General features: G+C 57.7%; 49 protein-coding genes and 1 tRNA gene (2 of these 50 only partly in view). 21 read left to right on the top strand and 29 right to left on the bottom strand.

The annotated features are described in order from the left end of the window. The 7 genes from phoR to pstS (ACIPF8_RS13450) all read right to left on the bottom strand — a co-directional run. A protein-coding gene (gene phoR, locus ACIPF8_RS13420; protein ID WP_400421655.1) for a phosphate regulon sensor histidine kinase PhoR crosses the window boundary here: on the bottom strand, positions 1 to 1,123 show its 5' portion. It extends 182 nt beyond the left edge of the window; the window shows 1,123 of its 1,305 coding nt (coding positions 1-1,123); it begins with the start codon at positions 1,121 to 1,123; its stop codon lies beyond the left edge, outside the window. A gap of 88 nt (positions 1,124 to 1,211) precedes the next feature. Continuing rightward, positions 1,212 to 1,901, bottom strand: coding sequence for a winged helix-turn-helix domain-containing protein (locus ACIPF8_RS13425; protein WP_400421657.1), 690 nt, complete (start codon positions 1,899 to 1,901; stop codon positions 1,212 to 1,214). A 137-nt stretch (positions 1,902 to 2,038) separates the two neighbouring features. After that, entirely contained in the window at positions 2,039 to 2,746 is a 708-nt protein-coding gene (gene phoU, locus ACIPF8_RS13430; RefSeq protein ID WP_400421659.1) for a phosphate signaling complex protein PhoU, read from the bottom strand. Positions 2,747 to 2,830: 84 nt separating this feature from the next. Then, positions 2,831 to 3,619, bottom strand: a complete 789-nt coding sequence (pstB, locus tag ACIPF8_RS13435) for a phosphate ABC transporter ATP-binding protein PstB (protein ID WP_400421661.1) — start codon at positions 3,617 to 3,619, stop codon at positions 2,831 to 2,833. 25 nt (positions 3,620 to 3,644) lie between these two features. Beyond that, positions 3,645 to 4,538, bottom strand: a complete 894-nt coding sequence (pstA, locus tag ACIPF8_RS13440) for a phosphate ABC transporter permease PstA (RefSeq protein ID WP_400421663.1) — start codon at positions 4,536 to 4,538, stop codon at positions 3,645 to 3,647. Beyond that, the gene (gene pstC, locus ACIPF8_RS13445; protein ID WP_400421664.1) at positions 4,535 to 5,563 is read right to left on the bottom strand and encodes a phosphate ABC transporter permease subunit PstC; all 1,029 of its coding nucleotides are present in this window, start codon (positions 5,561 to 5,563) and stop codon (positions 4,535 to 4,537) included. The genes pstA and pstC overlap by 4 nt, the downstream gene beginning before the upstream one ends. A gap of 293 nt (positions 5,564 to 5,856) precedes the next feature. Continuing rightward, positions 5,857 to 6,900: a phosphate ABC transporter substrate-binding protein PstS gene (pstS, locus tag ACIPF8_RS13450; RefSeq protein WP_400421666.1), complete on the bottom strand. Its 1,044-nt coding sequence runs from the start codon at positions 6,898 to 6,900 to the stop codon at positions 5,857 to 5,859. 361 nt (positions 6,901 to 7,261) lie between these two features. On the opposite strand from pstS (ACIPF8_RS13450), the gene ppk1 reads away from it, so the two are divergent. The 6 genes from ppk1 (at position 7,262) to ACIPF8_RS13480 (ending at position 13,370) form a co-directional block, all read left to right on the top strand. After that, a complete protein-coding gene (gene ppk1, locus ACIPF8_RS13455) occupies positions 7,262 to 9,394 on the top strand; it encodes a polyphosphate kinase 1 (protein ID WP_400421668.1) in 2,133 nt (710 codons plus the stop codon). Positions 9,395 to 9,423: 29 nt separating this feature from the next. Further along, on the top strand, positions 9,424 to 9,882 hold the full coding sequence (locus tag ACIPF8_RS13460; RefSeq protein WP_400421670.1) for a SixA phosphatase family protein: 459 nt from the start codon (positions 9,424 to 9,426) through the stop codon (positions 9,880 to 9,882). Between the two features lie 227 nt (positions 9,883 to 10,109). Further along, positions 10,110 to 11,345: a polyhydroxyalkanoate depolymerase gene (locus tag ACIPF8_RS13465; protein WP_400421672.1), complete on the top strand. Its 1,236-nt coding sequence runs from the start codon at positions 10,110 to 10,112 to the stop codon at positions 11,343 to 11,345. 173 nt (positions 11,346 to 11,518) lie between these two features. After that, a complete protein-coding gene (gene rsxB, locus ACIPF8_RS13470; RefSeq protein ID WP_400421673.1) occupies positions 11,519 to 12,241 on the top strand; it encodes an electron transport complex subunit RsxB in 723 nt (240 codons plus the stop codon). Then, positions 12,238 to 12,888 (top strand): endonuclease III, encoded by a 651-nt coding sequence (gene nth / locus ACIPF8_RS13475; protein WP_400421675.1) that lies wholly within the window; start codon positions 12,238 to 12,240, stop codon positions 12,886 to 12,888. The genes rsxB and nth overlap by 4 nt, the downstream gene beginning before the upstream one ends. Before the next feature lie 56 nt (positions 12,889 to 12,944). Next, complete coding sequence (locus ACIPF8_RS13480) at positions 12,945 to 13,370, top strand: DUF1841 family protein (protein WP_400421677.1); 426 nt, start codon at positions 12,945 to 12,947, stop codon at positions 13,368 to 13,370. Here ACIPF8_RS13480 and ACIPF8_RS13485 read toward each other — a convergent pair. The 4 genes from ACIPF8_RS13485 to ACIPF8_RS13500 form a co-directional block, all read right to left on the bottom strand. Further along, positions 13,367 to 16,522: a CusA/CzcA family heavy metal efflux RND transporter gene (locus ACIPF8_RS13485; RefSeq protein ID WP_400421679.1), complete on the bottom strand. Its 3,156-nt coding sequence runs from the start codon at positions 16,520 to 16,522 to the stop codon at positions 13,367 to 13,369. The genes ACIPF8_RS13480 and ACIPF8_RS13485 overlap by 4 nt on opposite strands. A gap of 50 nt (positions 16,523 to 16,572) precedes the next feature. Next, positions 16,573 to 17,850, bottom strand: coding sequence for an efflux RND transporter periplasmic adaptor subunit (locus ACIPF8_RS13490; RefSeq protein ID WP_400421681.1), 1,278 nt, complete (start codon positions 17,848 to 17,850; stop codon positions 16,573 to 16,575). 6 nt (positions 17,851 to 17,856) lie between these two features. After that, the gene (locus ACIPF8_RS13495; RefSeq protein ID WP_400421683.1) at positions 17,857 to 19,182 is read right to left on the bottom strand and encodes a TolC family protein; all 1,326 of its coding nucleotides are present in this window, start codon (positions 19,180 to 19,182) and stop codon (positions 17,857 to 17,859) included. Between the two features lie 79 nt (positions 19,183 to 19,261). Next, a complete protein-coding gene (locus ACIPF8_RS13500; RefSeq protein WP_400421685.1) occupies positions 19,262 to 19,477 on the bottom strand; it encodes a hypothetical protein in 216 nt (71 codons plus the stop codon). Between the two features lie 209 nt (positions 19,478 to 19,686). Between ACIPF8_RS13500 and ACIPF8_RS13505 the strand changes: the two genes are divergently transcribed. Further along, positions 19,687 to 20,358, top strand: a complete 672-nt coding sequence (locus tag ACIPF8_RS13505; RefSeq protein ID WP_400421687.1) for a heavy metal response regulator transcription factor — start codon at positions 19,687 to 19,689, stop codon at positions 20,356 to 20,358. Then, positions 20,355 to 21,764 carry a heavy metal sensor histidine kinase gene (locus tag ACIPF8_RS13510; protein ID WP_400421689.1) on the top strand — a complete coding sequence of 470 codons (1,410 nt, stop codon included), beginning with the start codon at positions 20,355 to 20,357 and terminating at the stop codon, positions 21,762 to 21,764. The genes ACIPF8_RS13505 and ACIPF8_RS13510 overlap by 4 nt, the downstream gene beginning before the upstream one ends. A gap of 106 nt (positions 21,765 to 21,870) precedes the next feature. On the opposite strand, the gene ACIPF8_RS13515 is transcribed toward ACIPF8_RS13510, so the two are convergent. The 4 genes from ACIPF8_RS13515 to ACIPF8_RS13530 all read right to left on the bottom strand — a co-directional run bounded on the left by ACIPF8_RS13515 (position 21,871) and on the right by ACIPF8_RS13530 (position 27,862). Beyond that, on the bottom strand, positions 21,871 to 23,760 hold the full coding sequence (locus ACIPF8_RS13515) for a protease pro-enzyme activation domain-containing protein (protein ID WP_400421691.1): 1,890 nt from the start codon (positions 23,758 to 23,760) through the stop codon (positions 21,871 to 21,873). Between the two features lie 878 nt (positions 23,761 to 24,638). Continuing rightward, complete coding sequence (locus ACIPF8_RS13520; protein WP_400421693.1) at positions 24,639 to 24,992, bottom strand: c-type cytochrome; 354 nt, start codon at positions 24,990 to 24,992, stop codon at positions 24,639 to 24,641. A gap of 12 nt (positions 24,993 to 25,004) precedes the next feature. Next, complete coding sequence (locus ACIPF8_RS13525; RefSeq protein WP_061533108.1) at positions 25,005 to 25,325, bottom strand: cytochrome c; 321 nt, start codon at positions 25,323 to 25,325, stop codon at positions 25,005 to 25,007. A 317-nt stretch (positions 25,326 to 25,642) separates the two neighbouring features. Then, positions 25,643 to 27,862: a site-specific recombinase gene (locus ACIPF8_RS13530; RefSeq protein WP_400421695.1), complete on the bottom strand. Its 2,220-nt coding sequence runs from the start codon at positions 27,860 to 27,862 to the stop codon at positions 25,643 to 25,645. Between the two features lie 169 nt (positions 27,863 to 28,031). Between ACIPF8_RS13530 and ACIPF8_RS13535 the strand changes: the two genes are divergently transcribed. Together ACIPF8_RS13535 and ACIPF8_RS13540 are read left to right on the top strand one after the other, a co-directional pair. Then, positions 28,032 to 28,886, top strand: a complete 855-nt coding sequence (locus tag ACIPF8_RS13535) for an AAA family ATPase (RefSeq protein WP_400421697.1) — start codon at positions 28,032 to 28,034, stop codon at positions 28,884 to 28,886. 18 nt (positions 28,887 to 28,904) lie between these two features. Beyond that, positions 28,905 to 30,074, top strand: a complete 1,170-nt coding sequence (locus ACIPF8_RS13540) for a VWA domain-containing protein (protein WP_061537122.1) — start codon at positions 28,905 to 28,907, stop codon at positions 30,072 to 30,074. Between the two features lie 97 nt (positions 30,075 to 30,171). Here ACIPF8_RS13540 and ACIPF8_RS13545 read toward each other — a convergent pair whose 3' ends face one another. Continuing rightward, positions 30,172 to 31,011: a two-component system response regulator gene (locus tag ACIPF8_RS13545; RefSeq protein WP_400421699.1), complete on the bottom strand. Its 840-nt coding sequence runs from the start codon at positions 31,009 to 31,011 to the stop codon at positions 30,172 to 30,174. A 287-nt stretch (positions 31,012 to 31,298) separates the two neighbouring features. Here ACIPF8_RS13545 and ACIPF8_RS13550 point away from each other — a divergent pair, with 287 nt between their 5' ends. From ACIPF8_RS13550 to ACIPF8_RS13565, 4 genes are all read left to right on the top strand, one after another. Then, positions 31,299 to 33,287, top strand: coding sequence for a DNA topoisomerase IV subunit B (locus ACIPF8_RS13550; protein ID WP_400421700.1), 1,989 nt, complete (start codon positions 31,299 to 31,301; stop codon positions 33,285 to 33,287). A 293-nt stretch (positions 33,288 to 33,580) separates the two neighbouring features. Beyond that, the gene (locus ACIPF8_RS13555) at positions 33,581 to 34,465 is read left to right on the top strand and encodes a lytic transglycosylase domain-containing protein (RefSeq protein ID WP_400421702.1); all 885 of its coding nucleotides are present in this window, start codon (positions 33,581 to 33,583) and stop codon (positions 34,463 to 34,465) included. A 14-nt stretch (positions 34,466 to 34,479) separates the two neighbouring features. Beyond that, positions 34,480 to 36,798 (top strand): DNA topoisomerase IV subunit A, encoded by a 2,319-nt coding sequence (gene parC, locus ACIPF8_RS13560; protein WP_400421703.1) that lies wholly within the window; start codon positions 34,480 to 34,482, stop codon positions 36,796 to 36,798. Between the two features lie 300 nt (positions 36,799 to 37,098). Continuing rightward, on the top strand, positions 37,099 to 37,530 hold the full coding sequence (locus ACIPF8_RS13565; RefSeq protein WP_400421705.1) for a DUF1090 domain-containing protein: 432 nt from the start codon (positions 37,099 to 37,101) through the stop codon (positions 37,528 to 37,530). Between the two features lie 136 nt (positions 37,531 to 37,666). Here ACIPF8_RS13565 and ACIPF8_RS13570 read toward each other — a convergent pair whose 3' ends face one another. From ACIPF8_RS13570 to ACIPF8_RS13595, 6 genes are all read right to left on the bottom strand, one after another. After that, positions 37,667 to 38,698, bottom strand: a complete 1,032-nt coding sequence (locus tag ACIPF8_RS13570; RefSeq protein WP_400421707.1) for a threonine aldolase family protein — start codon at positions 38,696 to 38,698, stop codon at positions 37,667 to 37,669. A 160-nt stretch (positions 38,699 to 38,858) separates the two neighbouring features. Then, positions 38,859 to 40,052, bottom strand: a complete 1,194-nt coding sequence (locus tag ACIPF8_RS13575) for a PLP-dependent aminotransferase family protein (RefSeq protein WP_400421709.1) — start codon at positions 40,050 to 40,052, stop codon at positions 38,859 to 38,861. Positions 40,053 to 40,196: 144 nt separating this feature from the next. Beyond that, positions 40,197 to 40,655 carry a RidA family protein gene (locus ACIPF8_RS13580; protein WP_400421711.1) on the bottom strand — a complete coding sequence of 153 codons (459 nt, stop codon included), beginning with the start codon at positions 40,653 to 40,655 and terminating at the stop codon, positions 40,197 to 40,199. A gap of 182 nt (positions 40,656 to 40,837) precedes the next feature. Continuing rightward, the gene (locus ACIPF8_RS13585; protein WP_400421713.1) at positions 40,838 to 41,716 is read right to left on the bottom strand and encodes a DMT family transporter; all 879 of its coding nucleotides are present in this window, start codon (positions 41,714 to 41,716) and stop codon (positions 40,838 to 40,840) included. A gap of 25 nt (positions 41,717 to 41,741) precedes the next feature. Further along, a complete protein-coding gene (locus ACIPF8_RS13590; RefSeq protein WP_400421715.1) occupies positions 41,742 to 42,335 on the bottom strand; it encodes a LysE family translocator in 594 nt (197 codons plus the stop codon). Then, positions 42,335 to 42,655, bottom strand: a complete 321-nt coding sequence (locus tag ACIPF8_RS13595; protein WP_400421717.1) for a DUF2917 domain-containing protein — start codon at positions 42,653 to 42,655, stop codon at positions 42,335 to 42,337. The genes ACIPF8_RS13590 and ACIPF8_RS13595 overlap by 1 nt, the downstream gene beginning before the upstream one ends. Positions 42,656 to 42,804: 149 nt before the next feature. On the opposite strand from ACIPF8_RS13595, the gene ACIPF8_RS13600 reads away from it, so the two are divergent. Together ACIPF8_RS13600 and htpG are read left to right on the top strand one after the other, a co-directional pair. Beyond that, entirely contained in the window at positions 42,805 to 44,271 is a 1,467-nt protein-coding gene (locus ACIPF8_RS13600; RefSeq protein WP_400421719.1) for a PLP-dependent aminotransferase family protein, read from the top strand. A 157-nt stretch (positions 44,272 to 44,428) separates the two neighbouring features. Next, a complete protein-coding gene (gene htpG, locus ACIPF8_RS13605; RefSeq protein WP_400421721.1) occupies positions 44,429 to 46,342 on the top strand; it encodes a molecular chaperone HtpG in 1,914 nt (637 codons plus the stop codon). A 107-nt stretch (positions 46,343 to 46,449) separates the two neighbouring features. Here htpG and ACIPF8_RS13610 read toward each other — a convergent pair whose 3' ends face one another. Next, a complete protein-coding gene (locus ACIPF8_RS13610) occupies positions 46,450 to 47,412 on the bottom strand; it encodes an NAD-dependent epimerase/dehydratase family protein (RefSeq protein WP_400421723.1) in 963 nt (320 codons plus the stop codon). Positions 47,413 to 47,422: 10 nt separating this feature from the next. Then, positions 47,423 to 48,643: a glycine C-acetyltransferase gene (gene kbl, locus ACIPF8_RS13615; RefSeq protein WP_400421725.1), complete on the bottom strand. Its 1,221-nt coding sequence runs from the start codon at positions 48,641 to 48,643 to the stop codon at positions 47,423 to 47,425. A 117-nt stretch (positions 48,644 to 48,760) separates the two neighbouring features. Here kbl and ACIPF8_RS13620 point away from each other — a divergent pair, with 117 nt between their 5' ends. Beyond that, entirely contained in the window at positions 48,761 to 49,342 is a 582-nt protein-coding gene (locus tag ACIPF8_RS13620; protein ID WP_400421727.1) for a helix-turn-helix domain-containing protein, read from the top strand. A gap of 104 nt (positions 49,343 to 49,446) precedes the next feature. On the opposite strand, the gene ACIPF8_RS13625 is transcribed toward ACIPF8_RS13620, so the two are convergent. Together ACIPF8_RS13625 and ACIPF8_RS13630 are read right to left on the bottom strand one after the other, a co-directional pair. After that, positions 49,447 to 49,899 (bottom strand): glycine zipper 2TM domain-containing protein, encoded by a 453-nt coding sequence (locus ACIPF8_RS13625; protein ID WP_400421729.1) that lies wholly within the window; start codon positions 49,897 to 49,899, stop codon positions 49,447 to 49,449. Between the two features lie 261 nt (positions 49,900 to 50,160). Next, a complete protein-coding gene (locus ACIPF8_RS13630; protein ID WP_400421731.1) occupies positions 50,161 to 50,910 on the bottom strand; it encodes an SDR family oxidoreductase in 750 nt (249 codons plus the stop codon). 145 nt (positions 50,911 to 51,055) lie between these two features. Here ACIPF8_RS13630 and ACIPF8_RS13635 point away from each other — a divergent pair, with 145 nt between their 5' ends. From ACIPF8_RS13635 to pstS (ACIPF8_RS13650), 4 genes are all read left to right on the top strand, one after another. Continuing rightward, on the top strand, positions 51,056 to 51,568 hold the full coding sequence (locus ACIPF8_RS13635; protein WP_400421733.1) for a DNA-deoxyinosine glycosylase: 513 nt from the start codon (positions 51,056 to 51,058) through the stop codon (positions 51,566 to 51,568). A 66-nt stretch (positions 51,569 to 51,634) separates the two neighbouring features. Next, positions 51,635 to 52,486 carry a spermidine synthase gene (locus ACIPF8_RS13640; RefSeq protein ID WP_400421735.1) on the top strand — a complete coding sequence of 284 codons (852 nt, stop codon included), beginning with the start codon at positions 51,635 to 51,637 and terminating at the stop codon, positions 52,484 to 52,486. 75 nt (positions 52,487 to 52,561) lie between these two features. After that, positions 52,562 to 54,343, top strand: a complete 1,782-nt coding sequence (locus tag ACIPF8_RS13645; protein WP_400421737.1) for a GspE/PulE family protein — start codon at positions 52,562 to 52,564, stop codon at positions 54,341 to 54,343. Positions 54,344 to 54,645: 302 nt separating this feature from the next. Beyond that, positions 54,646 to 55,689: a phosphate ABC transporter substrate-binding protein PstS gene (pstS, locus tag ACIPF8_RS13650; RefSeq protein ID WP_400421739.1), complete on the top strand. Its 1,044-nt coding sequence runs from the start codon at positions 54,646 to 54,648 to the stop codon at positions 55,687 to 55,689. Positions 55,690 to 56,065: 376 nt separating this feature from the next. On the opposite strand, the gene ACIPF8_RS13655 is transcribed toward pstS (ACIPF8_RS13650), so the two are convergent. The 3 genes from ACIPF8_RS13655 to ACIPF8_RS13665 all read right to left on the bottom strand — a co-directional run. Next, positions 56,066 to 56,815, bottom strand: coding sequence for an MgtC/SapB family protein (locus tag ACIPF8_RS13655; protein WP_400421741.1), 750 nt, complete (start codon positions 56,813 to 56,815; stop codon positions 56,066 to 56,068). A gap of 442 nt (positions 56,816 to 57,257) precedes the next feature. Then, positions 57,258 to 57,333, bottom strand: a tRNA-Lys gene (locus tag ACIPF8_RS13660). 238 nt (positions 57,334 to 57,571) lie between these two features. After that, positions 57,572 to 57,671, bottom strand: the 3' end of a protein-coding gene (locus tag ACIPF8_RS13665) for a transposase (RefSeq protein WP_400421743.1). 347 nt of this gene lie beyond the right edge of the window; the window shows 100 of its 447 coding nt (coding positions 348-447); its start codon lies off the right edge, out of view; it ends in the stop codon at positions 57,572 to 57,574.

A 57,671-nucleotide genomic window follows, 5' to 3' on the forward strand; every position in this document is an offset into this window, starting at 1 on the left:
AGCGTTCGGTCAGGCGCGAGATATGTTCGGCGCTGATGCCGATGCCGGAATCCTTGACCACCAGTTGCGGACCCGCCTTGCTGTTCTGCCACATGATCTGGATTTTTCCGCCAGCCGGGGTGTAACGCACCGCATTGGAAATCAGGTTGCTGAATGCACTGCGCAACTCGTCGTTGCTGCCGTTGATATCCGGCCCATCGATCGACAGTGAGAACGTGTGCTTGCCGGCCGACAGCACCTCAGCCTCCAACAACAGGCTGTGCAGCATGGCGTCGATGTCGACCGGTTCCGGACGCATCGGATAGTCGATCGACTCCAGGCGCGTCAAGGTCAACATGTCGCCGATCAGGTTTTGCATGCGATGTCCCTGCTCCGTCATCAACTGCAGATGGGCGGCACGGGTCTTCTGGTCCAGGTCGGGTTGGGCCTGGGCGATTTCCAGGAAGCCGTTGATCACGGTCAGCGGCGTGCGCAATTCATGCGAGGCATTGGCGATGAAATCGCGCCGCATCATGTCGATCCGTTCGGACTCGGTGGCGTCGTGCGTAACCAGAATCTGGCGGCGGTTTTCAAACGGGATGATCTGTACGATCAGTTTCCGCTCACGCAGGCTCAAGGTCAGCGGCTGGTCGTAGCGGCCGAGAATGATGTAGTCGATGAAATCCGGATTGCGAATCAGGTTGGTGACGCGCATGCCCTTGTCGCGTCCGTGCTGCAGCCCGAGATGGCGTTCCGCCGCCGGGTTGCACCACTCCAGGAACAGCACATCATCCATGATGACGACGCCATCCGGCAGCAGATGCATCGCCTGACGGAACCGCGCCAGCCACTCACTCAATTCGGTCTGGTGCTTCTCGTCGTCGCGGCGCAGGCGATACAGGCGCGAAAAAATGTCGGTCCAGGCGCCCCAGCCGTCGGGCAGTTTTTCACTGCGCGGATTGTCGAGCCAACCGCTGAGACGGAACAGGTAATGCAATTGCACCACCACGGCAACCGACATCAAGCCCAGCCCAAGCAACAGCCCGGGGACCGCGCCGAACAAGGCCCAGACGATGGCCGAGATGACGAAGATCAACAGGATCCGCAGCAAGGCCGGGATCCAGAACAGCATCTGTGGGTTCATAAGTAAGGATTATGCAATAGAAGTGCGCCGGCTTTATAGCGATGATAGCGATGAATTAAAAGCTTCGATCAGGAACGTTTGCGCCGGGCTATTTTGCCGAGAGCATGTACCCGACGCTGCGTACCGTGCGAATCAAGTGTTCCGACTCGCGCAAGGCCTTACGCAAGCGCAGTACGTGGACATCGACGGTACGCTCTTCGATGACGACGTGATCGCCCCACACCTTGTCCAGCAACTGGCTGCGCGAGAACACCCGATCCGGGTTGGCCATGAAGAATTTCAGCAAGCGGTATTCGGCGTGGCCGATATCGATTTTCTGGTTTTCCAGACAGACCGAGCAACTGGCCGGATCAAGCGACACCGCGCCCGCCTGCATCACGCCGGGCGCCTCGTCAGCGCCTTTGCGGCGCAACAGGGCCTTGACGCGCGAAGTCAGTTCGCGCGGCGAAAAAGGCTTGGTCATGTAATCGTCGGCGCCATTATCGAGGCCGGCGATCTTGTCTTCCTCCATGCTTTTCGCAGTCAGCATCATCACCAGCATCGACTGCAGCTGACGGTCTGCGCGCATTTGCGACAGCAGGCGCAAGCCGCTCTGGTCGGGCAGCATCCAATCCAGCAAGACCAGATGCGGCATGCGCCGCTGCACAAATTCCCAGCCTTCGGCGGCGGTATGCACGATCGACGGCGACCAGCCGGCTTCCTTGATGGTAAAGCCTATCAATTCGGCGATGGCCGGCTCATCCTCGATGATCAGGATGGAAGTTTTATCGGCAGCCATTTTTTCCAGATGCAACGGGCGATGTGAAAGAACTGGCAGTACCGCAATTGGTGTCATACACAAATTTTTTATGCATAGAGGTGAAATAAAGGTATTAACTTGTTCCCCATGATGCGTTCCACGAAATTCGCCGTGCCTCAGGCGTCGCTGTCGTCAAGCCGGCCGGTAGCGTAATCGGTATGGCGGACATCCTTGCCTTCAACGATATAGATCACGTATTCAGCGATATTCTTGGCATGATCGCCAATGCGCTCAATCGCCTTGGCTACCCACAAGGTATCCATCGATGCAGAGATGGTGCGCGGATCTTCCATCATGAAGGTGATCAGGTTGCGCATGATCGAGCGGAAATCGCGATCGATCACGACATCCTGCGCAATCAGCAGCGTCGCCTGCTTTTCGTCGAGGCGCGCCAGCGCATCCAGTGCATCGTGCAGCAGGTCAGCAGCGCCGGCGGCGATCACGCGTACCGTCTCGGTATGGTCGATGGTGCCGGCGCCGCGCTTGTGCAAATGAATTGCGGTGCGGGCGATCTTGGCGGCTTCGTCGCCGATCCGCTCCAGGTCAGTGATGACCTTGATGGTTGCCATCACGGTACGCAGGTCGTTGGCGGTTGGCTGGCGGCGCACGATCAGGTGGCTGCAGGCATCGTCCAGTTCGATTTCCAGGCGATTGACCTGGTCGTCGTCCTTGATGACGCGCTCAGCCGCATCCAGGTTGCCGTTACGGAAAACGTTGATGGCTTCCTGGAATTGGCGTTCAACCAGGCCGCCCATGAGCAACACTTTGGAACGAATGGTTTCCAGATCGGTGTCGTACTGTTTTGAAGAATGTTCGCCTGTCATCTGATTTCCTTCGATTTCTTTAAGGCCAGGCTTGTGCCTGTACCGGTTTGTTTTTTTCCAACGGCCGCCAGCTCTATGCCAACCTTAGCCGAAGCGTCCCGTGATGTAGTCTTGCGTTTCCTTGCGCGCCGGATTCATGAAGATCTGGTCGGTTTCGCCGAATTCGACCAGTTCACCCAGATACATATAGGCGGTGTAGTCGGAGCAACGCGCCGCCTGCTGCATGTTGTGGGTAACGATGGCGATGGTGTAATCGACCTTCAATTCGCTGATCAGCTCTTCCACCTTGGCGGTCGAAATCGGATCCAGCGCCGAGGTTGGCTCATCCAGCAACAGCACATCAGGACGCACCGCAACGCTGCGTGCGATGCACAGGCGCTGCTGCTGGCCGCCGGACAGGCTGAGTCCGCTCTTGTTCAGCTTGTCCTTGACTTCACCCCACAGCGCCGCCTTGGACAACGCCCATTCGACGCGCTCATCCATTTCGCCTTTCGGCAGGTTTTCGTAGAGACGGATACCGAAGGCGATGTTGTCGTAGATCGACATCGGGAACGGCGTCGGCTTCTGAAACACCATGCCGACCTTGGCGCGCAGCATGTTCAGATCCTGTCCTGGCTCGAGGATGTTGCGACCGGCGTACATGATCTGGCCTTCCGCACGCTGGCCGGGATACAGGTCGTACATGCGGTTCAAGGTACGCAGCAGAGTCGATTTGCCGCAACCGGACGGGCCGATGAACGCTGTCACTTTCTTTTCATTGACTTGCAGGTTGATATTCTTCAAGCCCTGGAAATTGCCGTAGAAAAAATTCAGTCCAGAGATTTCAATGGTCGGCTTTTTATCGAGCGGGTTCAACTTGATTGATGTTTGCATAATGATGGCAATCTAAATGAAAGCGTTAACCTGGAATTTTTTGGCTGAACAACGAGCGCGACAGGATGTTCAAGAGCAGCACGCTGAACGTGATCAGCAGCGCTCCGCCCCATGCCAGCGGCACCCAGTTATCGAACGGGCTCATCGCGAACTGGCTGATGACGACCGGTAAATTGGCGATCGGCTTGTTCATGTTGGTGCTGAAGAACTGGTTGTTCAGCGCGGTGAACAGCAGCGGCGCAGTTTCACCCGCAATCCGCGCTACTGCCAGCAGCACACCGGTCACAACACCAGCCTTGACTGCACGCAGACGCACCAGCAAGGCGACTTTCCAGCGTGGCGCGCCCAGCGCAAAAGCGGCTTCGCGCAAATTGCCCGGCACCAGCTTCAGCATGTTGTCGGTGGTGCGGACCACCACCGGCACGGCGATCAATGACAGTGCGAAGCTGCCGGCCCAACCCGAAAAATGTCCGACTTTGGCAACGTAGATCGCATACACGAACAAACCGATCACGATCGACGGCGCCGACAGCATGATGTCCGTAACAAAGCGCGTGACCTGCGCCAGCTTGCTCTCCTCGCCATATTCAGCAAGATAAATGCCGGCCAGGATGCCGATCGGCGTGCTGAATACGGTAGCCAGGCCAACCAGCATCAGGCTACCAATAATCGGATTGAGCAAACCGCCGGCGCCGGAGCCGGGAGCCGGCGTGTTTTGCGTCAGGATGCCCAGATTCAGGGCACCGAAGCCCTTGATCACCAGTGTCGCCAGGATCCACGCCAACACCATCAGGCCCAGCGCCATTGCCAGGAATGACAGCACCATGCCGAAACGGTGCATCAGCAAACGCTTGCGATAGACGGCATTCACCACCGGCGTATCCAAAGCATCGGCCTGTACTTGAGGGGAATTCTTCATTTGGCACCTTCTTTACGGGACATGCCCATCAACATGATTTTGGCGATCGACAATACGATGAAGGTGATCACGAACAGGATCAGGCCAAGGGCAAACAGTGCCGACACATGCAGCGTGGTCGACGCCTCGGCGATTTCGTTGGCCAGCGTCGAGGCGATACTATTACCGGATGCAAACAGCGACCATGACAGCCGTTGTGCATTGCCGATCACGAAAGTCACCGCCATGGTCTCGCCCAATGCGCGGCCGAGCCCCAGCATGACGCCGCCGACGACGCCGGTCTTGGCATATGGCAGCACCACTTTACGCACCACTTCCCAGCGTGTGCAGCCCAACCCGTAGGCCGACTCTTTCAGCACCGCAGGCACAACTTCAAACACGTCGCGCATCACGGAAGAAATGAAAGGAATGATCATCACCGCCAGGATCAGGCCGGCGGTCAACAGGCCGATGCCCATCTTGGGGCCGCTGAACAATACGCCGATGACCGGCAAATGGCCGAGCGTGGAAGCCAGGAACGGCTGGCCGTACTCGGCAAACAGCGGCGCAAACACGAACAGGCCCCACATGCCGTAAATGATGCTCGGCACGCCAGCCAGCAGTTCGACTGCGGTCCCCAGCGGGCGACGCAACTTTGCCGGACAGATTTCAGTAAGGAACAACGCGATCCCGAAACTTACCGGGAAGGCGATAACCAGGGCAATAAATGAAGTCACCAATGTACCGACGATGGCGATCATCGCGCCGTAATGGTCGTTGACCGGATCCCATTCGACGGTAGTAATGAACGATGGTCCGTATTCGCGGAACACCGGCCAGGCGCCGATCGCCAGGCAGACAATGATGCCGAGCAGTACGAACAGCACGATCAGCGAGAATAACAGCGTGACCTTGTGGAAAAGAAAATCTTGAATCCGTTGCTTACGCATGGTGGCAAGCAAGGCCTGATGCGACACACCCGCTTGTTCAGCGGTGGTTGCCTGGGGTGAAATCGATTGTGCCATGACAGGAATATTTGCACTCATGAGTAGCGATATCCGATGAAGAATAAGATGCGGTGGCGATTAATCCGGCGGCCGGACCGCGCTCGACTTGCAGGAGATGTTTCGCGTGAAGACTACCGTGTACCAGTGATGCGTTTATCTTGATACGTGATCTTGATACGCTTGCCATATTCAAAGAAGGCGAGCAGCTGGCCCTCAAACTGCCACAATCTGCTCGCACTGTATGCCCGAATCGTTGCTCTGAATCGGTTGATGCCCCCGATGAAGGCCGGCGCCAGGCAGCGTCCGGCCCACATCGGGCATCACATCAAAAATTACCAGACTGCCTTGCCGGCGTTGTCCTTGATCTGTGCTTTCCAGGACTCTTCCACCAGTTTCACAACCGAAGCAGGAATCGCAACATAGTCGAGTTCGGTGGCTGCTGCGCCGCCGTTCTTGTATGCCCATTCAAAGAACTTCAGCACTTCCTTGCCCTTGGCTGCATCAGCTTGAGTCTTGTGCAGCAGGATGAACGAAGCGCTGGTGATTGGCCAGCTGGTCTTGCCGGCTGCATCGGTGAAGTCCAACGCGAAACCTGGAGTCTTGGCCCAGTCGGCGCCAGCAGCAGCGGCCTTGAATGTTTCGTCGTCAGGCTGCACGAAGTTGCCGTCGTGGTTCTTCAACTGAGTGTGCTGCAGCTTGTTCTTCTTGGCATACGCGTATTCAACATAGCCGATCGAACCCTTGATCTTTTGCACGTTGGCAGCGACGCCTTCGTTACCCTTGCCGCCGACGCCAGTTGGCCACTTGACAGCAGTGCCTGCACCAACAGTGCTCTTGAAAGCAGCGCTGGTCTTCGACAGGTAGCTGGTGAACACGAAGGAAGTGCCCGAACCGTCAGCGCGATACACGACAGTGATGTCGTCAGCCGGCAATTTGACGCCAGGATTGAGAGCTGCGATTTCCGGTGCATTCCACTTGGTGATCTTGCCCAGGTAGATGTCAGCGACGATCGGACCAGTCAATTTCAATTGACCTGGGGTGACGCCGTCCAGATTCACGACTGGCACCACGCCGCCCATGATTGCAGGGAACTGCGCCAGATTGTCGGCGTTCAGCTCTTCTACTTTCAGAGGCATGTCGGAAGCACCGAAGTCAACGGTCTTGGCCTTGATTTGCTTGATGCCGCCGCCGGAGCCGATCGATTGGTAGTTCAGGCTATTGCCGGTAGCGCTCTTGTAGGCTTCAGCCCACTTGGAATAGATCGGGTAAGGAAACGAAGCGCCGGCACCGGTGATTTCGGCTGCCATGACCGACGAAACAGCCAATGTCGCACCCATTGCGATAACGGCGGCTTTAACGTAGTGATTCAATCGCATTTATTACTCCCTTATGGACTATGTGTGGTGTGCCTAAGTTGAGACTGTTGTGAAATGAACTTCATGTGGGAAGGAAGGTAATTTCACAACAGCCCCTAAGACAGGGCGAACTCTAACCAACATTTATGACAGCTTTATGACGAGGGAAAAATGATTGTGATTTTCGATAACTTGCCAAGAAATTAATCAAGATGCACAATTGACGCCAGTTAATTATTATTTTTTTGCAATTTTTTATGTTCCCCAATGTCGCCTGGCTTGAATGACGAGATAACGCTAACAAATCTTCCAATTTGTTCATCAACCTGTCATATTCACTCCATACACTCCGCGAAAACCATCAGACCTGCTGCCCTGATTCATGAACAAGAAAACCAAGTCGGACGATGAAGCAAAATATTCAGGCGCCAGATTAGACGCCAACCCAAGCTATTTGAATCGAGAGCTGTCGCAACTGGCCTTCAACCGCCGCGTGATGGCCCAGGCGGAAGACCGCCATGTGCCCTTGCTGGAGCGATTGCGATACTTATGCATAGTCAGCAACAATCTTGATGAGTTTTTTGAAGTCCGTATCGCCAGCTTGCTCGCCAACAGCCGCATCGACGGTGAAAGCGCAGATCCCCCCGCACTGACCGCCGCGCTGGAGCGCACTAGCGTCGAGTGCCACCAGATTGTCGATCGCCAGTATGAAATATTGAACCAGGCAATCCTGCCGCAACTGTCGGCCATCGGCATCCATCTGCTGCGGCACGACGACCGTACAGAAGAACAGCGGGCTTGGGTAAAAGCCTTTTTCGAGCAGGAAATACGCCCCTTGCTCACCCCCATCGGGCTCGATCCGGCCCATCCTTTCCCCCAAGTGCTGAACAAGAGCCTGAATTTCATTGTCGAGATGGCGGGCAAGGATGCCTTCGGCCGCAGCACTACGATTGCCATCATCAAGGCGCCACGTGTACTGCCGCGCGTCATCAAGCTGCCCGATGTGCTGTCGCCCAAGGGCAGTTCGTTCTGCCTGTTGTCATCCATCATCCATGCCCACATCGGCGAACTTTTCGCCGGTCGCCAGATACTGTCTTATTCACAATTCCGGGTAACACGGAATAGCGATTTGTGGGTGGATGAAGAGGAAGTGAAGAATTTGCGCCAGGCCCTGCAGAGCGAATTGCAAAGCCGCCAGTTCGGCGTTGCGGTACGACTTGAGGTGGCGCGCAGCTGCCCCGAGCATCTGTCGCAATTCCTGCTCAGCCAATTTGCCATCGCCCCCAACCGCTTGTACGCAGTGGATGGGCCGGTCAATATGGTCCGCCTGTCTGAGATGATCGATCAGGTTGGCGATGCGTCGCTGCGGTTTCCGCCATTTTCGCCGGGGCTGCCGGCACAACTGTCGGCGGTTGACGATATTTTTGAGCAGTTGAAAAAAAAGGACGTGCTGCTGCACCACCCTTTCCAGTCGTTCCAGCCGGTCATCGACTTTGTCCGCTCGGCAGCATTTGATTCTAATGTGGTAGCGATCAAGCAGACCATCTATCGCACCGGCATGAATTCCGACCTGATGGAAGCCCTGATTCTTGCCGCACAACGCGGCAAGGAAGTGACTGTGGTGGTGGAACTGATGGCGCGCTTCGATGAGGAAGCCAATATCAACTGGGCCGACAAGCTCGAACGCGCCGGCGCCCAGGTGGTGTACGGCGTAGTCGGACTGAAGACCCATGCCAAGCTATCGCTGGTGATCCGCCGCGAGCGCGACAAGAACGGCGATGGTGAACTGCGCTATTACGCCCATCTCGGTACCGGCAACTACCACCCGACCACTACCAAGCTGTACACCGACTTTGGCCTGCTCACCTCGAACCAGAAACTGGCGACCGAAGTCAACGAAGTCTTCATGCACTTGACCAGCCTGACCAAACCCAAGAAAATGGATCTGCTGTGGCTGGCGCCGTTCTCGCTGCAGAAAGAAATCATCCGCGCCATCCATAATGAAGCCGAGATTGCCCGCAAAGGCCGGCCGGCGCGCATCGTCGCCAAAATGAATGCGCTGCTGGACGAGTCCGTGATCCGGGCGCTGTATGCCGCTTCTGCCGACGGAGTCAAGATCGAATTGATCGTGCGCGGCGCCTGTGCGCTCAGGCCAGGCGTGCCGGGCTTGTCCGAAAACATTCACGTTCGTTCGATCATCGGCCGCTTCCTGGAGCACAGCCGTATCTATTATTTCCGTAACAACCTGCAGCACGATGTCTACCTGAGCAGCGCTGACTGGATGAACCGCAATCTGTTCCGGCGCATCGAGGTGGCCTTCCCTGTGCATGACAAGACGCTCAAGAAGCGAGTGATCAACGAAGGGCTCACGCCTTATTTAAAAGACAATGCCAATGCCTGGATTCTGGGATCGGATGGCAACTGGCATAAATCGAAGCCGCATCGCAGACAAAAACCCTATAGTGCGCAACGACATCTGATGCTCTCCCTAGGCGCGCTTTCTCCAATAAAGTAAAAAGACGGATTCGAGCAAGGACCCACATCATGGAACTGATTTTATGGCGACACGCGGAGGCAGAAATCGGCGAGCCGGACGAGGGCCGTGCGCTGACCGGCAAGGGTCACAAGCAGGCCTGGAAAATGGCCGATTGGCTGGATCACAATTTACCCAATAGTTGCAAAATCATCAGCAGCCCGGCGACCCGGACCGTGCAAACCGCCGAGGCGCTAGGCCGTAAATTCAAGACCCACCCTCACCTGGCGCCGGATTGTTCGGCAGAACAATTGCTGGCAGTTGCCAATTGGCCCTTCAATCGCGAACCGGTGCTGATCATCGGCCACCAACCCACGCTGGGCCAGGTCGCCGCCTTGCTGATCGCGGGACAGATGCAGGAATGGTCGATCCGTAAGGGCAACGTCTGGTGGATTGCCCAGCGCGAGCGTGGCGATATCACGACGAACTACCTGAAAGCGGTCATGTCGTCCGACCTGATTGCTAAATAGACTCTCTCCCTTCCTCTCATGTACTTATTACTTACCTCTCACTTGCGGGCGGCAAGTGGTATATTTGCGACCAGCCTAGCCGAATAGGTATTTCTATTTATACCGTTGTTACTCGACTACAGGATTTACCCGGCAAGTCTTTACATAAGATAAAATAGGTCATTTGTTGCATTGCAATATATACAACTTTATGTAGCTGTTGTTCAGGACCACCCAAAAGGCAAGGTATGCTCTATCAACTTCACGAATTCAATCGGTCTTTAATGCTGCCGCTGGTGCAATGGGCAGACGCCGGCGCCAGGCTTTTCACCGACCCTGTCTCGCCACTGGCGCACACGCCGTTCTCGCAACGCATCGCCGCCGGCTACGAATTGATGTACCGACTGGGCAAGGATTACGAAAAGCCAGCTTTCGACATCACCAGCACATTAATCAACGGCAAGGAAGTGGGTATCGTCGAAGAAGTTGCCAAGACGCTGCCGTTCTGCCGGTTGCTGCACTTCAAGAAAAACCTCAGCAATAAGGATGTTAGCGCTCTCAAACAGCCGACCGTACTGCTGGTGGCGCCGCTCTCCGGCCATCACTCGACATTGCTGCGCGACACCGTCCGCGGCCTGCTGCCGGAACACGATGTCTACATCACCGACTGGACCGATGCCCGCATGGTCCCGGCCAGCGATGGCGCCTTCCATTTGCATGACTATATATATTACGTGCAGGATTTCATCCGCCTGTTGGGCCCGGATCTGCATGTGATCTCGGTCTGCCAGCCGACAGTGCCGGTATTGGCCGCAATCTCACTGATGGCCAGCGCCAAGGATAGCCACCTGCCAAAGAGCATGACCATGATGGGCGGTCCGATCGATCCGAGTAAATCGCCGACCGACGTCAACGACCTGGCTACCGAAAAACCGTTCAGCTGGTTTGAAAACACCGTTATATATAGTGTGCCGTCGAACTACCCTGGTTTCGGCCGCAAGGTATACCCCGGTTTCCTGCAGCATGCCGGTTTCGTCGCCATGAACCCAAGCCGCCACGCACAAAGTCACTGGGACTTCTACATGCACCTGCGCGAAGGCGATAACGAGTCGGCGGAAAGCCACCGCAAGTTCTACGACGAGTACAACGCTGTGCTGGACATGCCGGCTGATTACTACCTGGAAACCATCAAGACCGTGTTCCAGGATCATGCCCTGCCACGAGGCACCTGGGAAGTCGAAGGCAAACTGGTGCGGCCGCAGGATATCAAGAGCGTCGCGCTGTTCACCATCGAAGGCGAACTGGATGACATTTCCGGCCCGGGCCAAACCCAGGCGGCACATGATTTGTGCAGCTCCATCCCGAAGGCCAAGAAACAGCATTTCACTGCAGAAAAGTGCGGCCACTACGGGATTTTTTCCGGCCGTCGCTGGCGCGAAGTGATTTGCCCGAAAATCGCGACATTTATCAAGGACAACGCGTAAGCGCGTTCATCCTGCTCTAATGTACTTGCGGTACAAGCCGTTCCCTCACCGGGACGGCTTTTTTCATTTGCGGCCACGAAAATTGACATCCTGCACTCCGGCCGCCGCGGGCGCATGGCCAGATTGCAAGTAAAGATAAGCACCCAGGCAAGGAATCCGGGATAATACGCGCCATGTTGTCATCATCCAGTTCCTTACCGCCCGTGCCAGCCCCATCCTCGCCTTCCCTCGCCGACCGCATTGAAGCGCTGTTGCCGCAAACGCAATGCACCAAGTGCGGCTATCCGGCTTGCCGGCCGTATGCCGAAGCCATCGCCGACGGCAGCGCCAGCTATAACCAGTGCCCGCCCGGCGGCCAGCAAGGCGTGGCAAGGTTGGCGCAACTACTCGGCCAGCCATTGATTCCACTCAATCCATCCAACGGCGTCGAACGGCCGCGACCGCTGGCGGTCATCGATGAGGCGGCCTGCATCGGCTGCACCCTCTGCATCCAGGCCTGCCCGGTGGATGCAATTGCCGGCGCGGCCAAACAGATGCATACAGTGATCGCCGAGCAGTGCACCGGTTGCGACCTGTGCGTGGCGCCTTGCCCGGTCGACTGCATTACGATGGTTGACGCTACCGGCACGCAAACCGGCTGGGACGCCTGGACGCAAGCGCAGGCCGACGCCGCACGCGCGCGCCACGACTTCCACGTATTCAGGTTGCGCCGGGAAAAGCAGGAAAACGACGACCGGCTGGCTGCCAAGGCCGCAGAAAAACTCAAGGCAGTCGCTGCCGAAGCTGCCGCCACGCCAGAACAACAAGCCGAACAGCAGCGCAAGAAAGCGATCATCCAGGCGGCGATCGAACGTGCTCGGCTAAAGAAAGAACAAGCTGCCAAGGACCCGCAATGAACGCAGAAAAACGCCGCGAAATATTCACCCGCCTGCGCGCCGCGCTGCCGCATCCGACCACCGAGCTGGAATATACCTCGCCGTTCGAATTGCTGATCTCGGTGATCCTGTCGGCGCAAGCCACCGATGTCTCGGTGAACAAGGCGACGCGCAAACTGTACCCGGTCGCCAATACCCCGGGGCAGATTTACGCGCTTGGCGTCGACGGCCTGATCCCGTACATCCAGACCATCGGCCTGTATCGCACCAAGGCCAAGAACGTCATCGAGACCTGCCGCATGCTGATGACACTGCACGACAGCCAGGTGCCGCGTACCCGCGAAGAATTGCAGGCATTGCCCGGCGTCGGCCGCAAGACCGCCAACGTCGTATTGAACACGGCCTTCGGCATGCCGACGATTGCCGTCGATACGCACATATTCCGAGTCTCCAACCGCACCGGCATTGCGCCCGGCAAGGATGTCGACGCGGTCGAACAGAAACTGATGAAACTGGTGCCGGCCGAATTCCTGCTGGACGCGCATCATTGGCTGATCCTGCATGGCCGCTATACCTGTATCGCACGCAAACCGCTGTGCTGGAACTGCAACATCGCCGACCTGTGTGATTTCAAGAGCAAGACGCCGTTGCCGGAAAAAGGAATCTGATCTGAATTTGATCCATATACCGCACTCTCAAATTCATTGATAACAGGCCCAGCATCATGTTCAACCCATCCCAAGACGACGTACGCCGCTTCTTTTGCGAAACCTATCGCAAGCAGCATGCCAACGAAATACTGACCCCGCTGGAAGCGATCGCTGCCGACTGGCTGCAGCAGCATCCCGAATATGCTGGCGATCTGAAAGATGTCGAAGCAGCGCTGGCCGCAGACTATTCGGTCGAGAACGGCCAGACCAACCCGTTCCTGCATTTATCGATGCACTTATCGATCGCCGAGCAGATCTCGATCGACCAGCCGCCCGGTATCCGCGCCGCGGCCACCGCATTGACCCAGCACCTGCAATCGGAACATGAAGCGCACCACCAGATCATGGAATGCCTGGGCCAGATGATCTGGAATTCGCAGCGCAGTGGCTTGCCGCCGGATGGCGCTGCGTATATCGATTGCGTTCGCAAGCGCGCCTAGGGCTTGACTCCTTCTTCCGCATCTTCGTCGCGACGATGAAACAACTGGTACAGAATGGGCAATACCAGTAGCGTCAGGATCGTCGACGACAGGATGCCGCCAATCACCACAGTCGCCAAAGGCCGCTGCACCTCGGCGCCGGTGCCGGTAGCGAGCGCCATCGGTACGAATCCCAGCGATGCCACCAGTGCCGTCATCAGCACCGGCCGCAAACGTGTCAACGCCCCCTCCCGGATCGCCACATCGAGCTTGCTGCCGCTTTCCCGCAGGCTGCGGATGAAGGCGATCATCACCAGGCCATTGAGTACCGCTACGCCACACAGGGCAATAAAGCCGACTGCTGCGGAAATCGACAGTGGAATGCCGCGCATCCACAAGGCGACGATGCCGCCGGTCAGGGCGAATGGAATGCCGCTGAATACCAGCAAGCCATCCTTGAGGTTGCCGAACATCGCAAACAGCAGGGTCAGCACCAGCAACAACGCCACCGGGATCACGATCTGCAATCTTTGGCTGGCCGATTGCAGCTGCTCGAACTGGCCGCCCCAGCTGGTCCAATAACCGCTCGGGATTTTCACCTGCTGCTGCAACTTCTGTTCGGCTTCGGATACGAACGAGCCAATATCCCGTCCACGCACGTTGGCGCTCACCACGATGCGGCGCTTGCCGTTTTCACGGCTGATCTGGTTCGGCCCCGGCGCCAGTTCCAGGCTGGCCACTTCTGCCAGCGGAATATAGCTGGTACGCCCTTCCCCGCCTGCACTGCGCGGCAACGAAATCGGCAAGCGCTTGATGGCTTCCAGATCGCTGCGCAGGTTCTCCGGCAGACGCACCACGATATCGAAGCGGCGGTCGCCCTGGAACAAGGTGCCGGCTTCCTTGCCGCCAATCGCGGTAGCCACCACATCCTGTACATCGGCGACATTCAGGCCGTAGCGCGCGGTCTTGTCACGATCGATGTTCACGGTCAGCATCGGCAAGCCGGAAGTCTGTTCGATCTTCACTTCGGCGGCGCCATCGATCTTGCCGAGCACGGTTGAGACCTTACCGGCGGTATCATTCAATACCGCCATATCGTCGCCGAATATCTTGACGGCGACATCGCTACGCACGCCGGAAATCAACTCATTGAAGCGCAGTTGGATGGGCTGCGAAAACTCATAATTGTTGCCGGGGATAGCGTTCGCAACTTTCTGTATCGCCGCCAGCAGCTCGGCCCGCGATTTCTTCGGCTGCGGCCATTCCGCCTCTGGCTTGAGCATGATGTAGCCATCCGAAATATTCGGCGGCATTGGATCAGAGGCAATCTCCGCAGTGCCGGTACGAGCGAATACCCGCTCAATTTCAGGGAACTTGCGCTTCAGGGTGCTCTCGATCTGCTTCTGCATCTCCAGCGACTGCGTCAGGCTGGTGCCCGGAATGCGCAAGGCCTGGATCGCCAGATCTCCCTCATTCAAGCTCGGCACAAATTCACTGCCGAGCCGCGTCGCCAGCAAGCCCGACAACAGCAATACGACCAGCGCAGCGCCAAGCACCGGCGCCTTGTGTTGCATCACCCAATCCAGCACCGGCGCATAGAAGCGTTTGGCGCCGCGCATCAGGAAATTTTCGCTTTCCGATACGCGCTTGCCGATGAACAAGGCTACCGCGGCCGGGATGAATGTGATCGACAGGATCATTGCACCGACCAGCGCAATCACCACCGTCAGCGCCATCGGATTGAACATCTTGCCTTCAACACCAGTCAGCGCGAAGATCGGCAGGTACACCACCATGATGATCACCTGGCCGAACAGCAACGGCCGGCGCGCTTCCTTCGACGCGGCGAACACTTCATGAAAGCGCTCGCTGCGCGTCAGCGGCCTGCCGTGATGCGCTTGCGCATGCGCCAGGCGCCGCACGCAATTTTCGACAATTACCACCGCGCCGTCGATGATGATGCCGAAATCCAGCGCCCCCAGGCTCAACAGGTTGGCGCTGACCTTGTACTGCACCATGCCGGTAAAAGTAAACAACATCGACAGCGGGATCACCATCGCGGTAATAATCGCCGCGCGCATATTCCCAAGGAACATGAACAGGATAGCAATCACCAGGATCGCGCCTTCCAGCAGGTTCTTCTTGACCGTGTTGATCGCCTTGTCGACCAGCACCGTGCGGTCATACACCGTGATCGCCTCAACGCCGGCCGGCAGGCTGCGATTGATTTCTACCATCTTGCGATCGACCGCCTGCGAGACCGCCCGGCTATTTTCGCCGATCAGCATGAACACTGTGCCCAGTACCACTTCGCGGCCGTTCTCGGTAGCGGCGCCAGTGCGCAACTCGCGGCCGATATCGACCTCGCCGATATCGCGAATGCGGATCGGCACGCCTTGAACGTTGCCGAGGATGATATTGCGGATATCCTCAACCGATTGCACCTGCCCCGGTGCGCGGATCAGCAACTGCTCGCCGCGCTTTTCGATATAGCCGGCGCCGACGTTGCTATTGTTGCGCTCCAACGCTGTCACGATATCCTGCAGCGTCAGCCCGTAGGAGGCCAACTTTTCCGGCACCGGCGCCACCTGGTATTCCTTGGCAAAGCCGCCGATCGAATTGATCTCGGTGACGCCGCTGACATTGCGCAATTGCGGCTTGATGATCCAGTCCTGGATTTCACGCAGGTCAGTCGGCGTATAGGAGCTGCCATCCGGCTTTTTGGCGCCGTCCTTGGCTTCCACGGTCCACAGGTAAATCTCGCCGAGACCGCTCGAAATCGGCCCCAGTGCCGGCGTCACGCCGGCCGGCAACTTGTCCTTGGCTTCCTGGATCCGTTCGTTGACCAGTTGCCGCGCGAAATAGAGATCGGTGCCGTCCTTGAATATCACCGTCACCTGCGACAAGCCATAGCGCGACAAGGAGCGCGTCTGCTCCAGTCGCGGCAAGCCGGCCATCACGGTCTCGATCGGGAAGGTCACGCGCTGCTCGGTTTCCAGCGGTGAGTAACCCGGCGCCGAGGTGTTGATCTGGACCTGGACGTTGGTAATATCCGGCACTGCGTCGATCGGCAGCTTTTGATAGTTGTAGATACCGAGTGCGGCCATCGCAAACACGGCCAGCAGGATCAGCCAGCGCTGCTCGATGGAAAAACGAATGATGCGTTCAAACATGGAATCGGGTCCTTTGCGTCATGGGCGGAATGGCGAACAGCATCACGCCTTCAATGGGCGTGCTCGGCGCTGCTCTTGCCCAGCTCCGATTTGAGAACGAAACTGCCGGTGGCGGCATAGCGCGAGCCGGGCTGCAGTCCGCTGACAATCTCTGTCATCTGGCCGTCGGTACGTCCGGTAACGACCGCCTGCACCGTGAAGCCATCGTCGGTGCGGACGAACACGACTTGCTTGTCGTCGACGCTCTGAATCGCTTCCGACGGCAGTGCCACGTTTACTTCGACCTCGCTGGAAATCACTTCGACATTGACGAACAGCCCGGGACGCCAGGCCATGTCGGGATTGGGCAAGGTGATGCGGGCCTTGGCGGTGCGGGTCTGTTCGCCCAGCAAGGCGCCGACGTAGGAGATGCTGCCGCTGGCCGTCGATTCGAAGGCGGTAGCGCGAATTTGTACTTTCTCGCCCAGGCGCACCAGGTTCAGATCCTTGGCCGGCACGATGATTTCGGCCCATACGGTTGACAGGTCAGAGATGGTGAAGATACTGGCGTCGGCGGCCACCGCCTCGCCCAGTGCAATGTGCTTTTCGGTCACCATGCCATTGAATGGCGCTCGGATCTCATACCGGTTAAGACCGCCGGAAGCACCGACGCCGGTACCCAGCACATTCAATTTCTGGCGTGCATTCTGCAAGGCGATTTCAGCTTCGTTCATGACTTGACGCGCTTGCAGGTAATCCTGTTCGGCGGAGATTTTTTCATCCCATAGCTTTTTTTCCCGCTCGTAGGTAGTCCGCGCAAATGTGTAGCGCTTCTGCGCTGCCAGCAACTCGCTACGCTGCTCGGCAAGATCGGTGCTAGCCACCACCGCCAGCAACTGCCCGCGCTTGACCTGCTGCCCCAGATTGACCGCTACCTGTTCCACCACGCCGGCCAGGCGCGGCACCACGTGCGCGGTCTTGTCTTCATTAAAGCGAATTTCTCCGGGCAAGGTAATGGCCGTCCTGATCCGTGCCGGTCCGACACTTTCCAGCTTGACGCCGGCCGCGGCAACCTGCGCTTCGCTCAATTCCAGCTTGTCATCGTGCGACTCCTTGGCTTCGTCGTGATGTTCGCCATCGGCGTGCTCGTCGGAATCGACGTGCTTGTCGTCGGCCTTGGCGCCGTGATGTTCCGTATCGGCATGGCCTGCCGATTCCCGATGTGGGCCGTCGACGACTTTTTTAGCTGTATCGTTGCTGCCGCTCAGGTACCAACCGGCAGCCGCCAGCACAACCACGGTCGCCAAGCCAATGGCGATGACTTTGCTTTTAGTTGAATTGATTTTCATAGGAATTTATTGCGGGGAATCGGTTGATGGAAATGTCCCTACCACGCGCTCGATCTCGGTGGCAGCGCGATGTGTCTCTGCTAACGCACGCAGCGCTTGTGATTTGGCCTGAAACAGCACGCGCTGTGCATCCAGCACTTCCAGGAAGCTGAATTTGCCAAGCTCGAAACCCTTGGTGGTGATGTCGTAGGTCTGTTGTGCCGCCGGCAGGATTTCTCCCTGCAAAGCCGCCGCCTGCTGCTGCGCCAGTTGCAGGCGCTGATAAGCATCGGCCAATTCGCCGCTGATGCGCAGTTCCACGCTTCTCTGTTCGTCGCGCGCCTTGTCGGTCCGGCGCAAGGCTTCCAGCACATTGCCCTGGTTGCGATCGAACAGCGGTAGCGGAATCGACAAACCGATGATCATCTGATTGCGGCCGATTTCTTCCGCGCGCTTGCTGCCGATACTGACGGTGACATCGGGAATGCGGCGACTGCGTTCCAGCTGCAACAAGGCTTGGCGACGCTCAACTTCGATCCGCGCGCGAACGAAGCCTGGCGCATTGGGCAAGCGTGCCTGCAGGGCGGCCAAATCAGGTAACGTCGGCAGCGCATTGATTTCGCCATCGACGGCAGCAAAGTCCGCTGCGCCGGCACCCCAAGTGGCTGCAAGGCGACGCCGCTCGATGTCCAAGGTTCCTTGCGCCTGTTGCAATTCGACCCGGACCCCGGCTTCGGCAACCCGCGCCTTGGTTTCCTCGATCGGCGCTACCTTGCCGGATGCGACCCGCTTGGCAGTGATGGCGCTGGCGCGCTGCGCCAGCTGCAACGCACTTTGCAGTAATTGCAGATTCTCTTGTCCCTCCAGCACGGCAAAATACGCAGCGACAACTGCCGCTTGCAAATCGGCGCGTTTGGCGAGCAAATCCACTTGCGCCGCATCGCGCGCCTTTTCCGCCGCAGTAATACGCGCATGGCGTTTGCCGCCCAGCTCTATCGCCTGGTTCAACTGAACAGTTGTCGTGCGGTTTTCCTTGCGGGTATCCTCCAGCAAGGTCGATATTTCCGGATTCGGCCGCGCTGCTGCCTGCTGAATCGACGCGGCAACCGCCTCGACTTCACGCCCTGCCGCAGCCAGCTCAGGATTGCTCCTGAACGCGCGAGCAATCGCCTGCCCCAGGCTCAAGCTGGCGCCAGCTGCCTTGCCGTCCAAAGGCGGCAAGGTGTAATTGATGCGCTGCGGCGTATGCGGCAACGCTCTCTCAGGTGCATCCTGGCTATGCCGTGCATCCTGGGCAAAAGACAACTGACAGGCCAATAGCGCCAGCCCGAGCGGCAAGAAAAATTTGTGCATCAACGACTCCCTGAAATCCAGCGCGGCCGATTCAGTCAAACGACCGGACGCGCTGAAGAAAACCTGCCAAAGACTGCGATCAGGCGCCGGAATGAATCGTTTTCTTGGGAGCATCTTGTTTATGGTCATGTGGCTGCGACGCGCCCTTTCCCTTGGTGCTTTCCGCTTTGCTGTCTGTCATGGTTGCACCGGTTGCCGGTTTCTGGCCGGCGGGCGCCTGCGCCATCACGGCGCCGGCGGCGGTTAGCAGGGTCGCAACGGCAATGGCTTGCTTGATATTCAGCTTGATACGCATTTTCAATCTCCAGGTAGTTGAGGAAAACTCCAACGAAACAGCCATATACTTGCCGGCCAAAACCGAAGAGCTGCATCGTTGGAGGCAAGTGTAGAAAGCGGCGCAAAACCGGAAGGTGACGGCCGGATTACGGTTTTGTAATCCACGGCCGGCAATTTATGGCCGATAATCAGCGTTGCTACGAGTTGGCGTAAGCGGAAAGGTGATCTATGCGTATCCTGTTGGTGGAAGACGAACCCAAGGCCGGCGAATACCTGCGCAAGGGCTTGAGCGAATCCGGTTACGTAGTCGACTGGGTGCGCACCGGCGCCGATGGCCTGCATTGCGCCACCTCGGAAGATTACGATCTGATCGTGCTCGACGTGATGCTGCCCGGCATGGATGGCTGGGCAGTGATCCGCGAACTGCGCAAGAGTCATGCAACACCCGTGCTATTCCTGACGGCGCGCGACGAAGTTGAGGATCGCATCAAGGGTCTGGAACTGGGCGCTGACGACTATCTGGTCAAGCCATTCGCGTTTGCCGAACTGGTGGCCCGCATCCGCACGCTGCTGCGACGCGGACCGATCCGCGAATCCGAGATGCTGCACATTGCCGACATGGAAATCGATGTCATGAAGCGCCGCGTCACCCGAGGCGGTGACCGTATCGATCTCACCACCAAGGAGTTTTCGCTATTGCATCTGATGGCGAAACGGCAGTCTGAAGTGCTGTCGCGCTCGCTGATCGCCTCCCAGGTCTGGGACATGAATTTCGATAGCGATACCAACGTCGTCGATGTCGCCATCCGGCGCCTGCGCGTCAAGATCGACGAACCCTACGGCAAGCCCCTGATACACACCGTGCGCGGCATGGGTTATGTGCTGGAGGATCGGCCTTGAAGCTGGTCGCGCCGCGCTCACTGACGGTGCGCCTGGCTTTGCTGTTTGCGCTGGCGACACTGCTGACGTTTACGCTGGTCGGCAGCTATCTTTATTATTCGCTGGCGCGTCAGCTGGAAAACCACGACGACCAGGAATTGCAGGGCAAAGTGACGCTGATGCGGCATCTGGTCGGCAAAGCGGCATCGGTACAGGCCATCCGTCAGGACCCGCACCTGTTCATCGATGCCGGACTCGGCCACGACGACCTGTTGCTGATCCTGCGCAGCGCGGACGGCACGCCGCTGCTTGATACCCGCCCTGACGTCGGCAGCCTGCCGGCGCTGCCTTTGACCGCAGCCGATCGCATGCCGGATCGGGAATCGCGACTGAACTTGCGCACTTCGACCGGCTTACCAGTACGGGCGACCGCGCTCTGGGCCAGGATCGACAGCAGTGGTGAACAAGTCCAGGTCATTGTCGCCCATAACACCAGCGACAGCCTCGCCATGCTGGCCAGCTACCGCAATCAGATCCTCGGCGCCGCGCTGGCCGGGGCTGCATTCGCGGCGCTGCTCGGCTATGTGCTGCTGCGTCGCGGCTTGCAGCCGACCCGGCTGATTGCACAGCAGGCACATCTGATTACCGCGCAGCGCCTCGATCGCGGCCTCGATGTCGCCAGCGCGCCCTACGAATTGCAGCAATTGGTGGTAGCGTTCAACGAGATGCTGGATCGCCTGCACGATAGCTTCCAGCGGCTCTCGCAATTCTCCGCCGACCTCGCGCACGACCTGCGCACGCCGATCAATAACCTGATGGTGCAGACCCAGGTGGCGTTGGGACAACCTCGTACATCGGAGGAATACCAGGGATTGCTGGAATCGAATGTCGAAGAATACGAACGGCTGGCGCGCATGCTCGACAACATGCTGTTCCTGGCGCGCGCGGATCATGCTCACGTGGCGCTGTCGTTCGAAGTGTTGGACTGCCATCTGGAATTACAGCGCATCGCCGACTATTTCGAAGGTGTGGCAGCAGATACTGGAGTGCGCCTGAGCATCGACGCCAACGCTCAGGTACGCGCCGACCCGATACTGTTGCGGCGCGCCATCAGCAACCTTGTAGCCAACGCGATCCGCTATACGGCGCCGGGGCAAACCGTGCAGCTGCAAGCGCAACACGCGGATGGCGCCACCGTCATCTCCGTAAGCAATCCCGGTCCGCCCATCGCCGATGCGGCGATCCCGCGGCTGTTCGACCGCTTCTATCGCGTCGACCCTGCGCGCAGCGATTCTGCCTCATCAACCGGATTGGGCCTGGCTATCGTGCAATCAATCATGAAACTGCATGGCGGCCAGGTCGACCTGAGCCGATCGGCCGATCAATTGACCGTGTTTTCTCTGCGCTTTCCAAACGCCCAAGAATAAAAAGCCACGCAATGATCATTGCGTGGCTTTCCGTGTTTACCCTTACCTGCCGGCAGACTAGCTTTGCTTGTGCGCGACCAGTGCCGCCGACAGGAGGTACGCCATGTTACTTGGCAGGGAACACAGTTGGATTGGCCGTAATGTAGGCATTGAGATTATCGACATTCAAGCTGCCAAAGCCAGTCGCAGCACTCCATCCGGATGCAGCCGCTTTCATGCCTGGGTAAGTGGTGCTCCAACCGGTATAGTTGACCGCATCACCGTCAACCGTTGCACTGGTCACAGGGAAGACCAGGTTCGCGTTGGATGGAATCGCAGCATACAAAGCCGAGTTCGGGAAACCCAGATTATTGCCGTGCGCCGACTCCAGGCGTGCCCAGAAGCCTGCAAACATCGGCGCCGCCATGCTGGTGCCGCCAACTACACCAGCTGCCGTACCGCCGTTGTTCGATGCGGTGATGTAGATGTAAGTGCCGCTGGCAGATGCTGCATCGAACACGATATCCGGCAATCCGCGTGTGGTGTGGCCAGTGCCGACGATGCTGGAAGTTTGCCAGGCTGGCGCGGCTTCGTTGCCGCTGAAGCCGCCGCCGGTAGACCAGATACGCACCGCTGAGCCGTCGCCAGTCGAGGCAGTGCCTTCATTCCACACTGCCTGGCCGTTGTAGGCGCCGGCAGACGTAGTGAACAAGGCTGTGCCGCCCACTGCGACAACATATGGCGAACTGGCAGGCTCGCTCACGTCATAGGTTTTTTTCTGAGTGGTGGTTTTTGCCACGCCTGGATTGCCATCGGAGTCGGTGTCGCAGTTATACGGACCGGCATCGCCTGCTGCGACGGAGAAGGTGATCCCTTGCGCCACGGCTTGTTTGAAGACGGCATCATCAGCGGCTTGCGAACCGGACGACTTGGCAGAAGCCTCGCACTCGCCCAGCGAAACGTTGACGACGCTGGCAACGTTGGCAGTGACCGCGGCATTGTAGGCGGCGGTCAGTGGCGCATCTTCCATCGACGACGCTGTATAGAAGATCAGTTGCTTGACGCCGCCCGAAGCACCGTAGATCACCTGGCTATCCAATGCCCATTCGACTTCACCGGACTCATCGGAACTCTCGGTGCCAACGTAGACCACAGTTGGTGTCAGTTTTGGCAGGCTTGGATTGTTCGTGAGGAAGGTAGCGAAGTCATTCAGGGTATACGTCATGTTCCCTTCAGAAATCGTGCCGACAACTGCTGTGGATGCAGCAGGCGTGGTGACATCGCCATAGATCGCTGGGTACTGCACTGGCGTATGGGATGTTTCCGTACCGGCTGCAGCTTGCGTGACCGTCTTCGCAGTTGCATGTACACCGCTATGCAAAACATGATGTACCGCAGCATTCTGCAGACCGAGCACAGAACCAACGATAGTGCCCAATTCGGCAGGAACCTGCGCCGGCCGGTCATTTGCAAACACGCTGCGGCCTTCATGTGTAAAACGCTTCAATGAAGTATTGAATGCCTGCGCCACCGTTGCTGCGGTGCCGTCTGCGCTCACCAGCGTGCGGTTCGAGCTGACGCTGATGTTTTTGAATCCGGCTTTGGTCAAGTGCGCTACGACTGCATCAACCTGCGCCTGGGTAGGCGAGTATTGTGCAGCGAACTGTTCTGGAGTGAGGAACTTGTGATACGAGGCATTGCCCGGTGTATGCAGCGCTTTCAGGAAGCTCTCAAGCTTGTCCTGGTTACGCAATTGCAGACTCACTGTGATGCTCTTCAATTCACCCTGCGCCATATCCACCGCGACTTTATCCGCAGTAACCGCCGCACCGGTAGTATCGTGCGTCTGTACTTTTGGCAAAAATGCTTCGGTTTTGGTCGAAACCCAGGAAGAGGTATCGACGGTCGCAGCCTGTGCGCCGATTGCTAAACATGCCAGCGAAAGCGCCAATGCCAATGCGGAGGTACGCGGGAGTGCAAAATCTCCTGCCTTTACTGCTGATGCTTTAGATTTCATCTTCTTATTCCTTTTTTTAAAGTAAGCAACATGAAACAACGTGGAGACAACTTGCAGTAACGTCAGCGCACCAAGCAACGCATCCTGAATGCAATGCACGCAAGATGAAACCTCCCTGCAGCTCGGAACCTTGAGGCGTGCACAGACAACAGATGTGCAGCACCACGCGGTTGCAAAAAAAGCAGCCGTGCATGAATACGCCAAACGTCAGATTTGCATCGCTAGTGGCGATGCGGGGATAACGGCCTTGCTACGGACTCGTTATTGGGATGGCCGTCGCGCGAGATGCGGAGATCGCGCAATCTGTACCGAAATACGGGAGGGAATATAGGAGGAAGAATCCAGGAACTGCCCGGATTGCAACTGCAGGGACACTGCATGCACTGCATACTCAACGCCGATCATCACTATTCCCTTTTAAGGATTACCGATACGACAGCATTACGCTTGTGAGGTAAGTGTCGCCACAAAAAATTCTGTCTTCCACGTTACTTTTGCTGCTTGATTCGGGTCCAGCATAAAGCGGCAGTTTCCATGCTGCAATAATTATTTATCTCCTTTTACATCTGCTTACAAATATTCCAAACTCCCGGGCATAGGGAAATTCTGCGTAAGAAAATGGACACAAAATGAAATGTCCCAGCACAAAAAGATACACACAATTTTCTGTATCGAAAGACATAAACATGCACTCATTCGGCGCGCGCCAAGCCCGCAAGCGTTAGTCCTGCAGGACGAATGCACGCAACTGGTCTGCCGACAGATCAATCAACCCGTACCGTGCACTCTGCCGGTGCGGATGCACGAAAAAAAACCACGCAATCATGATTGCGTGGTTTTCGATTTGATCCGGCTCGGTAAGAACCGCTCGCCTGATTTTATTTGCGCAGCACCAATGTGGTCGGCAAGCTGTGCAGATAAGCTGCGATGTCCTGCACTTCCTGATGCGACAGCGCCTTCGCCTGGCCGCCCATGATCGCATTGCTGCGACCGTAAGGAGCATCGCTACCGCGCTGGTAAGCGATCAAGGCATGCTGCAGATAATCCTGCGGCTGGCCGGCCAGCTTCGGATAGCTGGGATCGATCGGGCTATGGAAATCGGCGCCATGGCAGGATGCGCAGGAATATTTTTTCACTGCAGCTTCACCCGCCGCGATATTGCCGGCGGCATGGGCATTGATGAATGCGCTGGTGGAAAGAAGAAACGCCACGCCAGCAAAAATTTTTTTCATTGTGTGGGTCCCTTATTTTTGCTGCGAGTAGTAAGCCGCAATGTCCGCCATGTCCTGATCGGACAGGCTGGCCGCAATGCCGTGCATGGTTGGCATCTTGCGATCACCCTTCTGATAGGCCTTCAGCGCACTTTCGATATATTTTGCGGATTGGCCGCCCAGCATGGGCACTTGATAGACTTCCGGGAAGGTGGCTTTATAGCCTGGGATGCCATGACATCCGATACACATCGATACCTTGTTTTCAGCTGCCTTGGCATTGCCGACGATGTCCGCAGCTGCGGCCACGTTGGCAAGACTCGCAAACGCGAGAAGTGCAATTAGTTTTTTCATAATAGCTGGGTAATTGTGTTGTGCTGCGAAACTTGCCGCGAATATTGCATCAAATGCTTCAAGATATACAGCGTAGGCAGCAGATAATCTCCATTCTCCACCGCTTATACCGCAGATAAGGCAGCACTAACCGACGCGTGTTGCCGTCGCCACCCTACACTAAAAGCGATTAATTTTACCCCAAGAAACAATCAGAGTCCACGCCGGTCGATGTCAAAATCGCAGCTTTTATAGCGTTATGGCAAGCATTTTGTGCCGCTTTTCAGGTGCCCCGGCGCGCTCTTCCGAGGGCGCCGGGCACGATGCAAAAACAGCGATCAACCGAGCCGGCTGTCAGGCGGGCGCGCCATCTCGCTTGAAGTTCCGGCCACGGCACCTGGCTGCGGCGAAGCGATATCATCGTCGGCCGAAGAGTCCATGACCTCCGTCACTGCCGGTTCCGTTGGCGCCACGACCACCGGTTTTTCAGGAAAAAGGAAGGAACGCGGCGACGCACTGAAGCGCCGCAGCACCGCCCTGAACACCAGACGCCGGATACGCCTCGGCACATCGCGTGCGCGCAGCGCCAGCGTCAGCGCACAAGCGAAAGAAACACCGACGTTCAACACCCCGATGCTGGCAATACCGGCCAGCGCCAGCCAGAACTGCGGCGTCGCCAGCACTTCCCAACCGAGGCTGCTGGCGGCGGCGGTCAAGCTGCCGGTCGCCAGCGTCACGTGGCGCACATCCAGCGGCAAGCCGAAGAATTGCGCCAGCACCGGCGTCATGCCCAACAGCAGGCCCAAGGTCACGTTGCCGGCAATCTGCGCCACGTTGCGATCCAGCCATGCAGCCCAGCGCTCTGTCCGCAGTGCGCCCAGCACATACACCAGGCGACGCTGGTGCGTCAGCGCCTCACGCATCCGGCGCAGCGCAAACCAGTTATCGGCAAAGCCCGACGCCAGGCTCGACAACCAGAGCAAGATGCCGGTAAAGGCCGCGAACAAAGGCGTCGGCCCGATCAGCGACAAGCTATGCATGCTGGCCTGCGCATGCTCGGCGGTCATCATGGGCGCAGCGGTAAACAGCAAGACACCGGCAGAAATCAGCAGCATCATCGGAATCACTGCGATCAGATTGCCGAACACCGCCGCTGCCTGCGAACGCAACAGCAACGCGATTTCACTCAGCAATGCGCGCAAACCTTCGACCGTATCGAGCTGCCCCATCTTCGATGCCAGCACCGGCGCCGTCACTGCCGGCTGCTTGGTCGCCAACACGCCGCCAACCGCAGAAATTGCGATGAAACTTACGGCATAGTTCAACGAAGCGAACAGGCCTTCGAAAAACCGCGCGGCGCCGAGACCGGACAACAGCGATTTGCCAAGCACGGTAAAGGCCGTGATCACGCCGCCACGACAGGCGGCCTTGAACATGGCGCTGTACTCCTTGCTGTCGCGCGCGATGTAATGTTCACCGTGACCGGCATTGCGCTCGACCATCTTGCGCGCCAGCAGCGAGAAGCTGCGCTTCACCAAACCGCGTACCGACGAACCGTGGTGATGGGCGGCGATCAGGTCGCCCAGCAGGGCCTGGATCTGGCCCGCGCCCGGCCCTGCCTCGCGATGATGGCTCGGCGTACCGTAGATGGCGCCGCGCAACTCCACCAGCCGCGCCATACGCGTCAGTTGCGCCCGCATGCGTTCGACCCGATACACCAGGCTGACCGAGACGCCGTGCTCATCGAGATGCGCATATATCTTGTCGGTCTGCGCCTGGCACACAGCGATCAGCATGCGTACGCTGCGCAATGCCGCCTCGTCGCGCGGACTGACATACAGATACGTCTCCAGTTCGCGGCGCAACACCATGAACGGTGTCGCCTGCAATGGCGTCTTCGCATCCAGGCGCTGACGAAACGCCTTGCTGATGCCATCTGCGACTACCGTTGTCGCCAGGTGAATCAGGGCTTCGTCGATTTGTTGCTCATACGTGTGGGCGATACCGTCATCGGCGATCAGTTTCCAGACCCGCGCTACGCTTTCCTGATCCAGCTCAAGCAGCCAGTCGGCATCCTCGGAAGTCGGGAACAGTACGGTAAACAGCGCCGACAAGTCGGCCTCGAAGGGCGGCTTGGGCAGCACCAGCTTGACCAGGTGCTCGGACAGTTCGCTAAAGAAGGCCGGTTCATGCGGCAAACCGGTAGCGCAAAACAGTTCAGGACCGGCGGCCTCGCGCAGGGTTTTCTGCAATGTGGTCTGCACTACGCGCCGCACATGGCGATTTGCATCCAGCCAATCCAGCAAAAAATGCAGGCGTTGCTGCTTGACGCGCAGCAAAATTTCCTTATCCAGGAGAGAAACCTTCGGTGTATGGCGCAACCATTCGACAATATCGATGATCCAGTTGGCACGTTCCCGCCAGGCGGAAAACGGGTTGGCGCGGCGCATCAGGGTGTCCACTTGCGTGGCGTAATGCAGGCTGTCTTTTTGCTGGTGCCGTTCGCCAAGCCGAAACCGGCGCCACATCACCCGCAGGCGAAGAAATAGAATTTTCATTGGCTCTTGTGAATTGACGGTGAAGAAACTGTTATCTCAGCATCAAAATAACGCGATAGCCTTCTTAAGCCTTTAGATGAAATGGCTTAATGGCCAGCCAATTGGCCAGTTGAATCTCGTTTATACTCGGATTTATTTGCTCTCACTTTACTTCTCTTTACAATTGACAATGCGACCAGAGACACGTTTTGAAAGTTCCCCTAGCTACGTCGCCACCGACGACCTGAAACTGGCCGTGAACGCTGCATTGACACTGCAACGGCCGTTGCTGATCAAAGGCGAACCAGGCACCGGCAAGACCATGCTGGCGGAAGAAGTTGCCGCTGCGCTCAACATGCCGTTAATGCAATGGCATATCAAGTCGACCACAAAGGCGCAGCAAGGCTTGTACGAATACGATGCAGTGTCACGCCTGCGCGACTCCCAACTGGGAGACGAGCGCGTCAAGGACATTCACAACTACATCGTCAAAGGCGTCCTGTGGCAAGCCTTCAATGCCGACGAACAGGTGGTTTTATTGATTGATGAGATCGACAAAGCCGACATCGAGTTCCCCAACGATTTGCTGCGCGAACTCGACCGCATGGAATTTTACGTCTATGAAACGCGGGAAATGGTGCGCGCCAAGCATCGGCCGCTGGTCATCATTACCTCGAATAATGAAAAAGAATTACCGGACGCCTTCCTGCGCCGTTGCTTCTTCCACTACATCAAGTTTCCCGACAAGGCGACCATGCAGGAAATCGTCAATGTCCACTTCCCGAATCTGAAGAAAGATCTGCTGGCGCAAGCATTGGAAACCTTCTATCAGGTACGCGAAGTGGCGGGACTGAAAAAGAAACCGTCGACCTCCGAACTGCTGGACTGGCTCAAACTGCTGCTGGCCGAAGACATTCCGCCGGAAGCGCTGCATAGCAGCGACACCAAGGCCGTCGTGCCGCCGCTGCATGGCGCGTTGCTGAAGAATGAACAGGATGTGCATTTGTTTGAACGCCTGGTCTTCATGGCGCGGAAAAATCGATAACGCGCCCTGCCCTTCATCATGCTGATCGATTTTTTCTTCACGTTGAAAGATGCCAAGATACCGGTGTCGATCAAGGAATTCCTGATTCTGCTGGAAGCCCTCCAGCGGCAAGTCATCTCGCCTACGCTGGATAATTTCTACTATCTGGCGCGCACCACGCTGGTCAAGGACGAAGCCCACTTCGACAAATTCGACCAGGCTTTCGGCCGTTACTTCAAGGGTATCCAGACCATTTTCGAAAAGAACGCCGACATCCCGCTCGATTGGCTGGTGCAGCGCATGAAGCGCGAGCTGACGCCGGAACAATTGGCGCAACTGGAAAAATTCGGCTACGACAAGCTGATGGATCGCCTGAAAGAACTGCTGGAAGAACAAAAGGAAAGGCACGAAGGCGGCAACAAATGGATCGGCACCGGCGGCACATCGCCGTTCGGCCATGGCGGCAGCAATCCTGAAGGCATCCGCATCGGCGGCAGCGGCGGCAATCGCACCGCGGTCAAGGTCTGGGACGCGCGCGCCTACCGCGATTACGACGACGAACGCGAACTGGGCACGCGCAACATCAAGGTGGCGCTACGCCGCCTGCGCAAATTCGCGCGCGAAGGAATCGCCGAAGAACTGGCGCTGGACGACACCATCCGCGCCACCGCCAACAATGCCGGCTATCTCGACATCAAGATGCGGCCGGAACGCAAGAACAATATCAAGGTGCTGATGCTGCTCGATGTTGGCGGCACCATGGACGACCACATCGAACGCACCGAAGAACTGTTCTCGGCCGCCAAGACCGAGTTCAAGAACATGGAGTTCTTTTACTTCCACAACTGCGTCTACGATTACCTCTGGAAAAACAACCAGCGCCGCCATGCTGAACGCTTCCCGACCTGGGACATCCTGCGCAAGTACACGCCGGACACCAAACTGATCTTCGTCGGCGACGCTACCATGAGCCCGTATGAGATTCTGCAACCCGGCGGATCGGTCGAATACAACAACGAGGAAGCCGGCGCCGAATGGCTGCAGCGCTTCACCAAGACCTTCCCCAAGTTCATCTGGCTCAATCCTGAGCCGGAAGGCCTGTGGCAATACCGTCAATCGGTCGAAGTGATCCGGCAACTGATGAGCAACCGCATGTTTCCCGTGACAATGGATGGACTGGAGCGCGGCATGCGTCTGTTGAGCAAATAAAGCCTTGGATGTTTGCTTCAGCCGGCGCTTGAAGTTCAGCAGCAAGAAAAAAACAAGGGCGCCGTAGCGCCCTTGAATACCGTCGCCGGATAGTCTTTTATCTGCGCAGCGACAAAAATTTCCCCAATGCCAGCAACATCTGCGACTGATCGAGATGCCGGCTCAGGAAGCCGTCGCAAGCGGCCTCCCGGGCGCGGGCATGGTCATACACGAAGTCCTTGTCCGCCAGCAGCACAATCGCGATTCTGGTGTCCTGGTGCTGGCGCTTGATGGTTGCGCACAAATCGTAGGGATCTATGTTCGGCAAGTGCGGGTTGATCAGCACGATCGAGATGGTCTGGCTGGCATAAACCTCAGCCGCCGCATCGGCACTGCCGACCCACTCGACCGGCACCACATGATGCGCCATCGCCATGGCCAGGTCGTCGCGAAATGTCGATTGCGTGTCGATCACCAGGATACGATCGATCTGCGGCGATTGCACCCGCATCCGTTCATATTCGACCGGATCGGTCAGATCCAGGTCCAGGCGTTCGCGCCGGCGCCGGTCCGGAGCGCCATGCGCCAGCGCCATGTCCGAGGGATTCTGCTTGGCCAGCATGACGAGACGGCGCTCAATCAAACCGTCCAGTGCTTCAAACAGCTTGAGCCAGCGAATCGGCCGTGCGACCGTGGTATACGGCAGCTCCAGGTCGGGAGTGCCGACCAGCAGCGCAGGCCGCAAGTTATTCGGCTCCATGTCGGCAAGGATTGCCAGCGCCTTGAGATCGTCGGCATTGACCAGATATAGGTCGGGTTCTTGCAGGCTGTCCGCAGACAGGCGATGGTATTGTTTCTCGCGATTCTGTTCCACCGAAAAGGTGGCATCGAAAATATTGATTTCACGGGCGGAAAAACCGATGAAACGAATGGCGAATGGTGCGTTATGATTTTTCATTATTTTTAGACTCCCTTGATACGCGGACACCGACGAAGGAATAATATCAGCGTCCTTATTTGCATTTTATTTTTATCAACACATGTGCAAAACAACAACATTTTCTTGCCGAAGATCAACTGTGCAATAGCCCGATTTCAGCGAGTTTTCCCGGATATTTCTGGTTGACTGCGCGGCTTGAACAACGACCGGGCTTTTTTTCATTAGAATGCGCACAGGATAATAACCAGCATTACCCGATTTAGTTGCAAATTAACAATAAGTTACACTTAACCCAACAGAGCTGAATGGCAACCAAAAAATCACCGCAGTCTGACTACAGCGAATCATCAATCCGAGTATTGAAGGGCCTGGAACCGGTCAAGCAGCGTCCGGGCATGTACACCCGCACCGAAAATCCGCTGCACATCATCCAGGAAGTCATCGACAACGCCTCGGATGAAGCACTCGGCGGATTTTGCAAGAACATCCTGGTCACCCTCAACGTCGACGGCAGCGTCAGCGTCGAGGACGATGGCCGCGGCATCCCGGTCGGGATGCACCCGGAAGAAAAAGTCCCGACGGTGGAAATCGTATTCACGCGATTGCATGCCGGCGGCAAATTCGACAAGGGCAGCGGCGGCGCCTACTCGTTTTCCGGCGGCCTGCACGGGGTTGGCGTATCGGTGACCAACGCCCTCTCCTCGCGTCTGGAAATCACGGTCTGGCGCGAAGGCGGCGTGCATCACATGGTGTTCGCCGACGGTGACGTGATCGAAAAGCTCAGTACGCGCCCGATTGGTCGCGACGACAAGAAATCCGGCACCCGCGTCACCGCCTGGCCGAATCCGAAATACTTTGATTCGCCGGCCATCTCGCAACCGGAACTGCAGCGTCTGCTGCGCTCCAAGGCAGTGCTGCTGCCGGGCGTCAAAGTCACGCTGCTCAACGCCAAGACCGGCGACAGCCAGACCTGGCAGTACGACCAGGGCTTGCGCGGCTACCTGATGGAATCGCTGGCGCAATCGTCGAATGCCGAGCCGCTGATCCCGCTGTTCGAAGGCGAGCAATACGCCGGCGCCGATGCCGAAGGTTTTGCCGAAGGTGAAGGCGCGGCATGGGTTGTGGCCTGGACCGAAGATGGCGCCATCGTGCGCGAATCGTATGTCAACCTGATCCCGACTTCCGCCGGCGGCACCCACGAATCGGGCTTGCGCGAAGGCTTGTTCGGCGCGGTCAAGAGTTTCGTCGAAATGCACTCGCTGCTGCCGAAGGGCGTCAAGCTGTTGCCGGAAGACGTGTTTGCGCGCGTCTCCTTCGTCTTGTCGGCCAAGGTGCTGGACCCGCAGTTCCAGGGCCAGATCAAGGAGCGTTTGAACTCACGCGATGCGGTGCGCCTGGTGTCCACCTACACCCGGCCGGCGCTGGAGCTGTGGCTGAACCAGCACGTCGAATACGGCAAGAAGCTGGCCGACCTGGTTATCAAGCAGGCGCAGAATCGTTTGCGCTCGGCACAAAAGGTCGAGAAGAAAAAATCCTCCGGCGTTGCCGTGTTGCCGGGCAAGCTGACCGATTGCGAATCCAGCGACATCACCCGCAACGAACTGTTCCTGGTCGAGGGCGATTCTGCCGGCGGCTCCGCCAAGATGGGCCGCGACAAGGAATTCCAGGCCATCCTGCCATTGCGCGGCAAGGTGCTCAATTCGTGGGAAACCGAGCGCGACCGGCTGTTCGCCAATAATGAAATCCACGATATCGCGGTGGCCATCGGTGTCGACCCTCACAACCGCGGCGACAGCATCGATTTCAGCGGCCTGCGTTACGGCAAAATCTGCATCCTGTCCGATGCGGACGTCGACGGCTCGCACATCCAGGTGCTGTTGCTGACCCTGTTCTTCCGCCATTTCCCGCAACTGATTGACCGCGGCAACATCTGCATCGCCCGGCCGCCGCTGTATCGCGTCGACGCACCGGCGCGCGGCAAGAAGCCAGCGCAGAAAATCTATGCGCTGGACGATGGCGAACTGGAAGCCACGGAAGATAAATTGCGCAAGGATGGCGTCAAGGACGGCGCCTGGAGCATTTCCCGCTTCAAAGGCTTGGGCGAAATGAATGCCGAACAGTTGTGGGAAACCACGATGAATCCGGATACCCGTCGCTTGCTGCCGGTAACACTCGGCACTTTCGATCTGGAAGCCTCGGAAAACCGCTTCAACATGTTGATGGGTAAAGGCGAAGCGGCAGCGCGGCGCGCCTGGATCGAAGAGCATGGCAATGAAGCCGAGGCGGATATTTGATAAGTTGCCAATTGGTAAAGCCGGCGCCTTTATCGGCGTCGGCAATCCATATCGGCAAAACGTATTATGATGGGCGGAGTTTTATGTGTCGCACGCTCCCGCGGCCAGCCCGCCAGGGCTGTTACCAGCAACTTCGATCATCCCCGCAACATGCGTCAGCGCCGCAGCAGCGTGCAACAGTTTTACCCAAGATTTTTACTGCCACCCGTCGTACGGACAGGCAAACTCCAAGGACATTGTTTTTAATGAAATACCGCAATACCAATACCTTTCGTGTTGGTTGCCGATAGCAGATGAACAAGCTTCGCCATCATCTGGGCCAACTCTTCACAGAATTCCTGCTGACGCTCGCGCTGCTGAGCGCGGCTGGCGGAGCGCGTGCGGATATCTTCGGCTACATCGATGCGGATGGCGCAGGTCACTTCTCGACCGAAAAACTGGACAATCGTTATCAACTCTTCATGCGCGGCGATGCCGCATTCGATTCGTCGCAACTGATGGCCGACAAGGGCACGCCGCTCAATCCGAAACTGCGCGACAGCCCGCTGTTCCGTTACTTGTCGCAGCATCCCAATCTGAAGAAATATGAAGCGCTGGTGAATCAGGCTGCGCGCGAGTTCGCACTTGAACCGGCGTTGCTGAAAGCAGTGATGGCAGCCGAATCCGGCTTCAATCCCGGCGCGGTCTCGCCCAAGGGCGCGATCGGCCTGATGCAGATCATGCCAGCCACCGCCGAACGTTATGGCCTCACCGGCGACAACAAAAAACCGGTTGAACAAAAACTGACAGACCCACGCACCAACATCCGGCTCGGCGCGCGTTACCTGCGCGACTTGCGAAATATGTTCCCGTCGCGGCCAGACCTGGTGATTGCATCCTATAATGCCGGCGAAGGCGCGGTGCAGAAGTACAACAACCAGGTGCCGCCGTTTACGGAAACGCGCAACTACGTACAACTGGTGCGCCAGTTCTACCAGTTGTACAAACCGGCATTCGGCGAGATCACGATGGGCAGCAACGGTAGCAGCGACGGCAGCAACCTGAAGCGCGTCCATCTGGTCATTCCCGGGCGCAGCAATATGCCGCCTCCGATGACAGAAGCCGGTACGCTGCCGAATCCGCCTGCCATCTCGTCAACACCAGCCATACCTGCGGCGGCAACGCCATTTATCGAATAATTTGCTGAATCTCCATGACTGACCAAAACGATCTATTTGCCACCCCGGACGCCCCTTCCCCTGATGCAGAATCGTTAACGCTTGCCACTTTCGCCGAACGCGCTTACCTCGACTACGCCATTTCCGTCGTCAAGGGCCGCGCCCTGCCGGACGTCTCCGACGGCCAGAAACCGGTGCAGCGCCGCATCCTGTATGCGATGAACGAACTCGGCCTGAACGCCGCCGCCAAGCCGCGCAAATCGGCGCTGGTAGTCGGCGATGTGCTCGGTAAACTGCACCCGCATGGCGACCAATCGGTATACGACGCGCTGGTGCGCATGACCCAGGATTTCTCGCTACGCTATCCGCTGGTCGACGGCCAGGGTAACTTCGGCTCACGCGACGGCGACGGCGCCGCAGCGATGCGATATACCGAAGCACGGTTGACGCCGATCGCCCGCCTGCTGCTGGAAGAAATCGACATGGGCACCGTCGATTTCCAGCCCAACTATGACGGTTCGACCGAAGAACCACGGCTGCTACCGGCGCGCCTGCCGTTCGTGCTGCTGAACGGCGCCTCCGGGATTGCAGTCGGCCTGGCCACCGAAATTCCATCGCACAATCTGCAGGAAGTCGCCAAGGCGGCGGTGGCGCTGATCCGCAATCCAGCGTTGAGTCATGCCGAACTGATGCAGATCATTCCCGGCCCGGACTTCCCGGGTGGTGGTCAGATCATTACTTCGCCTACCGCCATTTCGGAGATGTACGAGAGCGGCCGCGGCAGCCTGAAAGTGCGTGCCACCTGGAAGATCGAAGACCTGGCGCGCGGCCAGTGGCAAGCCGTTGTCACCGAACTGCCACCTGGCGCTTCCTCGCAAAAAATCCTGGAAGAAATCGAGGAGCTGACCAATCCGAAGATCAAGCTCGGCAAGAAGACCCTGACGCCGGAACAACTGGCGCTCAAGACGTCCATCTTGTCAGTGCTCGATACCGTGCGCGACGAATCCGGACGCGATGCGCCGGTGCGACTGGTGTTCGAGCCAAAATCGAAGAACCTCGATCAGACCGAATTCACCAACATGCTGTTGGCGCACACCTCGCTGGAAAGCAGCGCCTCGATCAACCTGGTGATGATCGGCGGCGATGGCCGTCCGCGCCAGAAGGGCCTGGGCATGATCCTGCGCGAGTGGATCACTTTCCGCTTCGCCACCATCACGCGTCGCTCGCAATACAAGTTACAGAAAATCGAAGACCGCATCCATATTCTCGAAGGCCGCGAAGCGATCCTGCTGAATATCGACAAGGTCATCAAGATCATTCGCGAATCGGACGAGCCGAAGCCGGCGCTGATCGCCGCATTCAAGCTGTCCGACCGCCAGGCCGAAGACATTCTGGAAATCCGCCTGCGCCAATTGGCGCGCCTGGAAACCATCAAGATCCAGCAGGAACTGGCCGAGCTGCGCAACGAGAAAGCCACGTTGCAAGACCTGCTCGACAATCCGGCATCGATGAAGCGCCTGGTCATCAAGGAAATCGAAGCCGACCAGAAACAGTTCGGCGATGCCCGTCGTACATTGATCGAAGCAGCCGAAAAGGCCGTGGTGGAAACCAAGGTTGTCGATGAACCGGTGACCGTCATCATTTCGCAAAAAGGCTGGGTACGGGCGCGCACCGGCCATGGCCATGACGCCAGCCAGTTCGCCTTCAAGGCCGGCGATACGCTGTACGGCGCATTCGAATGCCGCACCATCGACAACCTGCTGACCTTCGGTTCCAACGGCCGCATCTATTCGGTGCCAGTGTCGACATTACCGAACGCACGCGGCGACGGCGTGCCGATCACAACCTTGATCGACCTCGCCAGCGGCAGCAGCGTGCTGCACTACTTCGCTGGCCCATCAGACCGCACATTGTTGCTGGCATCGTCGGGCGGCTATGGCTTTACCGCCAAGATCGGCGACATGCTGAGCCGGGTCAAGGCCGGCAAAGCCTTCATCACGCTCGACGAAGGCGACCTGTCGCTGCCGCCACAAGCGCTCGACGGCAGCGTCAGCGCGATTGCCTGCCTGTCGGAAAAGGGACGCCTGCTAGTGTTCGGCCTGGACGAATGCAAAGCGCTCAGCAACGGCGGCCGCGGCGTGATCCTGATGGAACTGGAAGCCAACGAGAAGCTGCTGGCGGCGCAACCGATCAGCCAGCGCGGGGTTGTAGTGTCCGGCATCGGCCGTGGCGGCAAAGCGCAGCAGGTAGCCTTGTCGGCATCGGGGCTTGCGCCACATATCGGCAAGCGCGCCCGTAAGGGGAAAGTGCTGGAATCGAAACTGAAGCCGGTGACATTGACCGCACAGACCTGATGTAAAAACCCGTAGGGTGGGCAGGAAGTTCTGCCCACGCGTCACCCCAAATTTCGCGTGGGCACAAGTGCCCGCCCTGCTTGTCTGCCTGCGTTATCTCGCAAAACTTGCGTTAACATAACCGTCACCAGATACGGAAAATTCTTAAAAACTATTAAGAATTGTCTGAAATTTGGTCGAAATGTTAATTATCCTTGACGCTAAACAACGGATTAACGATATTGATGGGCCTGACGCGGCCTTGGGCCGCATGGCCTCTACGGTCAATCGCCTTAATTCATCTGTTTGAAAAGAGATAACATGAAAACCAAATTGATCGCTCCCATCCTTTCCGTCTCCATGCTGATCGCCGCGCATGCACACGCGGACACAGTCAATTGCGCGACCAAAGCCGAACGGATCCAAACGCAGCTCGATATCGCCCAAAAAGCGGGCAACACCAATCAAGTCGCCGGCCTGGAAAAGGCGCTGAAGGAAACCCAACAACATTGCACCGATGCCGGCCAAATCCGGCATGCGGAAAAAGAGGTGCGAGAACAACAGGCTGATGTAGAAGAAGCCAAGCAGGACATCAGCAAGGCAGAAGCCAAATTGCGCGAAGCACAAGCCAGCGGCAATGCCAAGAAAATCGAGAAGGCGCAAAAGAAGCTGACTGAAAAACAAGCCGATCTGCAAGAAGAACTGGAAGAGCTGCGCGCTGCGCAAGCGGATCTGTCTGCCTTAAAGAACTGACAGAACTGACGCATCAACAAGCCGAAGATCGTCTCGGCAATCTGAAAAAGGAGGATTTTCCTCCTTTTTTATTATCCGCAGGAAAAAATGGGGTCAGAGTCAAATTAATTTAATTCGACTCTGACCCCAATTGTTTCTAGGCGATGCAGATGCTACGTAACTCCGCTGCAAAACGCTCTACCGTTTCCGGCTGCGTGTCCCAGGCACACATCAGGCGGCAACCGCCGGCGCCGATGAATTGGTAGAACTTCCAACCGCCCGCTCGCATTGCCTGGGCGGCATGGTTCGGCAGCTCCGCGAAAACGGCATTCGATTCCGGCTCGAACAGTACCCGCACGCCGGGAATATCGCGCAGGCGCTGATGCAGCAATTTCGCCATGGCGTTTGCATGGCGGGCGTTGCGCAGCCAGACATCGTTGTCGAGCAAGCCGAGCCAGGGTGCGGAAATGAAACGCATCTTGGATGCGAGTTGACCGGCCTGCTTGACGCGATAGGCGAAATCCTCGGCCAGCACCTTGTCGAAGAACACCACCACCTCACCTACCGGCAGACCGTTCTTGGTACCGCCGAAGCACAATACATCGACGCCAGCGCGCCAGGTGATCTCGGAAGGATGCACATTCAGCGAAGCCACCGCATTGGCAAAGCGCGCGCCATCCATGTGCACGCGCAGCTGACGGCGCTTGGCGATGGCGGCGATCGCGCGGACTTCCTCGACGGTATAGACGGTGCCGACTTCGGTCGATTGCGTGATGCTGACCACTTTCGGCCGCGGGTAATGGATATCGGCACGCTTGGTCACCAACGCCTCGATCGCATCCGGCGTCAGCTTGCCGTTCTCGCCTTTGGCAGTCAGCAGCTTGGAACCGTTGGAAAAGAATTCAGGACCGCCGCACTCATCGGTTTCGATGTGCGCCAGCTCATGACAAATCACCGAGTGATAGGACTGGCACAACGACGCCAACGCCAGCGAATTGGCGGCGGTGCCGTTGAACACGAAGAAGACCTCGCAGTCGGTCTGGAACAGGTCGCGCATGCGATCGCACACGCGTTGGGTCCAGGCGTCGTCGCCATAGGACGACTCGTGGCCGCTGTCATTGCTCTTGAGCAGATACTCAAGCGCTTCCGGACAAATGCCGGCTTGGTTGTCGGAGGCAAATTGTTGCATGGAGCACCTTTGATCGATGTGGACAACTACAAATGACAAACTATGAACCGCCAAGGGCCAGCGCCCGCTCGCACGATATGTGCTGCAGGCGCCGGCCCCGGCTTGCTACCTTGCATCCTGCCTGGACAGCATCGCTGCCAGGCAGTACCGCGCATTCAACTCAAATCTTCGATGCAATCAGCTTGCCCAGACGTTCAATCCCTTCGCGGATCTTGGCCGGAGGGACTGTCACGAAGCTCAGGCGCAGCGTATGTTTTTCCGGGGTATTGCCGTAGAACGGCGCACCTGGAACAAACGCGACATGCTGTTCGACTGCTTCGTCGAGCAGCTTCATGCTGTCGATATGCTTCGGCAAAGTCACCCAGATGAACATGCCGCCTTCCGGCTTGGTCCAGCTGCACTCGCTTGGGAAGTAGGTTTTCAACGCATCCAGCATGGCGTCGCACTGGTCCGAGTACAGCTTGCGGATGGTCGGGATGTGCTCATTGAGGAAGCCATCCTTGATGGTGTTGTAGACCACCATTTGCGTCAGTTGCGCGGTATGCAGGTCGGTTGCTTGCTTGGCCTGCTCCAGCTTTTCGATCAGCGGCCGTGGCGCAACCACGTAACCCAAACGGATGCCTGGCGTCAGAATCTTGGAGAACGAACCCATGTAAATCACCCCGCCCGGATTCATGCTGAGCATCTTCGGCAGCGGTTCGGTACGATAGCTGAGAGCGCCGTAAGGATCGTCTTCGATCAGCGGCAGGCCGAGCCGGGCGCAGATGTCGACCAGCGCGTGGCGACGCTCCACCGACAGCGTACGGCCAGTCGGGTTCTGGAAGTTCGGCAATGCGTACAGCATGCGCGCGCCCTGCCCCAGCGTCGCCACCGTCTCCGGCAGCAAACCGCCTTCATCGCTCGGCACCGACACGAATTCCGGACCGTACAGCGAGAATGCCTGCAATGCGCCGAGGTAGCTCGGCGTCTCGACCAGCACTTTGCTGCCTTCGTCGATCAGCACCTTGCCCAGCAGATCCAGGCCTTGCTGCGAACCGGAGGTCATCAGCACCTGGTTCGGCAAAATCTTGGCGCCGTTGGTCGACAGCGAATCGGCTACCCACTCGCGCAGCGGGCCGTAGCCATCGGTCGGGCCGTATTGCAACGCCACTTTGCCTTGCTCGGACAATACCTTGTCGAATGCCACCTTCAATTGCTCGACCGGGAAAGTCGCCGGCGACGGCAGGCCACCGGCGAACGAAATGATTTCCGGACGCATGGTGATCTTCAGGATTTCGCGAATGGCAGAGCTTTGCAGTTTCTGTGCACGCTCCGAAAAACGCCATTCAAGCGGGGTTGGATTTTCGATTTTCATATGATTCTCTTCAAGTGATCTTATCTTTTAAGAGGCGCCGGCCTGGTGTCCAGCCTATGCCGGAACGCTGGGCAGACGCCCATGATTTTTATGATCTGCCGTCTCCTGGGCTGATAGCGGATAACGCTACCAGAACTGCGCGGACTACTCTATTTCAGCAATCATTTCAATTTCAACGCAGGCGCCCAACGGCAGTTGCGCTACACCAAATGCGGAACGGGCATGCTTGCCCTGCTCGCCAAACACTTCGCCAATCAGTTCCGAGGCACCGTTGGTGACCAGATGCTGCTCGGTGAAATCGCCGGTCGAATTGACCAGGCTCATCAGTTTGACGATACGCTTGACGCGCTTCAAGTCGCCGCCGCAGGCCGCCTGCAGGGTGGCGATCAGTTCGATGGCAACGGCGCGCGCGGCCAGTTTGGCTTCTTCGGTAGTGGTGTCCTTGCCCAGTTGCCCAACCCAGATCTTGCCGTCCTTCTTTGGCAGATGGCCGGACAGATAAACCGTGTTACCGCTTTGGGCATACATTACATAGGCGGCCGCAGGCGCAGCGACAGCAGGCAACGTGATATTCAGGGCTTGCAACTTTTCATAGACAGACATCTGACACTCCGATAGATGGAATCATTTGCCGACGCTTATGGCGCCAGCAACAATGACGGGATAAATGGGGTAACGCCGGGTATTTTCCCGGGAAGCCTATGATTATCTCAAATCCGCCGCCAAGTTTGCGAAAAGGTTGGTAATTTATATTTTGCCATCTGGCTAGCGGCTTCAAGCGTCCGTCAGGCAGGTTGTCGCCGCACCGCCATCTTCCGCCCAAACCCCACCACAACCAGCACCGCCAGCGCAAACAGCATATTGCTCGCCTGCAATATTTCGCCCAGCAACAGCGCAGCGCCCAGCAAGCTCAGGAACGGTTGCAACAGTTGTACCTGACCAACCCGGGCGATGCCGCCCAGCGCCAGGCCCTTGTACCAAAAGAAGAAGCCGATGAACATTGAGAACAGGGAAACGTAGGCAAAGCCGAACCAGGCCTTGGGTGACGCATTGATGCCGTAATGCCAACCCAACCAGACAGTTATCGGCAGCAATATCGGCAGAGCCAACACCAGCGCCCAGCAGATCACCTGCTGCCCGCCCATGGTCTGCGACAGCCGTCCGCCTTCGGCATAACCCATGGCCGCGGCCACCACAGCCGCCAGCAGCGCCAGATCGGCCAGTTGCAAACCGCCGCCGCCCTGGCTCATCGCAAAGACAATCACGATCGCACTGCCGAGCAGCGCCGCCAGCCAGAATCCGAGCGAAGGCCGTTCGCCGAAGCGCAACGCACCGAACACCGCGGTCGCCAATGGCAGGATGCCAAGCACGATGGCGCCGTGCGAAGCCGGCACGTAGCGCATCGCCACCGAGGAAAACAACGGAAAGCCGACCACCACGCCCAACGCAGTCACGGCCAGCGCCTTCCACTGCGCCAGGGTGGGCCGGCTAGCCTTGAGCTTCCACAGCAGGATAATGGCGCACAGTGCCGCCACTACCGCGCGGCCGAATGCCACAAATACCGGATTCAGGTCCGCTACTGCCATGCGGGTAAACGGTAGCGTCAGGCTGAATATCGCCACCCCGACCGCTCCCAGCCACATGCCCTTCGATTCATCTGTCATGCCGCGGATCTCTTCCTGTTATTCATCAAAGCCAGATGGAGACGGCGGAATAAATGGTCAGCAGTACCATCACCGTACAAAAAACGCGCTGCCACAGGGGTTGCGCCAGATAGCGCCGCAAGATGGACCCCGCCACGGCCCAAACGCCGACGCAAGGCAGATTGATCAGCGAGAATACCAGGCAATAGATGCCGATCGATAGCCAGATCGGCTGCAGAGGCGGCAAAAATGCCGAGGCGTTGGTGATGGCCATAATCCAGGCTTTCGGATTAGCGGCCTGGAATATCGCCGCGCCCAGGAATGTCATCGGCTTGCTGTTGCCGCCGACTTCCGACTTGAATGACATGTGGCGCAATTTCCAGGCCAGATAAAGCAGGTATGCCGAGCCCAGTGTTTTCAAGACCACATGAATCGACGGCAGCGCCAGAACCAGGCTGCCGATGCCGGCGGCGCACAGCACCAGCATCACGCCGAAACCGAAGGTAACGCCAAGCATGTGCGGAATCGTCCGGTTGAAGCCGAACATGATGCCCGACGAGGTCAGCATGATGTTGTTGGGGCCGGGCGTAATCGACGATACGAAAGCAAACACCGCCAGCGGCAACAAGGCTTCTATCATTACGACACGCTGGTAGCTGGATGGAAACCTGGGCCGCGCAAGCGCGTCAGCAGTGTCCGCAGGACGTTCGGGGTACCGCGCTGCGGCAAGCCACTCAAACTGATGCGGCTGCTGCCCGGATCGGATTCGACCACCACGACCCGCCCCGGCAGCAAGGTCAGCGAGCGGCCGGCGTGCAGCCAGTGATCTTCCGGCTGCCCTTCAAAAGTCACCCAGACGCGGCCGCTGACTACCTTCAAGATCAGCTGCTGCTCGGTCACGCCGGACAGCACGCTGCCGCCCGACAAGGTATGAGACTGCTGTTTGAATAGTGTTTGCATGGCTAACTCGCTCCTGGATTTGCAGCATGAATGATTTAGGTCTATGCTAAGCCAATACACCAATACAGTACCAATACAGTTAAACAAGTAATTTCTGACATTGTCCCGGCCGAATCACCGATACAGCAACCTGCACAGCGACCAATACAGTGACCAACAACACCTCTCCGCGCAAGCTGAGCAACAGCCAGCTGCCATCCACATCACAGCCGCTGTCGCGCGATAGCGATACCTCGCTGGTCGAGCAGATTGTGCGCAGCATCGAATCCCGCATCAGCGACCGCCTGTTGCGCACCGGCGCCCGCATGCCGTCGATCCGCCAGTTCGCCGATAGCCATAGCGTGTCGCGCTTCACGGTGGTGGAAGCCTATGACCGGCTGGTGGCCAAGGGTTGCCTGGAATCGCGCCGCGGCTCCGGTTTTTATGTGCGCGAACGCTCGCCGCTGCTGGCCGAGCGCGGCAGCAATCCATCCAGCGACAAGCAACCGCAACTAATCGACGTGGTCTGGCTGGTGCGCAATATGCACCAGCAGGCGCCCAACAAGAAAATGCCCGGCTCTGGCATGTTCCCCAGCGAATGGCTGGATGCCGACCTGATCGCCAACGCCCTGCGCAGCATCAGCCGGCAGAATCCGGCGCAACTGCTGTCCTACGGCATTCCGCAAGGCTTCCTGCCGTTGCGCCAGCAATTGCAACTGAAGATGGCCGAACTGGAAATCGCCGCCACGCCGGAGCAGTTCGTCACCACCACCGGCGTCACCCAGGCTTTGGACCTGGTAGCGCGCCACTTCACCCAGCCCGGCGACGTGATCCTGGTCGACGATCCCTCCTGGTTCCTGATGTTTGCCTCGTTCGCTGCATTGGGCGCCAAGGTGGTCGGTGTGCCGCGCCTGGCCGACGGCCCTGACATGGTCAAATTGGCGGAATTGGTGGCGCTGCACAAACCCAAGCTGTACGTGCTGGTGTCGGTGCTGCACAACCCGACTTCGACCTCACTGTCGGCAGCCAAGGCGTTCCAGATCCTCAAGCTGGCAGAAGAACACGATTTCATGATCGTCGAGGACGACATCTATTGCGACATGCACCCCGGCTCGGCGGTGCAGCCGGCGACCCGCATTGCTTCGCTCGACCAGCTCAACCGCGTGATCTACATGGGTGGCTTCTCGAAGACGCTCTCCCCCAACCTGCGCTCCGGCTTCATCGCCACCACAGTCGAGCTGGCCCAGCATTTTGCCGACCGCAAGATGCTGACCAACCTGACCAGTGCCGAAGTCGGCGAACGGGTGGTCTATAAAATCCTCTCCGAAGGCCATTACCGCAAGCATCTGGACCGCTTGCGCAGCAAGCTCGACAGCGTGCGCGACCGCACCATCCGGCAGATGGAAAGGATAGGCATGACGGTCGACATCAGCACCCCGGCCGGCATCTTTGTCTGGGCCGATACCGGCCACGACACCAATGTGATGGCGGAAAAAGCCCTGGCCGAGGGCCTTTTGCTGGCGCCCGGCGCCTTGTTCTCGCCCAGCCAGCTGCCCTCGTCGCGCATGCGGATCAACGTGGCAGCGATGTCGGACCCGGCGATCTGGCGCTTCCTGGAACGGGAATGCGGCAAATAAGGCTAGTTGAGCGGTTGTTGCCCCGCCCACCCTTGTAAAATCCCGATTACTCCCCATTTTTTGAGCAACTCGCAAGATGAGAGCAGCGGCATGTCGGCTGCCTCACCAATTTTGTCGTTTTTACATCACTTTTTCCACCATTTATATAGAGGAAACAATGGCCGTATCCGAAAAGCAAACCCTTGGTTTTCAGGCAGAAGTAAAGCAACTGCTGCAATTGATGATCCACTCGCTGTATTCCAACAAGGAAATTTTCCTGCGCGAGCTGGTTTCCAATGCATCCGATGCCGCCGACAAGCTGCGCTTTGAAGCGATCAACAACGACGCCCTGTTCGAGAACGATCCTGAATTGAAGATCAAGGTCACTTTCGACAAGACTGCGCGCACCATCACGATCTCGGATAACGGCATCGGCATGAGCCGCGATGAAGCCATCTCGCACCTCGGCACCATTGCCAAATCCGGCACCAAGGAATTCTTCTCGAAACTGTCCGGCGACCAGCAAAAAGATGCGGCGCTGATCGGCCAGTTCGGCGTCGGTTTCTACTCCGCCTTCATCATTGCCGACAAAATTACCGTCGACACCCGCCGCGCAGGCGCCAGCGCCGCGGAAGGCGTGCGCTGGGAATCGACCGGCGCCGGCGATTTCAGCATCGAAGCGATCGACAAGCCAACGCGCGGCACTGACATCACGCTGCACCTACGCGAAGGCGAAGACGAGTACCTGTCGGCCTGGAAACTGAAATCCATCATCCGCAAATATTCCGACCATATCTCGCTGCCGATCGTGATGCAGAAAGAGGAATGGGACGAAGAAAAGAAAGAAACCGTCGTCAAGGACGAATTCGAAACCGTCAACCAGGCCAGTGCATTGTGGGCGCGTAGCAAATCCGACATCACGGAAGAGCAATACGTCGAGTTCTACAAGCACGTCTCACATGATTTCGAAGCACCGCTGACCTACACCCACAACCGGGTTGAAGGCCGCAGCGAATACACGCAACTGCTGTACGTGCCGAGCCGCGCGCCGTTCGATCTGTGGGATCGCAACAAGCGCGGCGGCATCAAGCTGTACATCAAGCGCGTCTTCATCATGGACGATGCCGAACAACTGATGCCGGTCTACCTGCGCTTCGTCAAGGGCGTGATCGATTCGAGCGATTTGCCGCTGAACGTCTCGCGTGAAATCCTGCAGGAATCGCGCGATGTGCGTGTGATTCGCGAAGGCTCCACCAAACGTGTGCTGAGCTTGCTGGAAGAGCTGGCCAACAGCGACGACCAGGCGCAAAAGGACAAGTACGCGACCTTCTGGAAAGAGTTCGGCCAAGTCTTGAAAGAAGGCATCGGTGAAGACGCGACCAACAAGGAAAGAATCGCCAAGTTGTTACGTTTCGCCTCGACCGCCAACGACAGCGATGCGCAAACCGTGTCGTTCGCCGACTACATCGGCCGCATGAAGGAAGGCCAGAGCAAGATCTATTACACCACCGGTGAAACCTATGCGGCTGCCAAGAACAGCCCGCACCTGGAAATCTTCCGCAAGAAAGGCGTTGAAGTCCTGTTGCTGACCGACCGCGTTGACGAATGGATGCTGTCCTTCCTGCAGGATTTCGAAGGCAAGGAACTGGCATCGGTCGCCAAGGGCGGCCTCGATCTCGGCACATTGGAAGATGAAGCCGAGAAGAAGCAGCACGAAGAAACCGAAACCCAGTTCAAGGATCTGGTCGAGAAGATGAAGACCGCCCTGGCCGACAAAGCCAAGGACGTGCGCGTCACCTTCCGCCTGACCGATTCGCCGGCCTGTCTGGTCGCCGATGAAAACGAACTGTCGGGCAACCTGCTGCGCATGCTGAAAGCTGCCGGCCAGGAGGCGCCGGATTCCAAGCCGATCCTGGAAATCAATCCGGACCATCCGCTGGTGCAACGCTTGAAGTATGAAGACGCCAAGTTCGGCGACTGGTCGCACATCCTGTTCGACCAAGCCTTGCTGGCTGAAGGCGGCGCGCTGGCCGATCCGTCGGGCTTCGTCAAGCGCCTGAATGAAATGTTGCTGGGCATGGCTGGCAAATAAGCTTGCGCGGATGGCTGGTCCATCCGCACCAGGTAAATAAAAAGGCTGGAAGACGTCATGTCTTCCAGCCTTTTTCTATTTCAGCAACATACGCGCTGCTCTTTACCTCAAGCCGCTTTTCCTTGCGCGGCTGGCTGGGCAGCAGCCAGATGCGTCAGCATGTCGTCGACCATGTCGGCCAGGCTGTAAGCCGGCGTCCATGACCACTCTTCACGCGCCTTGCTGTCGTCGATCGAGCGTGGCCACGCATCGGCGATCGCTTGCCGGAAATCGGGCTGATAACGCATCTCGAAAGCCGGATAGCGTCGACGGATAATATCCGCCAGTTCGCGCGGCGAAAAACTCCATGCGGCAAGATTGTACGAACCAACCACCTTGAGTTGCTCCTTTGGTGCGCTCATCAATTCGATGGTGGCGCGCACTGCATCCGGCATGTACATCATCGGCAGTGTGCTGTCGACATCGAGGAAACTCGTGTAGTTGTTGCCTGCCGCAGCCGCAAACAAGGCCTGGATAGCATAATCGGTGGTGCCGCCGCCTGGTTCGGCAGAGTAGCTGATCAAGCCCGGGTAACGCAGGCTGCGGATGTCCATGCCGTATTTTTCGGCGTACCAGGCGCACCAGTGCTCGCCGGCCAGTTTGGAGATGCCGTAGACGGTTTTGGGGTCCATGGCGCCAACCTGCGGCGCATTGTCGCGCGGGGTTGACGGACCGAAGGCAGCGATCGAGCTAGGCCAGAACACTTTGGAGAGCTTTGCTTGCCGCGCCACTTCGAGCACATTCAGCAGGCCGGTCATGTTCAGGTTCCAGGCCCATTCCGGATGTTCTTCGCCACGGGCCGACAAGGCTGCCGCCAAGTGATAGATTTCGCCCACATCGTGTTGCGCCACCACATCAGCCAAGCGCTTGGCGTCGGTCACATCCAATGTCTCATAGGACAATTGCGGGTGCCGGCCTTGCGGCTGGATATCACTTGTCACAACCTGGCTGGCGCCATGCAATTTGACGAGCGCCGTCGTCAGTTCGGTGCCGATCTGGCCGTTGGCGCCGATTACCAATATCTTTTTCATTTTTCTCTCTTCAGTTCTTCACCAGGCCGAGTTCCTCGCCTGCTTGTCGGAAAATCGCTACCGCACGCTGCAATGTCGCTTCGTCGTGCACCGCCGACATCTGCACCCGGATGCGCGCCTGCCCTTGCGGCACCACCGGATAGAAGAAACCGACCGCATACACGCCAAGTTCGTACAGACGGCGCGACAGCTTTTGCGCAACCACGGCGTCGTACACCATCAGCGGCACGATCGGATGCGTGCCCGGCTTGATGTCGAAACCGGCTTCGGTGATCGCCTTACGGAAGTACACCGTATTGCGCTCCAGGCGGTCGCGCAGCTCGGTCGACGCTTCCAGCAGATTCAATGCTTCAATCGAGGCGCCGACGATGGCCGGCATCAAGGTATTCGAGAACAGATAAGGCCGTGAACGCTGCCGCAACAGTTCGATCACTTCGCGCTTGCCGGCTGTGAAGCCGCCGCTGGCGCCGCCCAGGGCCTTGCCGAGCGTACCGGTAATGACATCGACCTTGCCGAAAATGCCGCGCGCTTCGTGCGTGCCGCGACCGCGCTCACCCATGAAACCGGTAGCGTGGCAATCGTCGACGCCGAGCAATGCGTCGTACTTGTCGCACAGCTGGCGGATTTCGCCGAGTTGCGCGATCGTGCCATCCATCGAAAACACGCCGTCGGTAAACACCATCGCAAAGCGTGCGTTATCGGCCCGCGCTTCTTTCAGGCAGCGCTCCAGGTCGGCCATGTCGTTGTGCGCGTAACGGTAGCGCTTGGCCTTGCACAGGCGGATGCCGTCGATGATCGAGGCGTGGTTGAGCGAATCGCTGATGATCGCGTCCTGCTCGCCCAGCAAAGGCTCGAACAAGCCGCCGTTGGCGTCGAACGCCGCGGCGTACAGGATGCAGTCCTCGGTGCCGAGGAAAGTCGACAGGCGCTGCTCCAGCTCGCGGTGGATATCCTGCGTGCCGCAAATGAAACGCACCGAACTCATGCCGAAGCCATGTGTATCGAGCGCGGCATGGGCGGCCTTGATCAAGGCAGGATGCGACGACAGGCCGAGATAGTTGTTGGCGCACAAATTGATCAATTCACCATTTTCGGTATCGATCTTGCCGCCTTGTGGCCCGTGGATCAAACGCTCGGATTTCATCAGGCCGGCAGCCTGGATAGCTGTCAATTCGTCGCGGATATGGGAATAAAACCCCGGTGCGCTACCGGGTGTCGTTGCTTGCGTCATTGTCGGCCTCGATCTTGTATAATATATTGTTCGATATTCGATATATCGAACATAAATTCCACGATAATGCACAAAAACCAGACTGTCAACCAGATGAGCGGAAATTCAGAAAAAAATATGGTGGACAAGAATTCAGACGATGCGCCGCCGAAGGTGGGCGACACCCTGGTAAGACTACGCCAGGCTGATGGACTTTCTCTGGACGCCTTGTCCAAACGCGCCGGCGTATCCAAGTCCATGCTATCGCAAATCGAAAGAAACCAGGCAAACCCGACGGTTGCAGTGGTGTGGCGCCTGGCGAATGCGCTCGGCGTGCCAATCTCGTTGCTGGTCGACGGCAACCAGGCTGCGCCAACCTCAATCGAAACCTTGCCCAGCCATGCGACGCCATCGCTGCGCTCGCGCGATGGCCATTGCGTGCTGCGCATCCTCGGTCCGATCGAATTGGCCGGGCAGTTTGAGTGGTATGAATTGTCGGTGGAGCCAGGCGGTTGCCTCGATTCGGATGCGCACGAACCGGCATCGCGCGAGCACTTGACCGTGCTGTCCGGCACACTGGAAGTGCAGAGCGGCGCCAACGTCACAAAGATAAAAGTGGGCGAAACAGCAAGATACGCTGCCGACCGCCCGCATTACATCAAGAATGTTGGCAAGAGCATGGCGACTGCCCTGCTGGTGGTGATTCACAACGGTTCTTAGGCCGCACAGACAAATGAAAAAGGGCTGGGAGAGACACGCGTCGCTCCCAGCCCTTTGATTTTCTGACGGCCTGTTGCCGTCCCGGTTTTTAGTGCTTTAGTGATTTAGTGAGTTACGCGGGTTACACCACGGGACGACAGCAAACGCACACGGTCGCCGACATTGAACTGCTCATCGGCGTCCTGGGTAATCGCCCGCAATTCGCCGTTGCTCAGGCGCACAGTGATTTCCAGGCCCGGACGCTGGTTCAAGTTATTTTCCAGTTTATTTCCGACGATCCCGCCAAGTACCGCGCCGACCACGCCGGCAGCCAGCGAACCGTTACCACTGCCAATCGTCGAGCCAGCAGCAACCGCACCCAATGCCCCGCCAGCCAATGTGCCGGCGCCGCCGCCAGTGCTCTTGTCGATCGTCACCGGACGTATCGAGTCGACGACGCCCATGCGCACTGTTTGTTCGCCTTGCGCCTGGCTGCTGGTGTATACGTTTGCCGAATTAGGTGTCACGGCACAGCCGCTCAACGCCACAATCGCGGCAACTGCAATCAGATTTTTCATTCTTGATAACTCCATCTAGATGTTCTTGCATTGGAAATTGCTGGCGGCGAAGCCACCCGCGGGCGCACCAACTTACAGGGGTTGCCGGGTATGCCGTGCTGCAGCAGGATGTTTATAAGACACGCTTGGACTTTCAGCAACATTATCTATTTTAACAATGTTTCGCGGATCTTTGATGTTTCGCCAAATCCGCGGCTGCACGCGAGCCACGACTTGCTCACTTGCTCACTTGCTCACTTGCTCACTTGCTCACTTGCTCAATCAACGCCCGCCGGCGACATCGATGAACGACCCGGTCGAATATGACGCGGCATCCGACAACAGCCAGACAACCGCTTGCGCCACTTCTTCCGCGCTGCCGCCGCGCCGCATCGGCACGCTATCCTTGACCCGATCGACCCGCCCCGGCTCGCCGCCGCTGGCATGGATATCGGTATAGATCACGCCGGGTCGCACCGCGTTGACCCGGATGCCCTGGTCGGCAACCTCTTTTGCCAGGCCGACGGTCATCGCATCGATGGCGCCCTTGGACGCGGCGTAGTCGACATACTCGCCAGGCCCGCCAAGCTTTGCGGCCATCGACGACAGGTTAACGATCGCACCGCCCTTGCCGCCGAACTTGGTCGACATGCGCCGTACCGCCTCCCGCGCGCACAGAAAGCTGCCGACGATATTGGTGGTAAAGACGCGCTGCAGGCGCGCCACATCCATTTCTTCGACGCGCATTTGATGCTCAAGGACGCCGGCGTTGTTGACCAGGGCGCTGAGCGTACCGAGTTCGTTATCGACCACCTGGAACAACTTGAGCACGTCAGCCTCGACGGCGACGTCGCCGGCCACCGCCAGTGCCTCGCCGCCTGCAGCGCGGATCGCATCGACCACAGCTTGCGCGGCAGCCTGGTTATGGACATAGTTGACGCACACGGCATAGCCGCGCGCAGCGGCCAGTTGCGCGGTCGCCGCGCCGATGCCGCGGCTGGCGCCGGTGATGATGATGACTGGTTTTGACATGTTCTTGCTCCTTTTTCGTAATCTTGCTGAGTATGCAATAACGCTATTCTAGGGCCAGTTGCGATTTACTTCGGGGTACATCGATAAACGACGAGTTGCATGGATAATAGGAACGTTCTTCGCCACAGATTCTCTATTGCCGCCAATGACCGCCACAGCAGCACAACCTGTACAGCCAGCAACCAGCCTGACCGGATTTCCTCCGGTGATTGACGCGAGCACCCGCTTCCTGATTCTCGGCAGCTTCCCTGGCGTGGCCTCGCTCAGCGCCCAGCAATACTACGGCCATCCGCGCAACCAGTTCTGGGCGCTGCTGTCAGCGGTGCTCGACGATGACCTGGTCGGCCTCAGTTACGCCGATCGGCTGGCGTGCCTGCGGTCGCACCGGATAGGGTTGTGGGACGTGATCGCCGGTTGCGAACGGATCGGCAGCCTCGACAGCGCCATCCGCAACGCGCAGGCCAATCAGTTCGACCTGCTGCGCCAACACTGTCCTCAGCTGGTCCGCGTTTGCTTCAATGGCAAAACTTCCGGCAAATTCGCACCGCAGTTTGCGGCCGCCGGCTATGACACACTGGTGCTACCCTCTTCGTCGCCGGCCAATGCCCAGACAACATTTACTCAAAAATTACAGCTGTGGCGCGGTATCATTGCCTGATGTGATTTATTTCATTTTCAGGGTGTCACCGCACCCGACTTTATTTGCCGCTTACCTATCTACCTAATGCTGATCAAACGCAAATCCATCGAAGCTGATGCCAATAGTATGGCGGGTCCGCGTAAAGCCACCCCGGTCAAACGCACTGAAACCGCACGCAAAGATGCGCCAAAACCACCGCGCAAACCAAAATTCGCTCCCGTCACGCTGTCGGAACAGGACGGCGTACGCTACCTGCATTTCGGCACCGAGTGGGTGCAAGGTGCGATGCGCATCCGCAAACCGGATTGGCCCGAGCTGGAATACGCGCAGCAGATGATGGCGTGGATGCTGTTCAACCCGCAACCGCAGCATATCGTGCAGCTGGGCCTGGGCACGGCAGCGCTGACCAAATTCAGTTATCGCCAGTTTCCGGCGGCACGCGTCACCGCAGTGGAATTGAATCCGTCGGTGCTGACGATTTGCGCCTCGATGTTCAAATTGCCGCCCGACGATGAGCGCCTGTCGGTGCTGGAAATGGATGCGATGGATTATGTGATGGATCCGACCCACGCCGGCAGCATCGACGCCTTGCAGGTTGACCTGTACGACGCCACCGCACGCGGCCCGGTGCTGGACACGCCCGAGTTCTACAGTGCCTGCGCGGCCTGCCTGACCGACGATGGCATCATGACCGTCAACCTGTTCGGCGACCATCCAAGCTATGCCAAGAACTTGAAGGCCATGAAATTCGCCTTTGACGATGTCTGGTGCCTGCCCGAAGTCCATGAAGGCAACGTCATCGCCATCGCGTTCAAGCGCGCGCCGCAAATCGATTTCAGTGCATTGTATGAACGCGCCGCCGAGATTACCGCTGCGACCAAGCTACCGGCCAAATCCTGGGTCAACGGCTTGAAGGCCTGGCATTCGGCAAAGTAACGAGATTACCCAGACGGCGTCACTCAAGTCACAGCTATCTCAGGCAGATCAACCTCAAATCAGGCATCCAAAGCAATGAATAATGCGCCTCCCAAGACACTCGATTTGCAGCAGATTTTCACCTGGCTGCTGACCGATGGCACGGTCGACAAAGCCGACGTCAAGATGTTCTACACGCAGGCGATGGGAATCTTCCGCAACGCCCCGGTGGCGATCCATCCGCTCAGCGCAGTAGCGCAATGCAAACGCCAATCGGCATTGCCGCCGCACCGCGCGATCACGCTGGAATGGCTCACTGAGTGGCTGGCGCGCCAGGTGCAGTTGCCGTTCTACCGGATCGATCCGCTCAAGATCGATTTCGCCCGGGTCGCCGATGTGATGTCGGCCAGTTACGCCACGCGCTTCAATATCCTGCCGGTGGAACTGACGCCGACTGAACTGGTGATCGCCACGGCGGAACCGTTCCGCACCGAGTGGCAAGCCGAAATCGCCAAGATCACGCGCCGCAGTATCCGCCTGGTGATTTCCAATCCGCTCGACATCGCCCAGTACATCACGCAATTTTTCACGCTGGCCAAATCGATCAAGAGTGCGCATAAATCCGGTGGCCAGGAACTGGCGCTGCGCAACAACTTCGAGCAACTGGTTGAACTGGGCAAGAGCAACAAGCAGGTCGACGCCAACGACCAGCACATCGTCAACATCGTCGATTGGCTCTGGCAATACGCCTTCGAGCAGCGCGCTTCGGATATCCACATGGAGCCGAAGCGCGACTTCAGCGCCATCCGCTTCCGTATCGACGGCGTACTGCACCAGGTCTACCAGGTGCCGGCAGTGGTGATGATCGCCATGACCGCGCGCATCAAGCTGCTGGGGCGGATGGACGTGATCGAAAAACGCCGGCCGCAGGATGGCCGCATCAAGACCCGCACCGCTGGCGGCCAGGAAATCGAACTGCGGCTGTCCACCCTGCCTACCGCCTTCGGTGAAAAATTGGTGATGCGGATTTTCGATCCGGACGTGGTGGTCAAGACCTTGCCAGAACTGGGCTTTCCGCCGGATGACGCCTTGCGCTGGGACGCGCTGACCAAGCGCCCGCACGGCATCATCCTGGTGACCGGCCCAACCGGTTCCGGCAAGACCACCACGCTGTACACCACGCTGAAGGCACTGGCTACCTCCGAGGTCAATGTCTGTTCGGTGGAAGACCCGATCGAAATGGTGGAAGCGTCGTTCAACCAGATGCAGGTCAATCACGGCATCGACCTGACCTTCGCCGATGGCGTGCGCGCGCTAATGCGGCAAGATCCGGACATCATCATGGTGGGCGAAATCCGCGACCTGGAAACCGCCGAGATGGCGATCCAGGCCGCCCTCACCGGCCACCTGGTGCTGTCGACCCTGCACACCAACGATGCACCATCGGCGGTGATGCGGCTGCTGGAGCTGGGAGTGCCGTACTACCTTCTGGAAACCACGCTGATCGGCATCATGGCGCAGCGCCTGGTGCGTACGCTGTGCCCTCACTGCAAGAGTCCCGATGGCGAGATTGCCGACGATGTCTGGGCCACGCTGATCGAAAACTGGAGCGTGCCCAAGCCGGCCAAGGTTTATCATCCGGTCGGTTGCCCAGAGTGTCGCCAAACCGGTTACCGAGGTCGAACCGGCTTGTATGAACTGTTGACCGTGACACAGCCGTTCTCCAAGCTGATCCAGACCGAGACCGACATCCATGCGCTCAAGCAGCAAAGTTTCGCCGACGGTATGAAACCGCTGCGCCTGGCCGGTGCGCTGAAGATCGTTGAAGGCGTGACCACTGCCGATGAAGTCCTCAAAGTCACTTCCGCACTGACCTGACGGCAGAGACATTGGTAAAACAACAAGCGCCAACAACAGCACCATCCCAAGCGAGCGGCGTCTGCGAAACACCACGGACGCTGCTCGCAGCATTTTTTGCCATCCTGTCACTGCCGTCTTCATCTGACAAACACCGCAGCGTTGCTTTTTTGCCGGGTTTATCCGACGACGCACACTAAAACGAGACTTGATTACCCAATACCGGCACAATCCGGGCACAATTGCGCCCAGTATTTTTTACACTCGATTGCTCGCCAACATCGCCCGGCATACCCACAGATTATTTATTTCATAGGTTGAAAATGTTGAAATACGTTGCTCTATTCTTCTGCGCGTTTGGTTTTAGCGCAGCCCAGGCCATCGACATCAACGGCGCTGGCTCTACCGCAGCAGCTCCGCTGTATTTAAAATGGCAACAAGCCTATACCAAAAAAACCGGCAACAAAGTTAACTACGAAGCCATCGGCTCATCCGGTGGCATCAAGAAGATCAAGGAAAGCAGCACGGATTTCGGCGCCAGCGACGCCCCCATGTCGGCCGCGGATTTGAAGAAATTCAACTTGCTGGACTTCCCCACCGTGATTTCCGGCGTGGTGCCGATTATTAACCTGCCAGGCGTGAAGGAAGGCGAGTTGCGCCTGACCGGGGACCTGGTGATTGGCATGTATTCCGGCAAAATCGAAAAATGGAACGACCCCGCCATCGCCAAGGAAAATCCGAAGCTGGCGCTGCCGAACTTGCGCATCGTGCCGCTGGCGCGTGCCGACGGCTCCGGCACCACCTTCACGCTGACCGACTACTTCAGCCGCGTCAATCCGGAATGGAAGCAGCAATACGGCAGCAACTTCACCATCGCCTGGCATGCCGATGTGAAAACCATCAAGGGATCAACCGACCTGGTTGCGCTGTTGAAGAAAACACCGGGTGCGATCGGCTATGCGGAATACGCGTACGTGATCGAGAACAGCCTGAACTACGCGCAACTGAAGAACCGCGACGGCCAGTACGTCCAGCCGAATGCCATGTCATTCAAGTCGGCACTGGCCAACAGCGGCTGGCGCAACACTGGTAATTTCGAGGAAATGCTGACCGATAAGGCCGGCTCGGGAAGCTGGCCGATCACCGGCGCCACTTATGTGTACGTACCGCGCGTCACCAGCCAACCGGAACGCACCGCAGCCGTGATCCAATTCTTCACCTGGGCCTTCATGGAAGGCGATGAAATTGCCAACAGCCTCGATTACATCCGCCTGCCGGATAACGTCCAGGCCCGCGTGGTGCATGAAATATCCAGCGTCGTCGATACCAAAGGCAATCGCCTTTCGATCCCGATCCTGCTCAAATAAATATTGAGCACGGATGATTGTTCGCAATCATCCGTGCCATCACAACAGCCCTAGAATCCGTGGTTCCAGGCGCGATTCGCCCTTTTCACTGCGGGGAACACCCGATAACCGCCCTTCCGGTAATAGCGATACAGCTGCAAAAAAGTTCTCATGTCGGCACTCTTGCTTTAAAGATTTACGGTTCAATCCGTCTATTCATCGAATCACTTTGGCTACACTTCGATTTTCACCAAGTCGTGTGACAAAAACATGACAAATCCAAAAGAACCGACATTAACTATCTTGTGTTGCAAAAACACCGCAATCCGATCTTAAACTGGACTCGCCGCTGCTGATGCCGACCCGCTAGCCGTCCGCAATTGCCACGAATCGCAGATCAGTTGCGACAATGAGTCAACTCAAAATTCTCGACCCCGTCGTAGGCATTCATCATGCGCGCCAACTCCGGCACAGAAGTCCCTTTCTTGCTGTCGATCGCCACGGCGATGAAGTGCCATTTCGCATGCCTGTCATGCGAACTGATGGACAGGGAGTCTTTGACAATCTCATAGCCATGCTGCAAAGCCAGCGCGCGCAGTGCCTCCTCATGTGGAGCAAAGCCCTTCTCGAACTCAACCAGAATTGCCACACCCGCGCGAGACGGCAGCCAACTCTCAAGCTTTGCCACCCAGACCATGCATGTGGCGGATAACAGCGTGAGCGAAATTGCCGCAATATAGAAACCGACACCGACCAGAATCCCGATCGCCGACGCAGCCCAAATCGACGCGGCCGTAGTCAGGCCTCGAATATTCAACCCTTCTTTCATGATCACGCCGGCGCCAAGAAAGCCGATGCCGGTCACTACCCCTTGCACCACCCGGGTCGGGTCTGGATTGAGCGGCAAGCCGGCATGCCCGCCATACCAGAGCGCCGGATAACCGACGAACACGGTCAATCCCGCCGAAGCCATGCACACCAGTCCGTAGGTGCGCATGCCGGCGGCACGTCCATGATATGCGCGCTCGTAACCGATCAGCATTCCGAGGAATAAGGCGCCCAACAAGTTAAAGAAAATGAGGACATTGGCTGCAACTTCGGGAGCCGCCCAATAGGCGGCCAATGAATCAAGTGAAAGCATGTTCATGCGACTTCGTTCAAGTTATTTAGTTGTTTTTAAGCCCCCGAAAATGAGGAGCCGGTAATGGCATTCATGCCCATGCCACAAAAGTGCGAATCGGCATCCGATTCTCAATGGTGTCATGGGCGACGTTAGTGTAACGGCAAATCCGTTGGCATCGCGTGCTTGGGCAGCTGCCTGTGAACCATTTCGGAGATTGAATGCCTGTTACGGACGGAGAGATTAAAGTGATTAAAATGACAACCACCTGCACAACAAGTCATTAATGCGCCAATGCCCAATGAGTGAAGCACGGAGGATCGAGAAAGCTTTGATGCTGACGCTAGCTGTGCCGGCTTAAAGCCTCTCGGCTAAGGGAGGACACCAATGCAACGAAGGGGCAAGGTACAAATACGACCAGGAAAACAAAAGGGGCTTCCTCGCGGAAGCCCCTTTACTTGCATTCTGTTGGTGGGGCGTGTGTGATTCGAACACACGACCTACGGATTAAGAGTCCGCTGCTCTACCAGCTGAGCTAACGCCCCAACAGGGGACGAATTATAGCTGCGCTTTATTATTTTTGCTAGCTCTTCTCAACTATTTATATCAAATAATGTTTTGCGCCTGTCGGCGCCCATGAAAACGGCGTAAATCAGGCGTCGGCCAATGGAGGAAGATTCGCCACTATCGTCTTGCAGCGCCTGGCCAAATTAAAAAGCCCTCTCATCGCTGAGAGGGCTTCGTGCCTGTCTTATAAGGGGTGAGGAGACGATCGTCAGGGGATCAGGAAACCAACCCTACCCAATGCAACGTCGATTCGTCCGTTGGCGTCAGGGCCTGCCTGACATGGCTTACGTTGCCGCCCCCGCCGACTACCGATTTG

Source organism: Collimonas sp. NPDC087041 (assembly GCF_044745265.1).
Lineage (GTDB): Bacteria > Pseudomonadota > Gammaproteobacteria > Burkholderiales > Burkholderiaceae_D > Collimonas.

Bases quoted from the DNA above. Each gene is read 5' to 3' on its own strand.
- ACIPF8_RS13500 (WP_400421685.1), bottom strand. From the start codon at position 19,477: ATGCGTATCAAGCTGAATATCAAGCAAGCCATTGCCGTTGCGACCCTG.
- ACIPF8_RS13620 (WP_400421727.1), top strand. From the start codon at position 48,761: ATGGTGGACAAGAATTCAGACGATGCGCCGCCGAAGGTGGGCGACACC.
- nth (WP_400421675.1), top strand. From the start codon at position 12,238: ATGAACGCAGAAAAACGCCGCGAAATATTCACCCGCCTGCGCGCCGCG.
- parC (WP_400421703.1), top strand. From the start codon at position 34,480: ATGACTGACCAAAACGATCTATTTGCCACCCCGGACGCCCCTTCCCCT.
- ACIPF8_RS13545 (WP_400421699.1), bottom strand. From the start codon at position 31,011: ATGAAAAATCATAACGCACCATTCGCCATTCGTTTCATCGGTTTTTCC.
- ACIPF8_RS13520 (WP_400421693.1), bottom strand. From the start codon at position 24,992: ATGAAAAAAATTTTTGCTGGCGTGGCGTTTCTTCTTTCCACCAGCGCA.
- pstA (WP_400421663.1), bottom strand. From the start codon at position 4,538: ATGAAGAATTCCCCTCAAGTACAGGCCGATGCTTTGGATACGCCGGTG.
- ACIPF8_RS13515 (WP_400421691.1), bottom strand. From the start codon at position 23,760: ATGAAATCTAAAGCATCAGCAGTAAAGGCAGGAGATTTTGCACTCCCG.
- pstB (WP_400421661.1), bottom strand. From the start codon at position 3,619: ATGCAAACATCAATCAAGTTGAACCCGCTCGATAAAAAGCCGACCATT.
- ACIPF8_RS13635 (WP_400421733.1), top strand. From the start codon at position 51,056: ATGACCGCCACAGCAGCACAACCTGTACAGCCAGCAACCAGCCTGACC.
- ACIPF8_RS13490 (WP_400421681.1), bottom strand. From the start codon at position 17,850: ATGAAAATCAATTCAACTAAAAGCAAAGTCATCGCCATTGGCTTGGCG.
- ACIPF8_RS13555 (WP_400421702.1), top strand. From the start codon at position 33,581: ATGAACAAGCTTCGCCATCATCTGGGCCAACTCTTCACAGAATTCCTG.
- ACIPF8_RS13525 (WP_061533108.1), bottom strand. From the start codon at position 25,325: ATGAAAAAACTAATTGCACTTCTCGCGTTTGCGAGTCTTGCCAACGTG.
- ACIPF8_RS13575 (WP_400421709.1), bottom strand. From the start codon at position 40,052: ATGAAAATCGAAAATCCAACCCCGCTTGAATGGCGTTTTTCGGAGCGT.
- ACIPF8_RS13590 (WP_400421715.1), bottom strand. From the start codon at position 42,335: ATGATAGAAGCCTTGTTGCCGCTGGCGGTGTTTGCTTTCGTATCGTCG.
- ACIPF8_RS13565 (WP_400421705.1), top strand. From the start codon at position 37,099: ATGAAAACCAAATTGATCGCTCCCATCCTTTCCGTCTCCATGCTGATC.
- ACIPF8_RS13655 (WP_400421741.1), bottom strand. From the start codon at position 56,815: ATGAACATGCTTTCACTTGATTCATTGGCCGCCTATTGGGCGGCTCCC.
- ACIPF8_RS13640 (WP_400421735.1), top strand. From the start codon at position 51,635: ATGCTGATCAAACGCAAATCCATCGAAGCTGATGCCAATAGTATGGCG.
- ACIPF8_RS13625 (WP_400421729.1), bottom strand. From the start codon at position 49,899: ATGAAAAATCTGATTGCAGTTGCCGCGATTGTGGCGTTGAGCGGCTGT.
- ACIPF8_RS13595 (WP_400421717.1), bottom strand. From the start codon at position 42,655: ATGCAAACACTATTCAAACAGCAGTCTCATACCTTGTCGGGCGGCAGC.
- ACIPF8_RS13485 (WP_400421679.1), bottom strand. From the start codon at position 16,522: ATGTTTGAACGCATCATTCGTTTTTCCATCGAGCAGCGCTGGCTGATC.
- phoU (WP_400421659.1), bottom strand. From the start codon at position 2,746: ATGACAGGCGAACATTCTTCAAAACAGTACGACACCGATCTGGAAACC.
- ACIPF8_RS13465 (WP_400421672.1), top strand. From the start codon at position 10,110: ATGCTCTATCAACTTCACGAATTCAATCGGTCTTTAATGCTGCCGCTG.
- ACIPF8_RS13630 (WP_400421731.1), bottom strand. From the start codon at position 50,910: ATGTCAAAACCAGTCATCATCATCACCGGCGCCAGCCGCGGCATCGGC.
- pstC (WP_400421664.1), bottom strand. From the start codon at position 5,563: ATGAGTGCAAATATTCCTGTCATGGCACAATCGATTTCACCCCAGGCA.
- ACIPF8_RS13645 (WP_400421737.1), top strand. From the start codon at position 52,562: ATGAATAATGCGCCTCCCAAGACACTCGATTTGCAGCAGATTTTCACC.
- ACIPF8_RS13535 (WP_400421697.1), top strand. From the start codon at position 28,032: ATGCGACCAGAGACACGTTTTGAAAGTTCCCCTAGCTACGTCGCCACC.
- ACIPF8_RS13425 (WP_400421657.1), bottom strand. From the start codon at position 1,901: ATGGCTGCCGATAAAACTTCCATCCTGATCATCGAGGATGAGCCGGCC.
- ACIPF8_RS13550 (WP_400421700.1), top strand. From the start codon at position 31,299: ATGGCAACCAAAAAATCACCGCAGTCTGACTACAGCGAATCATCAATC.
- ACIPF8_RS13580 (WP_400421711.1), bottom strand. From the start codon at position 40,655: ATGTCTGTCTATGAAAAGTTGCAAGCCCTGAATATCACGTTGCCTGCT.
- ACIPF8_RS13480 (WP_400421677.1), top strand. From the start codon at position 12,945: ATGTTCAACCCATCCCAAGACGACGTACGCCGCTTCTTTTGCGAAACC.
- kbl (WP_400421725.1), bottom strand. From the start codon at position 48,643: ATGACGCAAGCAACGACACCCGGTAGCGCACCGGGGTTTTATTCCCAT.
- htpG (WP_400421721.1), top strand. From the start codon at position 44,429: ATGGCCGTATCCGAAAAGCAAACCCTTGGTTTTCAGGCAGAAGTAAAG.
- rsxB (WP_400421673.1), top strand. From the start codon at position 11,519: ATGTTGTCATCATCCAGTTCCTTACCGCCCGTGCCAGCCCCATCCTCG.
- ACIPF8_RS13570 (WP_400421707.1), bottom strand. From the start codon at position 38,698: ATGCAACAATTTGCCTCCGACAACCAAGCCGGCATTTGTCCGGAAGCG.
- ACIPF8_RS13505 (WP_400421687.1), top strand. From the start codon at position 19,687: ATGCGTATCCTGTTGGTGGAAGACGAACCCAAGGCCGGCGAATACCTG.
- ACIPF8_RS13585 (WP_400421713.1), bottom strand. From the start codon at position 41,716: ATGACAGATGAATCGAAGGGCATGTGGCTGGGAGCGGTCGGGGTGGCG.
- ACIPF8_RS13460 (WP_400421670.1), top strand. From the start codon at position 9,424: ATGGAACTGATTTTATGGCGACACGCGGAGGCAGAAATCGGCGAGCCG.
- pstS (WP_400421666.1), bottom strand. From the start codon at position 6,900: ATGCGATTGAATCACTACGTTAAAGCCGCCGTTATCGCAATGGGTGCG.
- ACIPF8_RS13540 (WP_061537122.1), top strand. From the start codon at position 28,905: ATGCTGATCGATTTTTTCTTCACGTTGAAAGATGCCAAGATACCGGTG.
- ACIPF8_RS13495 (WP_400421683.1), bottom strand. From the start codon at position 19,182: ATGCACAAATTTTTCTTGCCGCTCGGGCTGGCGCTATTGGCCTGTCAG.
- pstS (WP_400421739.1), top strand. From the start codon at position 54,646: ATGTTGAAATACGTTGCTCTATTCTTCTGCGCGTTTGGTTTTAGCGCA.
- ppk1 (WP_400421668.1), top strand. From the start codon at position 7,262: ATGAACAAGAAAACCAAGTCGGACGATGAAGCAAAATATTCAGGCGCC.
- ACIPF8_RS13610 (WP_400421723.1), bottom strand. From the start codon at position 47,412: ATGAAAAAGATATTGGTAATCGGCGCCAACGGCCAGATCGGCACCGAA.
- ACIPF8_RS13530 (WP_400421695.1), bottom strand. From the start codon at position 27,862: ATGAAAATTCTATTTCTTCGCCTGCGGGTGATGTGGCGCCGGTTTCGG.